Origin of the sequence: Pseudomonas sp. NFACC41-3 (genome assembly GCF_900109505.1) — a bacterium.
Lineage (GTDB): Bacteria > Pseudomonadota > Gammaproteobacteria > Pseudomonadales > Pseudomonadaceae > Aquipseudomonas > Aquipseudomonas chlororaphis.
Genome location: NZ_FOAE01000005.1, coordinates 401,132 through 457,048, shown reverse-complemented (window position 1 = coordinate 457,048; position 55,917 = coordinate 401,132). Strand labels below are relative to the sequence as shown.

Annotated in this window: 49 protein-coding genes and 3 tRNA genes (1 of these 52 running past the window's edge); 29 read left to right on the top strand and 23 right to left on the bottom strand. The window is 63.1% G+C overall.

Annotation, left to right across the window (positions count from 1 at the left end):
* The first annotated feature begins 22 nt into the window (after positions 1-22).
* A complete protein-coding gene (locus tag BMY68_RS23625) occupies positions 23-697 on the top strand; it encodes a PA2778 family cysteine peptidase (RefSeq protein ID WP_037004852.1) in 675 nt (224 codons plus the stop codon).
* A 90-nt stretch (positions 698-787) separates the two neighbouring features.
* Here BMY68_RS23625 and pbpG read toward each other — a convergent pair whose 3' ends face one another.
* Together pbpG and folD are read right to left on the bottom strand one after the other, a co-directional pair.
* Positions 788-1,726 (bottom strand): D-alanyl-D-alanine endopeptidase, encoded by a 939-nt coding sequence (gene pbpG, locus BMY68_RS23620; RefSeq protein ID WP_009044654.1) that lies wholly within the window; start codon positions 1,724-1,726, stop codon positions 788-790.
* A gap of 283 nt (positions 1,727-2,009) precedes the next feature.
* On the bottom strand, positions 2,010-2,864 hold the full coding sequence (gene folD, locus BMY68_RS23615; RefSeq protein ID WP_007927213.1) for a bifunctional methylenetetrahydrofolate dehydrogenase/methenyltetrahydrofolate cyclohydrolase FolD: 855 nt from the start codon (positions 2,862-2,864) through the stop codon (positions 2,010-2,012).
* A gap of 280 nt (positions 2,865-3,144) precedes the next feature.
* Here folD and BMY68_RS23610 point away from each other — a divergent pair.
* From BMY68_RS23610 to BMY68_RS23565, 9 genes are all read left to right on the top strand, one after another.
* Positions 3,145-3,221 (top strand) — tRNA-Arg (locus tag BMY68_RS23610).
* A 40-nt stretch (positions 3,222-3,261) separates the two neighbouring features.
* Positions 3,262-3,337, top strand: a tRNA-His gene (locus BMY68_RS23605).
* A gap of 56 nt (positions 3,338-3,393) precedes the next feature.
* Positions 3,394-3,478, top strand: a tRNA-Leu gene (locus BMY68_RS23600).
* Positions 3,479-3,901: 423 nt separating this feature from the next.
* Positions 3,902-5,212, top strand: coding sequence for a trigger factor (gene tig, locus BMY68_RS23595; RefSeq protein ID WP_009044653.1), 1,311 nt, complete (start codon positions 3,902-3,904; stop codon positions 5,210-5,212).
* 93 nt (positions 5,213-5,305) lie between these two features.
* Positions 5,306-5,947, top strand: coding sequence for an ATP-dependent Clp endopeptidase proteolytic subunit ClpP (gene clpP, locus BMY68_RS23590; protein WP_007927205.1), 642 nt, complete (start codon positions 5,306-5,308; stop codon positions 5,945-5,947).
* A 106-nt stretch (positions 5,948-6,053) separates the two neighbouring features.
* Complete coding sequence (clpX, locus tag BMY68_RS23585) at positions 6,054-7,337, top strand: ATP-dependent Clp protease ATP-binding subunit ClpX (protein ID WP_007927204.1); 1,284 nt, start codon at positions 6,054-6,056, stop codon at positions 7,335-7,337.
* Between the two features lie 163 nt (positions 7,338-7,500).
* Positions 7,501-9,897: an endopeptidase La gene (lon, locus tag BMY68_RS23580; protein ID WP_009044652.1), complete on the top strand. Its 2,397-nt coding sequence runs from the start codon at positions 7,501-7,503 to the stop codon at positions 9,895-9,897.
* A 93-nt stretch (positions 9,898-9,990) separates the two neighbouring features.
* Complete coding sequence (locus BMY68_RS23575; protein WP_020296819.1) at positions 9,991-10,320, top strand: HU family DNA-binding protein; 330 nt, start codon at positions 9,991-9,993, stop codon at positions 10,318-10,320.
* Positions 10,321-10,553: 233 nt separating this feature from the next.
* On the top strand, positions 10,554-12,425 hold the full coding sequence (locus BMY68_RS23565; RefSeq protein WP_085534054.1) for a SurA N-terminal domain-containing protein: 1,872 nt from the start codon (positions 10,554-10,556) through the stop codon (positions 12,423-12,425).
* 55 nt (positions 12,426-12,480) lie between these two features.
* Here the strand turns inward: BMY68_RS23565 and BMY68_RS23560 are convergent, their stop codons facing one another.
* The gene (locus BMY68_RS23560) at positions 12,481-13,686 is read right to left on the bottom strand and encodes an MFS transporter (RefSeq protein ID WP_085534056.1); all 1,206 of its coding nucleotides are present in this window, start codon (positions 13,684-13,686) and stop codon (positions 12,481-12,483) included.
* 125 nt (positions 13,687-13,811) lie between these two features.
* Between BMY68_RS23560 and BMY68_RS23555 the strand changes: the two genes are divergently transcribed.
* Entirely contained in the window at positions 13,812-14,711 is a 900-nt protein-coding gene (locus BMY68_RS23555; protein WP_053261889.1) for a LysR family transcriptional regulator, read from the top strand.
* Positions 14,712-14,803: 92 nt separating this feature from the next.
* Positions 14,804-15,661: a DUF2242 domain-containing protein gene (locus BMY68_RS23550; RefSeq protein ID WP_085534058.1), complete on the top strand. Its 858-nt coding sequence runs from the start codon at positions 14,804-14,806 to the stop codon at positions 15,659-15,661.
* Positions 15,662-16,003: 342 nt separating this feature from the next.
* Here BMY68_RS23550 and BMY68_RS23545 read toward each other — a convergent pair whose 3' ends face one another.
* The gene (locus BMY68_RS23545; RefSeq protein ID WP_085534060.1) at positions 16,004-17,041 is read right to left on the bottom strand and encodes an AraC family transcriptional regulator; all 1,038 of its coding nucleotides are present in this window, start codon (positions 17,039-17,041) and stop codon (positions 16,004-16,006) included.
* Positions 17,042-17,045: 4 nt separating this feature from the next.
* The gene (locus BMY68_RS23540; protein ID WP_085534062.1) at positions 17,046-18,176 is read right to left on the bottom strand and encodes a carbon-nitrogen hydrolase family protein; all 1,131 of its coding nucleotides are present in this window, start codon (positions 18,174-18,176) and stop codon (positions 17,046-17,048) included.
* 211 nt (positions 18,177-18,387) lie between these two features.
* Between BMY68_RS23540 and BMY68_RS23535 the strand changes: the two genes are divergently transcribed.
* Both BMY68_RS23535 and BMY68_RS23530 read left to right on the top strand, forming a co-directional pair.
* Positions 18,388-20,427 (top strand): NADPH-dependent 2,4-dienoyl-CoA reductase, encoded by a 2,040-nt coding sequence (locus BMY68_RS23535; RefSeq protein WP_085534064.1) that lies wholly within the window; start codon positions 18,388-18,390, stop codon positions 20,425-20,427.
* 207 nt (positions 20,428-20,634) lie between these two features.
* On the top strand, positions 20,635-21,570 hold the full coding sequence (locus BMY68_RS23530) for a 1-aminocyclopropane-1-carboxylate deaminase/D-cysteine desulfhydrase (RefSeq protein WP_085534066.1): 936 nt from the start codon (positions 20,635-20,637) through the stop codon (positions 21,568-21,570).
* Here BMY68_RS23530 and BMY68_RS23525 read toward each other — a convergent pair.
* The 3 genes from BMY68_RS23525 to BMY68_RS23515 all read right to left on the bottom strand — a co-directional run bounded on the left by BMY68_RS23525 (position 21,567) and on the right by BMY68_RS23515 (position 24,336).
* Complete coding sequence (locus tag BMY68_RS23525; protein ID WP_085534068.1) at positions 21,567-22,115, bottom strand: cytochrome b; 549 nt, start codon at positions 22,113-22,115, stop codon at positions 21,567-21,569. The genes BMY68_RS23530 and BMY68_RS23525 overlap by 4 nt on opposite strands.
* Before the next feature lie 172 nt (positions 22,116-22,287).
* Positions 22,288-23,115 (bottom strand): phosphonoacetaldehyde hydrolase, encoded by an 828-nt coding sequence (phnX, locus tag BMY68_RS23520; protein ID WP_085534070.1) that lies wholly within the window; start codon positions 23,113-23,115, stop codon positions 22,288-22,290.
* 111 nt (positions 23,116-23,226) lie between these two features.
* A complete protein-coding gene (locus tag BMY68_RS23515; protein WP_085534072.1) occupies positions 23,227-24,336 on the bottom strand; it encodes a 2-aminoethylphosphonate--pyruvate transaminase in 1,110 nt (369 codons plus the stop codon).
* 128 nt (positions 24,337-24,464) lie between these two features.
* Between BMY68_RS23515 and BMY68_RS23510 the strand changes: the two genes are divergently transcribed.
* Both BMY68_RS23510 and BMY68_RS23505 read left to right on the top strand, forming a co-directional pair.
* Positions 24,465-25,328 carry a LysR substrate-binding domain-containing protein gene (locus BMY68_RS23510; protein WP_085534074.1) on the top strand — a complete coding sequence of 288 codons (864 nt, stop codon included), beginning with the start codon at positions 24,465-24,467 and terminating at the stop codon, positions 25,326-25,328.
* A 206-nt stretch (positions 25,329-25,534) separates the two neighbouring features.
* Complete coding sequence (locus BMY68_RS23505) at positions 25,535-26,239, top strand: YebC/PmpR family DNA-binding transcriptional regulator (RefSeq protein WP_007927175.1); 705 nt, start codon at positions 25,535-25,537, stop codon at positions 26,237-26,239.
* Between the two features lie 85 nt (positions 26,240-26,324).
* On the opposite strand, the gene BMY68_RS23500 is transcribed toward BMY68_RS23505, so the two are convergent.
* Together BMY68_RS23500 and zapE are read right to left on the bottom strand one after the other, a co-directional pair.
* A complete protein-coding gene (locus BMY68_RS23500; RefSeq protein WP_085534076.1) occupies positions 26,325-27,638 on the bottom strand; it encodes a leucine-rich repeat-containing protein kinase family protein in 1,314 nt (437 codons plus the stop codon).
* Positions 27,639-27,731: 93 nt separating this feature from the next.
* On the bottom strand, positions 27,732-28,877 hold the full coding sequence (zapE, locus tag BMY68_RS23495) for a cell division protein ZapE (protein ID WP_085534078.1): 1,146 nt from the start codon (positions 28,875-28,877) through the stop codon (positions 27,732-27,734).
* 285 nt (positions 28,878-29,162) lie between these two features.
* Between zapE and BMY68_RS23490 the strand changes: the two genes are divergently transcribed.
* The 7 genes from BMY68_RS23490 to BMY68_RS23460 all read left to right on the top strand — a co-directional run bounded on the left by BMY68_RS23490 (position 29,163) and on the right by BMY68_RS23460 (position 35,712).
* Positions 29,163-29,687: a Csu type fimbrial protein gene (locus BMY68_RS23490; protein ID WP_009044637.1), complete on the top strand. Its 525-nt coding sequence runs from the start codon at positions 29,163-29,165 to the stop codon at positions 29,685-29,687.
* Positions 29,688-29,787: 100 nt separating this feature from the next.
* Positions 29,788-30,327, top strand: coding sequence for a Csu type fimbrial protein (locus BMY68_RS23485; protein ID WP_085534080.1), 540 nt, complete (start codon positions 29,788-29,790; stop codon positions 30,325-30,327).
* A 20-nt stretch (positions 30,328-30,347) separates the two neighbouring features.
* Positions 30,348-30,881, top strand: coding sequence for a Csu type fimbrial protein (locus BMY68_RS23480; RefSeq protein ID WP_009044635.1), 534 nt, complete (start codon positions 30,348-30,350; stop codon positions 30,879-30,881).
* 4 nt (positions 30,882-30,885) lie between these two features.
* Positions 30,886-31,386, top strand: a complete 501-nt coding sequence (locus tag BMY68_RS23475) for a Csu type fimbrial protein (RefSeq protein WP_009044634.1) — start codon at positions 30,886-30,888, stop codon at positions 31,384-31,386.
* A gap of 27 nt (positions 31,387-31,413) precedes the next feature.
* On the top strand, positions 31,414-32,205 hold the full coding sequence (locus BMY68_RS23470; RefSeq protein WP_085534082.1) for a fimbrial biogenesis chaperone: 792 nt from the start codon (positions 31,414-31,416) through the stop codon (positions 32,203-32,205).
* A 127-nt stretch (positions 32,206-32,332) separates the two neighbouring features.
* Positions 32,333-34,690: a fimbria/pilus outer membrane usher protein gene (locus BMY68_RS23465; protein WP_085534084.1), complete on the top strand. Its 2,358-nt coding sequence runs from the start codon at positions 32,333-32,335 to the stop codon at positions 34,688-34,690.
* Between the two features lie 32 nt (positions 34,691-34,722).
* Positions 34,723-35,712 (top strand): Csu type fimbrial protein, encoded by a 990-nt coding sequence (locus BMY68_RS23460; RefSeq protein WP_085534086.1) that lies wholly within the window; start codon positions 34,723-34,725, stop codon positions 35,710-35,712.
* A gap of 260 nt (positions 35,713-35,972) precedes the next feature.
* On the opposite strand, the gene BMY68_RS23455 is transcribed toward BMY68_RS23460, so the two are convergent.
* Positions 35,973-36,725, bottom strand: a complete 753-nt coding sequence (locus BMY68_RS23455; RefSeq protein ID WP_085534087.1) for an anti-sigma factor family protein — start codon at positions 36,723-36,725, stop codon at positions 35,973-35,975.
* The gene (locus BMY68_RS23450) at positions 36,722-37,228 is read right to left on the bottom strand and encodes an RNA polymerase sigma factor (RefSeq protein ID WP_009044629.1); all 507 of its coding nucleotides are present in this window, start codon (positions 37,226-37,228) and stop codon (positions 36,722-36,724) included. Before BMY68_RS23450 ends, BMY68_RS23455 begins: the two co-directional genes overlap by 4 nt.
* A 180-nt stretch (positions 37,229-37,408) precedes the next feature.
* Between BMY68_RS23450 and BMY68_RS23445 the strand changes: the two genes are divergently transcribed.
* Together BMY68_RS23445 and BMY68_RS23440 are read left to right on the top strand one after the other, a co-directional pair.
* On the top strand, positions 37,409-38,494 hold the full coding sequence (locus tag BMY68_RS23445; RefSeq protein WP_085534089.1) for a catalase family peroxidase: 1,086 nt from the start codon (positions 37,409-37,411) through the stop codon (positions 38,492-38,494).
* On the top strand, positions 38,491-39,030 hold the full coding sequence (locus tag BMY68_RS23440; RefSeq protein ID WP_009044627.1) for a cytochrome b: 540 nt from the start codon (positions 38,491-38,493) through the stop codon (positions 39,028-39,030). Before BMY68_RS23445 ends, BMY68_RS23440 begins: the two co-directional genes overlap by 4 nt.
* Positions 39,031-39,129: 99 nt before the next feature.
* Here BMY68_RS23440 and BMY68_RS23435 read toward each other — a convergent pair whose 3' ends face one another.
* Positions 39,130-40,341 carry an MFS transporter gene (locus BMY68_RS23435; protein WP_085534091.1) on the bottom strand — a complete coding sequence of 404 codons (1,212 nt, stop codon included), beginning with the start codon at positions 40,339-40,341 and terminating at the stop codon, positions 39,130-39,132.
* A gap of 97 nt (positions 40,342-40,438) precedes the next feature.
* Here BMY68_RS23435 and BMY68_RS23430 point away from each other — a divergent pair, with 97 nt between their 5' ends.
* Positions 40,439-40,885 carry a winged helix-turn-helix transcriptional regulator gene (locus tag BMY68_RS23430; protein WP_085534093.1) on the top strand — a complete coding sequence of 149 codons (447 nt, stop codon included), beginning with the start codon at positions 40,439-40,441 and terminating at the stop codon, positions 40,883-40,885.
* Between the two features lie 39 nt (positions 40,886-40,924).
* Here BMY68_RS23430 and BMY68_RS23425 read toward each other — a convergent pair whose 3' ends face one another.
* Together BMY68_RS23425 and BMY68_RS23420 are read right to left on the bottom strand one after the other, a co-directional pair.
* A complete protein-coding gene (locus BMY68_RS23425) occupies positions 40,925-42,076 on the bottom strand; it encodes a M14 family metallopeptidase (protein ID WP_085534095.1) in 1,152 nt (383 codons plus the stop codon).
* A gap of 495 nt (positions 42,077-42,571) precedes the next feature.
* On the bottom strand, positions 42,572-42,913 hold the full coding sequence (locus tag BMY68_RS23420) for a DUF6124 family protein (RefSeq protein ID WP_085534097.1): 342 nt from the start codon (positions 42,911-42,913) through the stop codon (positions 42,572-42,574).
* Positions 42,914-43,044: 131 nt separating this feature from the next.
* Here BMY68_RS23420 and BMY68_RS23415 point away from each other — a divergent pair, with 131 nt between their 5' ends.
* Positions 43,045-43,710: a LexA family protein gene (locus BMY68_RS23415; RefSeq protein WP_085534099.1), complete on the top strand. Its 666-nt coding sequence runs from the start codon at positions 43,045-43,047 to the stop codon at positions 43,708-43,710.
* A gap of 56 nt (positions 43,711-43,766) precedes the next feature.
* On the opposite strand, the gene BMY68_RS23410 is transcribed toward BMY68_RS23415, so the two are convergent.
* From BMY68_RS23410 to BMY68_RS23390, 5 genes are read right to left on the bottom strand one after another with little or no spacing between them, the layout of a single operon-like run.
* Positions 43,767-45,710 (bottom strand): acetyl/propionyl/methylcrotonyl-CoA carboxylase subunit alpha, encoded by a 1,944-nt coding sequence (locus BMY68_RS23410; RefSeq protein WP_085534101.1) that lies wholly within the window; start codon positions 45,708-45,710, stop codon positions 43,767-43,769.
* A complete protein-coding gene (locus BMY68_RS23405; RefSeq protein ID WP_009044620.1) occupies positions 45,710-46,525 on the bottom strand; it encodes a gamma-carboxygeranoyl-CoA hydratase in 816 nt (271 codons plus the stop codon). Before BMY68_RS23405 ends, BMY68_RS23410 begins: the two co-directional genes overlap by 1 nt.
* A gap of 17 nt (positions 46,526-46,542) precedes the next feature.
* Complete coding sequence (locus BMY68_RS23400; protein ID WP_085534103.1) at positions 46,543-48,150, bottom strand: carboxyl transferase domain-containing protein; 1,608 nt, start codon at positions 48,148-48,150, stop codon at positions 46,543-46,545.
* Entirely contained in the window at positions 48,151-48,414 is a 264-nt protein-coding gene (locus BMY68_RS23395) for a hypothetical protein (RefSeq protein WP_085534105.1), read from the bottom strand. It lies immediately after the preceding gene.
* A gap of 9 nt (positions 48,415-48,423) precedes the next feature.
* Positions 48,424-49,587, bottom strand: a complete 1,164-nt coding sequence (locus BMY68_RS23390) for an isovaleryl-CoA dehydrogenase (RefSeq protein WP_085534106.1) — start codon at positions 49,585-49,587, stop codon at positions 48,424-48,426.
* 225 nt (positions 49,588-49,812) lie between these two features.
* Between BMY68_RS23390 and BMY68_RS23385 the strand changes: the two genes are divergently transcribed.
* Positions 49,813-51,507 (top strand): AMP-binding protein, encoded by a 1,695-nt coding sequence (locus BMY68_RS23385; protein ID WP_009044617.1) that lies wholly within the window; start codon positions 49,813-49,815, stop codon positions 51,505-51,507.
* 657 nt (positions 51,508-52,164) lie between these two features.
* Here the strand turns inward: BMY68_RS23385 and BMY68_RS23380 are convergent.
* From BMY68_RS23380 to BMY68_RS23370, 3 genes are all read right to left on the bottom strand, one after another.
* Positions 52,165-53,064, bottom strand: a complete 900-nt coding sequence (locus tag BMY68_RS23380) for a hydroxymethylglutaryl-CoA lyase (protein WP_009044616.1) — start codon at positions 53,062-53,064, stop codon at positions 52,165-52,167.
* A gap of 153 nt (positions 53,065-53,217) precedes the next feature.
* On the bottom strand, positions 53,218-53,622 hold the full coding sequence (locus BMY68_RS23375) for a MerR family transcriptional regulator (protein ID WP_007929654.1): 405 nt from the start codon (positions 53,620-53,622) through the stop codon (positions 53,218-53,220).
* Between the two features lie 168 nt (positions 53,623-53,790).
* Complete coding sequence (locus tag BMY68_RS23370; protein WP_009044615.1) at positions 53,791-54,717, bottom strand: LysR family transcriptional regulator; 927 nt, start codon at positions 54,715-54,717, stop codon at positions 53,791-53,793.
* A 177-nt stretch (positions 54,718-54,894) separates the two neighbouring features.
* Between BMY68_RS23370 and BMY68_RS23365 the strand changes: the two genes are divergently transcribed.
* A protein-coding gene (locus BMY68_RS23365) for an acyl-CoA dehydrogenase (RefSeq protein WP_009044614.1) crosses the window boundary here: on the top strand, positions 54,895-55,917 show its 5' portion. Its footprint extends 207 nt past the window's final position; the window shows 1,023 of its 1,230 coding nt (coding positions 1-1,023); it begins with the start codon at positions 54,895-54,897; its stop codon lies off the right edge, out of view.

Here is a 55,917-nt window from a genome sequence, read left to right as displayed (position 1 = left end):
GCGTCTGCACAAGAGAGTCATGATGGAACGGATGTTTCTGCGATTTCGAACACTGTTGTTGGCGGGCGCTTGCGCCCTGACGCTGGCCGGTTGCGCCAGTAGCGTGCAGCCGGAGATTCAGCGCCTGCCCGAGCGGGTGGAACTCAACGGCGTGCCGTTTTTCCGCGGCGAAACCTATCAGAGCGGCCCGGGCACCCTGGCCAGCATGCTGTCCCAGCAAGGCATCGCGATCACTCCGGGTCTGCTGGACAAGCCGCTGCACCTGCCTGGCGCGGAGGCGAAGTTGCAGCAGAACATGCTGACCCTGGCGCGTGAGTACGGGATGGTGGTCTATCCGCTGGACGACAATTTATCGGCGCTGCTGACCCAGGTTGCCGCGGGATACCCGGTGATGGTGCGTTACACCGAAGGTTCGGCGTTCTGGGCCGAGCCTCGTTATGCCGTGCTGGCGGGCTATAACCGACACAAGCAGACAGTATTGCTGCGCGCGGGAATGAATCGTCGTCTGTTGATGGACTTTGCCAAGTTCGAGTCGGCCTGGAGCAATGCGGGACACTGGGCGGTGTTGATTCAGGGGCCGACCCAGGTGCCAGCCCAGGTCGATCGCCAGCGTTGGTTGAAGGCAGCCGATGAGTTGGCCCAGGCCGGGCAGGAGAACGCGGCGGCACGGGCGACCAAGGCGTTGAGCGCCAACTGAGGTTGCAGAAACGCTGACGGCGCCCAGGGGCGCCGTCTTTGAAAGGGCCGCGATCGACAGATCCGCGGCCTTTTTTGTGTCTGCCAGCTTCTATTCGGCAGTCTGGGCGACGCCGCTCTGACGGCTTTTCAGGTTTTTGCCGGCCTTGTAGCTCAAGGCGGCATTCGGTACCGAGCCGCTTTTACCGGTTTCCAGCCACTGGCGGATACGGCTGGCATCGGCGAAGTGCGTGTACTTGCCAAAGGCGTCGAGAATCACCAGGGCGACCGGGCGGTTGCTCATGCTGGTCACCAGTACCAGGCAGTGGCCTGCTTCATCGGTAAAGCCGGTCTTGGTCAACTTGATGTCCCAGTTGGCCCTGTTGACCAGGTGATCGGTGTTGCGAAAGCCCAGGGTGTAGTTGGGTTTGCGGAACGCCACGGTCTTTTCCTTGGTGGTGCTCAGCTCGCTCAGCAGCGGGTATTTGCGCGCCGCCAGCAACAGTTTGCTCAGGTCGCGGGCGGTGGACACGTTATGGACCGACAGGCCGGTCGGCTCGACATAGTGCGTGCTGGTCATGCCCAGTGCCTTGGCCTTGGCGTTCATGGCGGCAATAAAGGCTGCGTACCCGCCCGGGTAGTGGTGGGCGAGGCTGGCGGCGGCACGGTTTTCCGACGACATCAGGGCGATCAGCAGCATCTCTTTGCGCGGGAGTTCGCTCTTGAGCTTGACCCGGGAAAACACGCCTTTCATTTCCGGGGTGTTGCTGATGTCCACGGAAATGTACTCATCCAGTGGTTGTTTGGCGTCGAGTACGATCAGACCGGTCATCAGCTTGGTTACCGACGCGATGGGCACGACCACGTCGGGATTGCTGGAGTAGATGACCTTGTTGGTCTGCAGATCCAGCAGCATGGCGCTGCCGGAGGCAATGTGCAGTTGGGAAGGGTCGCGCGGCGCTTCGGTGGTTTCGCGAGCGACGGCGCTCTGCGTGATAAAGGTGCCTGTAAATGCAAAAAATAGGCTCAGGATAGAAAGACGGATTTTCACGCGGGCGGACTCATGAAGTGGATATGCCGTTCTGCAACGGGCTGCTTTCAGAAAAACGTTACATTTTATGAGTATGTGCCAGGAAAGAGCTACACGCCCGTAGGTAAAGGGCTTCAGGTAAATTAAATTTCATCCTGTATCAGTTTTGTATCAGTTTGGTTCCCTCTTTTCTGGTGAGTTGATCGTCACTGCAAGCGGGGGCTACTCGTTTCAGGTTTTCGGCGAGCAGAAACAAAGAACCCCGCCAGTGGCGGGGTTCTTTTATCCGGGCTATTTCCCTGCGTCAGTCGTGCAGCGTTTCTGCCGCATACAACGTGTTTTCCAGCAGGCAGGCGCGAGTCATCGGGCCAACACCGCCCGGTACCGGAGTGATCCAGCCGGCGCGGGGCAGGGCGGTCTCGTAGACCACGTCGCCCACCAGCTTGCCGTCTTCCTGGCGGTTGATGCCGACGTCGATGACGATGGCGCCTTCCTTGATCCACTCACCCTTGACCAGGCCCGGCTTGCCGGCGGCCACGACCACCAGGTCGGCACGTCCGACGTGGCCGGCCAGGTCCTTGGTGAAGCGGTGGGTAACGGTAACGGTGCAGCCGGCCAGCAGCAGCTCCATCGCCATCGGGCGCCCGACGATGTTGGAAGCACCGACCACTACCGCATCCATGCCGTACAGATCGGCACCGGTGCTTTCCAGTAGGGTCATGATGCCTTTCGGCGTGCATGGGCGTAGCAGAGGGATGCGTTGGGCTAGGCGACCGACGTTATAAGGATGGAAACCATCCACGTCTTTATCCGGGCGGATACGCTCCAGCAGCTTGGAGGCATCGAGGTGTTCGGGCAGTGGCAGTTGCAGCAGGACGCCATCGATGTTCGGGTCATCGTTGAGGCGGTCGATCAGGCCAGCCAGTGCTTCTTGAGTGGTGTCAGAAGGTAAGTCATAGGCTTGTGAAAGAAAGCCGACCTCTTCGCAGTCTTTACGCTTGTGCGAGACATAAACCTGAGAGGCCGGGTCGCTGCCGACCAGGATCACCGCGAGACCTGGAGTACGCAGGCCTTGCTGGCGACGCTCGGCGACACGTTTGGCGATCTGCTGGCGCAGGCTAGCGGCGATCGCTTTGCCGTCGATTAGTTGTGCAGTCATGACGCGTGATTAACCATCGAGAGGGAGAGAAAAAGAGAACGCATTCTCGCATGCCAGGACGTGAGGGCAAAGGCGCTTGGTCTGCAAATTCCCCTAACTCCTTTAATTAAATGAATTTTTTTCAAAAAAGAGTTGACGACCTAACGGCTCGTCTATAACATTCGTCGCACTTGTCGGGCACAGCCTAGCACTGGTTAAGAAGGTCGGGCAGAGTTGATGTTTAGCTCGTAACGACTGAAAGCACTTAGTTTGTAATCATTAAAGAATACAGATTAATAAGGCGCCCGTAGCTCAGCTGGATAGAGCATCCGCCTTCTAAGCGGATGGTCGCAGGTTCGAGTCCTGCCGGGTGCGCCATTAGGCAGCTTTGGCACAAGTAACGCAACAACGCAATATGGTGGGCGTAGCTCAGTTGGTAGAGCACAGGATTGTGACTCCTGTTGTCGTGGGTTCGATCCCCATCGTCCACCCCATATTCCGAAAGGCGCCAGATTAATAGTCTGGCGCCTTTGCTTTAAAAGCTTGATACGCGGACGTGGTGGAATTGGTAGACACACTGGATTTAGGTTCCAGCGCCGCAAGGTGTAAGAGTTCGAGTCTCTTCGTCCGCACCAATTAAGTAGCTATTTATATAGCAGAAAACGGCGCAGCACCTGAAAAGGGCTGCGCCGTTTTCGTTTCAGAAGTCTGTATTTCCAGCGGGTTGCAGGTAGTGGGCCGGGGAGGCGACGAAATACTCGTCCTTTTGTCGCTGGAATGCTGAAGGTTTACCGGTCGGGCTGTGGTTTGCTCCGATCATCAGGGGTGTGACGTGCCATTCCTTCTATATATAGAAGCATGGGTGCAGAGGCCCTGGTTTGATTCGCTGTATTTGCTCTCAGGGCGCGGCTCAACCGTTGGTCCCCGCCTTTAAATCGCCGGCTGTTTTTTTACCCGTTTTCAGTAGGGTGACTTCTTGAGTTTGACCCACTAGAATGCATGCCCTTGATTCTGGGGTCGGAAACGGCCGGCTAACGTCTGTGCAACGAGGAATATCCATGCAAGTTTCTGTTGAAAATACTTCTGCTCTTGAGCGCCGCATGAGCATCACCGTGCCGGCTGAGCGCATCGAGACACAGGTCAACAAGCGTCTGCAGCAGACTGCCCAAAAGGCCAAGATTCCAGGCTTCCGTCCTGGCAAAGTCCCAATGAGCGTGATCCGTCAGCGTTATGAAGCTGATGCGCGTCAAGAAGCTGTGGGCGATGTGATCCAGGCTTCCTTCTACGAAGCTGTTGTCGAGCAGAAGCTGAACCCGGCTGGCGCTCCTTCGGTTGAGCCAAAGGTTCTGGAGAAGGGCAAGGATCTGGAATACGTTGCAACGTTCGAAGTGTTCCCTGAGTTCACCGTTGCCGGTTTCGAGTCCATCGCCGTTGAGCGCCTGAGCGCTGACGTGGCTGATGCCGATCTGGACAACATGCTGGAAATCCTGCGCAAGCAGAACATTCGCTTCGAAGTGGCCGACCGCGCCGCTCAGAACGAAGACCAACTGAACATCGATTTCGTCGGCAAGGTCGACGGTGAAGTGTTCGCTGGCGGTTCCGCCAAGGGCACTCAGCTGGTGCTGGGTTCCGGCCGCATGATCCCAGGCTTCGAAGAAGGCCTGGTTGGCGCCAAAGCGGGTGAAGAGCGTGTTCTGAACCTGACTTTCCCAGAGAACTACCAGAACCTGGACCTGGCTAACAAAGCCGCCGAGTTCACTGTCACTGTCAACACCGTTTCCGAGCCTAAGCTGCCAGAGCTGACCGAAGAGTTCTTCGCTCAATTTGGTATCAAAGAAGCCGGTCTGGAAGGTTTCCGCGCCGAAGTTCGCAAGAACATGGAGCGCGAACTGCGTCAGGCCATCAAGTCCAAGGTCAAGAACCAGGTAATGGACGGCCTGCTGGCTGCCAACCCGATCGAAGTGCCTAAGGCTCTGCTGGACAACGAAGTGAACCGTCTGCGCGTTCAGGCCGTTCAACAGTTCGGTGGCAACATCAAGCCTGATCAACTGCCGGCCGAGCTGTTCGAAGAACAGGCCAAGCGTCGCGTTGTACTGGGTCTGATCGTGGCCGAAGTGGTCAAGCAGTTCGACCTCAAGCCTGACGAAGCCCGCGTGCGCGAGCTGATTCAGGAAATGGCTTCTGCTTACCAAGAGCCAGAGCAGGTCGTGTCCTGGTACTACAAGAACGAGCAGCAACTGAACGAAGTCCGTTCGGTTGTGCTGGAAGAACAAGTTGTGGATACTGTTCTGCAGAAAGCTAGCGTGACCGACAAATCGGTCTCTTACGAAGAAGCGGTCAAGCCGGTAGAAGCACCACAAGCCGACTGATTTTTTACTCGTTCGAAAATACACACCATAAGCCAGCCTTCGCGCTGGCTTATGCGTATTCAAGACATGACTATTTGGGAGTGACTGCAGGACATGTCCCGCAATTCTTATTATCAGCAGAGCTCTGACATCCAGGCCGCAGGCGGCCTGGTCCCGATGGTTATCGAGCAGTCCGCCCGTGGCGAACGCGCCTATGACATCTACTCGCGCCTCCTCAAGGAGCGGGTGATCTTCCTGATTGGCCCGGTAGAAGACTACATGGCCAACCTGGTCGCGGCACAATTGCTCTTCCTTGAAGCGGAAAACCCGGACAAGGACATCCATCTCTACATCAACTCGCCAGGCGGTTCGGTGACTGCAGGCATGTCGATCTACGACACCATGCAATTCATCAAGCCGGACGTTTCCACCATCTGCATCGGCCAGGCCTGCAGCATGGGGGCCTTCCTGCTCGCCGGTGGCGCAGCGGGCAAGCGTCATTGCCTGCCTAACTCGCGGATGATGATTCACCAGCCATTGGGCGGTTTCCAGGGTCAGGCGTCGGATATCGACATCCATGCCAAGGAAATCCTGCACATCCGTTCGCGTCTGAACTCGCTGCTGGCTCATCACACCGGTCAGAGCCTCGAGACCATCGAGCGCGACACCGAGCGCGACAACTTCATGAGCGCAGAGCGTGCGGCTGAATACGGCCTGATTGACTCTGTGATCACCAAGCGTCAAATGCCTGCCTAAGCAACTCAAATGTAGGTGGCTGGTTTAACCGGCCACCTGTGGGCTTGAAAAAGCCCGCAATTGCCTTCATCTTGTGTTGCAAGCCTATCGGATTTGGATCGATCGAATGACTGACACCCGCAACGGCGAGGACAACGGCAAACTGCTTTATTGCTCCTTCTGTGGCAAAAGCCAGCATGAAGTACGCAAATTGATTGCCGGCCCCTCGGTCTTTATCTGCGACGAGTGCGTCGACCTGTGCAATGACATCATCCGTGAGGAGGTGCAGGAAGCACAGGCCGAAAGTAGCGCGCATAAATTGCCTTCGCCTAAAGAAATCAGCGGCATCCTTGATCAGTATGTGATTGGTCAGGAACGTGCGAAAAAGGTTCTGGCAGTAGCGGTATACAACCACTACAAGCGCCTCAATCAGCGTGACAAAAAGAATGACGAGGTCGAGTTGGGCAAGAGCAACATCTTGCTGATCGGCCCTACAGGTTCGGGCAAGACTCTGCTGGCAGAGACCCTGGCGCGCCTGTTGAATGTACCGTTCACCATTGCCGACGCCACCACCCTGACCGAAGCCGGTTATGTGGGTGAGGACGTCGAGAACATCATTCAGAAACTGCTGCAGAAGTGCGATTACGATGTAGAGAAAGCTCAAATGGGCATCGTCTATATCGATGAAATCGACAAGATTTCCCGCAAGTCTGACAACCCTTCGATTACCCGTGACGTTTCGGGTGAAGGCGTGCAGCAGGCCCTGTTGAAACTGATCGAAGGTACTGTGGCTTCCGTTCCGCCTCAAGGTGGTCGCAAGCATCCGCAGCAAGAGTTCCTGCAGGTCGATACGCGCAACATCCTGTTCATCTGTGGTGGTGCGTTCTCGGGGTTGGAAAAGGTTATTCAGAACCGTTCGACTCGCGGCGGCATCGGCTTCAATGCCGAAGTACGCAGCAAGGAAGAGGGCAAGAAGGTCGGCGAATCCCTGCGTGAAGTCGAACCGGACGATCTGGTCAAGTTCGGCCTGATTCCGGAGTTCGTGGGGCGTCTGCCGGTTCTGGCAACCCTGGACGAGTTGGATGAAGCAGCGCTGATCCAGATCCTCACCGAGCCGAAGAACGCCTTGACCAAGCAGTATGCCAAGCTGTTCGAGATGGAAGGCGTCGATCTGGAGTTCCGTACCGATGCCCTCAAGTCGGTCGCCAAGCGTGCGCTTGAGCGCAAGACCGGTGCTCGCGGATTGCGTTCGATTCTCGAAGGCGTGTTGCTCGACACTATGTATGAGATCCCCTCGCAGTCCGAGGTGAGTAAAGTAGTGATCGACGAAAGCGTTATAGAAGGTAAGTCCAAGCCACTGTATATCTATGAAAACAGTGAGCCGACTGCCAAGGCAGCCCCGGACGCCTAAGCGCCGGACTGCTGGTTTGACAGAAGGGGCCTTCGGGCCCCTTTGCTTTTACTGCCTTTAAAGTACTGTCTTTGAGCTTGTTTTTTTTCGAGGCAGCCCCCATCTTGGTTTCAAGCTTACTTCCATCTGTTTACGGCCTTATGGCCGCCGTAGAGGCGAAATCATGAAGACAACCATCGAATTGCCTCTCCTGCCATTGCGTGATGTCGTGGTTTATCCGCACATGGTTATCCCGCTGTTCGTGGGGCGCGAGAAGTCTATCGAAGCCCTCGAGGCTGCGATGACGGGCGACAAGCAGATTCTTCTGTTGGCTCAGAAAAATCCTGCTGATGATGATCCCGGTGAAGATGCACTCTATCGCGTAGGTACCATTGCCACTGTTCTGCAATTGCTCAAGTTGCCCGACGGCACCGTCAAAGTACTGGTCGAGGGCGAGCAGCGGGGCGCTGTGGAGCGTTTCAGCGAAGTGGATGGCCACTGCCGTGCCGAAGTCTCCCTGATCGATGAGGTGGACGCTCCTGAGCGTGAGTCGGAAGTCTTTGTCCGTAGCCTGCTGTCCCAGTTCGAGCAGTACGTGCAGTTGGGCAAGAAGGTCCCCGCCGAAGTGCTGTCGTCCCTCAACAGCATCGATGAGCCGAGCCGCCTGGTAGACACCATGGCCGCCCATATGGCGCTGAAGATCGAGCAGAAGCAGGAAATTCTCGAAATCATCGACCTGTCGGCGCGTGTCGAACACGTGCTGGCGTTGCTGGATGCGGAAATCGATCTGTTGCAGGTCGAGAAGCGCATTCGCGGTCGCGTGAAGAAGCAAATGGAGCGCAGCCAGCGCGAGTACTACCTGAATGAGCAGATGAAGGCCATTCAGAAAGAGCTGGGCGACGGTGACGAAGGTCACAACGAAGTCGAAGAGCTGAAAAAGCGCATCGACGCCGCCGGCTTGCCAAAGGATGCCCTGGCCAAGGCCCAGGCTGAGCTGAACAAGCTCAAGCAGATGTCGCCGATGTCAGCTGAAGCCACAGTGGTGCGTTCGTACATCGACTGGCTGGTTCAGGTGCCGTGGAAGGCCCAAAGCAAGGTTCGTCTGGACCTGGCGCGTGCCGAAGATATCCTCGATGCCGATCACTATGGCCTGGAAGAAGTCAAAGAGCGGATTCTCGAATACCTCGCCGTGCAAAAGCGTGTGAAGAAGATTCGTGGTCCGGTACTGTGCCTGGTCGGGCCTCCAGGGGTCGGTAAAACCTCCCTGGCAGAGTCGATTGCTCACGCCACTAACCGTAAATTCGTACGCATGGCTCTTGGCGGCGTGCGCGATGAAGCGGAAATTCGTGGCCATCGTCGTACCTATATTGGTTCGATGCCGGGAAGATTGATTCAAAAGATGACAAAGGTGGGCGTTCGCAACCCGCTGTTCCTGCTCGATGAAATCGACAAGATGGGCAGCGACATGCGCGGCGATCCGGCTTCGGCATTGCTCGAAGTGCTCGATCCCGAGCAGAACCACAACTTCAACGACCACTATCTGGAAGTCGATTACGACCTCTCCGATGTGATGTTCCTTTGCACCTCCAACTCGATGAATATTCCGCCAGCGTTGCTGGACCGGATGGAGGTGATTCGTCTGCCGGGTTACACCGAGGACGAGAAGATCAACATCGCGGTCAAATACCTGTCGCCGAAGCAGATCCAGGCCAACGGCCTGAAGAAAGGCGAGCTGGAATTCGACGAAGAAGCCATTCGCGACATCATCCGCTATTACACCCGCGAAGCCGGTGTACGTGGGCTGGAACGCCAGATCGCCAAGGTTTGCCGCAAGGCGGTGAAGGAGCATGCGCTGGAAAAACGCTTCTCGGTGAAGGTCACTTCCGACCTGCTGGAGCACTTCCTCGGCGTGCGCAAATTCCGCTACGGCCTGGCCGAGCAACAGGATCAGATCGGTCAGGTAACGGGCCTGGCCTGGACCCAGGTCGGTGGTGAGCTACTGACCATCGAAGCCGCCGTGGTACCTGGCAAAGGTCAGTTGATCAAGACCGGTTCGCTGGGCGACGTGATGGTCGAATCGATCACTGCGGCACTGACGGTGGTGCGCAGCCGTGCGAAGAGCCTGGGAATCCCCCTGGACTTCCACGAGAAGCGCGACACCCATATCCATATGCCGGAAGGGGCGACTCCGAAAGATGGCCCTAGCGCTGGCGTAGGCATGTGCACGGCCCTGGTTTCTGCACTGACCGGTATTCCGGTGCGGGCTGATGTGGCCATGACCGGGGAAATCACCCTGCGTGGTCAGGTGTTGGCTATCGGTGGTTTGAAAGAGAAACTTCTTGCAGCACATCGTGGTGGAATCAAGACCGTCATCATTCCAGAAGAGAATGTGCGCGATTTGAAGGAAATTCCTGACAATATCAAGCAGGATCTGCAAATTAAGCCAGTTAAATGGATTGACGAAGTCCTCCAAATTGCGCTGCAATACGCGCCGGAGCCCTTGCCGGATGTGGCTCCCGAGATAGTTGCAAAGGATGAAAAACGCGAGTCTGACTCTAAGGAAAGAATTAGCACGCATTAGTACGCATTAGCCTGGGGGGCTTCCTTGACAGCTTTTTAGAGCCCTTGTTATAAAGCGGCTCTTAAGTGTCTGTAGGCCATTCAGCACTGGTTTTTGCTTTCACCAAAAAACTTAGAATCATACTCAAATAGATATATAAGGGGACTTAGAGTGAACAAGTCGGAACTGATTGATGCTATCGCTGCATCTGCTGATATCCCGAAAGCTGCTGCTGGCCGTGCGCTGGATGCAGTAATCGAATCCGTCACTGGCGCTCTTAAGGCTGGCGACTCCGTTGTACTGGTTGGTTTCGGTACTTTCTCTGTTACCGATCGTCCTGCTCGCATTGGTCGTAACCCACAGACCGGTAAGACGCTGGAAATCGCTGCAGCCAAAAAACCAGGTTTCAAAGCCGGTAAAGCACTGAAAGAAGCTGTTAACTAAGCCTCCTTCAAGCCTTTGCCTACCCGGGTCGGGGTCTTTCCCGACCTGGCAGCGGAGCGGTAGGGCAGCCGGTTAGAAATCCGGTTTGTCACATCGGGGATCGAAGGTTCGAACCCCTGTCCGCTCCGCCAGTTACGAGAAAGGCGCATCCTCGGATGCGCCTTTCTTCTATCCGGACTCTACCCACGCTCCACGGTTGCTTAATTTGAAGTACAACCGTTTCTGGGGGACGCATGCTGCAGAATATCAGGGACAATTCACAAGGCTGGATTGCCAAGACCATTATCGGGGTCATCGTCGCACTGATGGCGCTGACCGGTTTCGATGCCATTTTTCAAGCCACTTCCACCAGTCAGGACGCGGCCAAGGTCAATGGCGAAGAAATCACCCAGAATGAGTTGAGCCAGGCGGTTGATATGCAACGCCGTCAGCTCATGCAACAACTGGGCAAGGATTTCGACGCTTCCTTGCTCGACGAGAAGCTGCTGCGTGAAGCCGCTCTCAAAGGTCTGATCGACCGCAAGCTGCTGCTGCAAGGTGCGGAAAACTCCAAGTTCGCGTTCTCTGACGCCGCTCTGGATCAGGTGATCCTGCAAACGCCGGAATTCCTGGTGGACGGCAAGTTCAGCCCTGAGCGTTTCGACCAGGTGATCCGTCAGCTGGGTTATAGCCGGATGCAGTTCCGTCAGATGCTGGCTCAGGAAATGCTGATCGGCCAGGTACGCGCTGGTCTGGCTGGCAGCGGTTTCGTGACCGATGCACAGGTGCTGGCATTCGCTCGTCTGGAAAAGCAGACCCGCGATTACGCTTCCCTGACCATCAAGGCCGACCCCGCGGCAGTCAAGCTGACCGACGATGAGGTCAAGGCTTACTACGACGAACACGCCAAGGAATTCATGTCGCCGGACCAGGTGGTTATCGACTATCTGGAGTTGAAGAAGGCATCCTTCTTCGATCAGGTCAGCGTCAAGGACGAAGACCTGCAGGCGCTGTATCAGAAAGAAACCGCCAACCTGTCCGAGCAGCGTCGTGCCGCGCACATCCTGATCGAAGTGAACGACAAGGTGAACGAAGCGCAGGCCAAGGCCAAGATCGAAGAGATCCAGGCGCGTCTGGCCAAGGGCGAAAGCTTCGAGGCGCTGGCCAAGGAGTTCTCCCAGGATCCGGGTTCGGCGAACAACGGTGGTGACCTCGGTTATGCCGGCCCTGGCGTCTATGACCCGGCCTTCGAGGAAGCGCTGTACGCCTTGAACAAGGACCAGGTATCGGCACCGGTACGCACCGGTTTCGGTTTCCACCTGATCAAGCTGCTGGGCGTCGAGGCACCTGAAGTGCCAAGTTTCGCCAGCCTGAAAGACAAGCTGACCCGCGAGCTGAAAACCCAGCAGGTCGAGCAACGTTTTGTCGAGGCGACCAAGCAGCTGGAAGACTCCTCGTTCGAGGCCTCGGACCTGGCCCAGCCGGCTCAAGAGCTGAAACTGACCGTGCACACTTCCGCACCGTTCGGGCGTGAAGGGGGCGAGGGCATCGCCGCCAACCGCGCCGTGATTCAGGCTGCTTTCAGCCCTGAAGTGCTGGATGAGGGTGCCAACAGCACCGCTATCGAGCTGGACCCGGAAACGGTAGTGGTCCTGCGCGCCAAAGAGCACCGCAAGCCAGAGCAGCTGCCGTTGGAAAGCGTCGCCAGCAGCATCCGCACGCAATTGGCCAAGGAGCACGCCAGTGCTGCCGCCAAGGCCAAGGCCGATGCCTTGATCACCAGCTTGCGTGAAGGCAAGACCGCGCTGAAGGCGCCTGTCGACGGTCAGAGCTGGAAGGTTTCCGAAGCGGTGACCCGTGGCCAGGAAGGCGTCGAGCCGATCGTGCTGCAGACCCTGTTCCGCATGGCCAAGCCAGCGGCCAAGGACAAGCCGACCTTCAGCAGCGTGACGCTGCCGAACGGCAGCCTAGTGGTCTTGCAACTGAGTGGTGTGAACGAAGCCGCTGCACCAACCGATGAAGAGAAGGCCCAGTACCGCCGCTTCCTCGCGTCGCGTGTGGGTCAGCAAGACTTCGCCGCGTACCGCAAGCAGTTGGAAAACCAAGCTGACATCAAGCGCTTCTGATGCCCGACTGAAGTAACAAACAGGGACCCCGGCCAATGCGCCGGGGTTTTTGTTTTCAGCGTATGGCGGGAAACCCATGGCGTCGGGCGTTCACGGCCACCAGCAGGCAAGCCAGCAACAGGCCGATGATCACCCAGGGAAACGATAATACGCCCGGGCCTTCCAGCAGCACGCCACCCACCAGCCCGCCCCCGGCGATCGCCAGGTTCCAGGCGGTCACCAGCATCGACTGCGCGGCATCGGCAGCGTTCCCGGCAGCTTTGGCCAGCGCGGTTTGCAGCAACGTGGCCAGGCCTCCGAACGACAATCCCCAGAGGGCTATCGAGGCATAGACCGCCATCGGCGTATCGGCCTGGAACGCCAGCAGCAGCGCCGAAAGAGCGAACAGGACGCAACTGACGAGTACCAGTTGACGTAACCAGCGATCGATCAGCAGGCCGACGATCCAGATGCTCAGCAGTGCGGTCAGGCCGAACGTCAGCAGTACCCGGTCAATTTGCCCGCCAATGCCGGCCGGCTCCAGAAACGGTGCGATATAGGTGTACAGGATGTTGTGGCCCAGGACATAAGCGAAGGTCACGAACAGCACCGGCTTGACTCCGGGCAAGGCGAACACGCCCGAGAGCGGCAAGCGTTTGTCGGCGCGCAGGCCGGGAAAGTCCGGCACCTGCCAGCGCACCCAGCCGAGCAACAACAGCGTCAGCAGAGTCATCAGCGCAAAGCTCACCCGCCAGCCCACCAGCGTGCCGAGCAGTGTGCCCGCGGGGATCCCCAGGGACAGTGCCAGTGGTGCGCCAAGCATGGCCACGGCGATGGCCCGCCCCTGCAGGTGCGGGGCGACCATGCGGCTTGCGTAGCCGGCCAGCAGGGCCCAGAGCAGCCCGGCAAATACCCCGGCGAACAAGCGGGCGACCAGGGTCAGGCTGTAGTTGGTGGAGATCGCGGTGACACTGTTGACCAGGGCAAAGCCGCCGATCGCGATCATCAGCAAGGGCCTGCGGCGCCAGCCTTGGGTGAGGATCACCAACGGGATCGCCGCCAGCAGTGAGCCAATGGCGTACAGGGTGACCAGTTGGCCGACCAGCGCCGGGGACACCGCCAGGTCCTGGCTCATCTGCGGCAGCAGGCCCGCGGGCATGGCCTCGGTAAGAATGGTGATGAAGCCGGCGGTCGCCAGCGCCAGCAGGCCACCCAGTGGAAGTCGGTCGCGACGCCTGGACTCGATGTCCAGCAGGTCGGCGGTGGCAAGAGGTTTGGTCATGGTGTCAGGCTCGCTACAGGTTTCAGGAAGTAGGGAGGCTGAGGGTAGGGCGCTGTGGTAAAGAGAAAAATAGGCTAAGGTTCCGAACTTATCGGACATCTGTGTCCGTAATGGTGAGGTCGGCGATGGACTGGTTGAGCAATATCTCGGTCTTCCTGCATGTGGCGAAAACCCGCAGTTTCACCGAGGCGGGGCGGTTGTTGGGGGTATCCTCGTCGGCTGTCGGCAAGAGCATCGCGCGGCTCGAGGAGCGCCTGGAGACCCGGCTGTTCCATCGCAGTACCCGCAGCATCACCCTGACCGCCGAAGGCGCGAGTTTTCTCGAGCGCTGCCGCAGAATTGTCGCCGAGGCCGAGGCGGCCGAATTCGATCTGTGCAAGTCTTCCAATGCCCCGCGGGGCAAGTTGCGAGTCAGCCTGCCGCAGGTTCACGGCCTGGTGATGCCGGTATTGGTGGAGTTCATGCAGCGTTATCCGCAGATCGAACTGGATATCGAGCTGACGGACCGCATAGTGGATGTCGTGGAGGAGGGCTTCGATGCCGTGATACGGACCGGCAGCCCCGGCGACTCGCGGCTGGTGGCCCGGTCGCTGGGCCAGTTCCGCCTGGTGCTGGTGGGCACGCCTGGGTACTTTCGCGAGCGGGGCGTTCCGCAGGCCCCCGCGGACCTGGCTAACCACGGGTGCTTGCGGCATACCTTCCATAACACCGGCAAATTCGAGCATTGGCCGCTGCGACGAGCGGTCGATGCCCCGGAGCCGCTGTTGCCGACGCGTTTTGTCAGTACCTCTATCGAAGCGGTGGACCACGCCGTGCGCAGTGGGCTGGGGATCGCCTGCCTGCCCGATTTCATGGTGCGTGAGGCGGTTGCACGGGGCGAGTTGCAGCAGGTGCTCGATGAGCATCTGGAACACAGCGGCACCTTCTGGCTGCTCTGGCCTGCGAGCCGGCACACCGCCGCCAAGCTGCGGGTGTTCATCGATCATCTGTGTGCGCGACTTTTTCCGGCAAACCGTGGTCAGTAACCGTGTATTAATTTTTAAGACACTAATCCGCGCGCCCTGTGGCCTCGAACTGTTGCACAATACGCCCCGGACCGTTTTCCTCAGGATTTTCGATGCATAGATCATTTCACCTGCGTGCTGCCGGGTTGACGCTGCTGCTGGCGGCCATCGCCGGTTGTTCGTCGCAGAAGACCGCCATTTACGAGCATGAAAACTTCGATGACTCCGGCACTTTTTCGCGCAATTACCCGGTGAATGAGACGGCGTCCTGCGAGGCCGCCCGTCGCGCCTTGCTCAGCCAGGGCTACATCATCACCAGCAGCGATCCGAAGCTGGTCAGTGGTCACAAGAGCTTCCAGCAGACCGGCGAAACCCACATGGAGATCAGCTTCAGCGTGGTGTGCGCCCAGGATGGCAACAGCGGCCACCGTTCCACGGTGTTCGCCAACGCCCTGCAAGACCGTTATGCCCTGAAGAAGGTCAACAACTCGGCAAGCCTGGGGGTGGGTGTGCTGGGCTCGGTATCGATGCCGATCGGCTCGACCGACGACTCGATGGTCAAGGTCGCCAGCGAGACGGTTTCCTCGGCGAAGTTCTACGAGCGTTATTTCGCCCTGGTGGAGCTGTTCCTGCCGCAGGAAGCGAAAAAGGCCGCGCACATCATCGAGAAACCCAAGACCGATCTGGGCGTGCCCGAACCCAAGCCCGCCGAGCCTGCCGCGGCGCCTGCCCCGGCGCCAGTGACGCCACAACCGGCGCCTGTTGCACCGGCCGCCGAGCCGGCCCCGGCCACTCCGTCCGTTGCGCCAGCCGAATCGAACCTCTCGCAACCGCTGGCACCACCGGCGGAAGCGGCGCCCATTGCGCCGGGCGCACCTGCCGAGCCGACGCCGCCCACCGAGATCGTTACCCCGCCTCCCGCCAGCACCTTGCCGGCCCCGACAGAGCCGATTCCGGCGCTGCCACAGTAAGCATCTGCGGATAGCTGCGAGATCGACCCAGGTGTCGATCCCGCGGTTGCCGAGCCTCTCTGAACATTTCTTTGCCCGCTCGCGGGTAAATCCGTTGCCAGCTGCTACGTTCCATTTGAGGGACGCAGATTGCGCACGGTATTTTTTCTGTCATACCGGCACTTTATGCTGACGGCTAAGTCAGTAAGAAGACTACTCAGCGAGCAGATTACCTACACCCCACACACAAGGAGTCCGCCATGGACGATTACCAAGAAGAACTGCTGGAATTCCAGGCTTTCGAACTGGACCCGCTGGAACCCGCAGAAGACGCCACCGAGCTGTAACGCCGGTGGCGTTTTTTTAGGCGGACTGCCGGTGGCTGCGACGAAACTCACCCGGTGTCTGGCCGCTCCAGCGCTTGAAGGCGCGTTGAAAGGCCTCGGCTGAGGCAAACCCCAACAGATAGGCAATTTCCCCGAAGGCCAGTTCGGTATCGCGAATGTAGGTCATGGCCAGGTCGCGGCGGGTGTCGTTGAGAATGGCGCGAAACTGCGTGCCTTCCTCGGCCAGTTTGCGGCGCAAGGTCCAGGTTGGCAGCTTCAGGCGTGCCGCCACTTCTTCCAGGTCGGGTTCCCGGCCACCATTGAGCAAAGGCCCCAGCAACTGAGTGATGCGTTCACGCAGGCTGCGGGTGCGGGTCAGTTGCTCCAGTTCCCGTTCACAGAGTTGCAGCAGATGGCGCCAGGTGCTGGGGCAGTGTTCGACATTGCGCTGGGCCAGGGTGGCCTGGCTCAGGCGCAGCTGATTGTGCTCGGCGCCGAACTGGATCGGACAATCCCCCAGGCTGGTGTAGCGGTCGCGGTAATCGGTCTGGGCAAACTCGATCTCGATGCGTTCGGCCTTGACCGGTAAGCCGAGGCTGCCCAGTTGCTGGAGCCAGCCGGCCAGGATCGAATCCACCACAAAGCGGTTATAGGCGTTATAGGGGCTGATGGAATAGAAACGCAGCCAGGCACCGTCGGCGTCTTCGTGGAAGCTCGACTGGCCGCGATAGTTCGAACCGTACAGGGCTTCGAAGCGGGTCAGGCAGCGCGCAGCTTCACGCACGGTCGGCGCCTGGGCGGCGGTGACGCCCGCCAGCCCGGCCTGGCTCAGGCGGCTGAGCTGGCCCATGCGTAGCCCCAGCGCCGGATCGCCGGTCAGTTGAATCGCCGCGTGGCCCAGGCGCATGTAACGGGGAATCGACAGCCGCGCCCCGGCCTCGGCCAGGCGCGCGGCATCCAGTCCGTATTGTTCCAGCAGCGGCTGCGGGTCGAGGCCATGGCTGCGCACCGCGTCGGCCAGGCTATGGACGAAGCCCACCGACAGGTCTCCGAGGCGCATCGGCTGGGGCTTCATGGATTTACAGCCAGATATTCAGCAAACGCGCGCCACGGGCATCGCCATCGGCGAAGTGCTCGCCGTTGCTGTTGATGAAGCTTTGTCCGGCGCTGCCCTGATCCCAGAACTGGCCGCGCAGAAACACGCTGACGCCGGCGCTGGCCAGGCTGCTGGGCACGCGACTGGTCAGGGTCAGGCGACGCCAGGCCTCGCCTTCGCTGACTTCTTCCGGCTTGAGGCTGACCTCGCTCGGGGTCGAGAGGTTCTTGTAGCCGCGCCACGGCCGGTCCCAGGCGCCGCGGCCCATGACGAAGGCCGGGACCGCCACCAGTTGCGCGCCCTGGGCGTTGAGCTTGCGGTAGTTGTCCGGGTACCAGCTGTCGCTGCCGATCAGCACGCCCAGGCGGCCGGCCGGGGTGTCGACCACCTGGACAGCCTGGTCGGCGCTGGCCTGGATAAAACCGCGTTCGTCGAAGGTCGGGTACAGCTGGCGTTGCGGCTGGCCGATCGGCAGGCCGTCGCTGCCGAAGACCAGGGTGGTGTTGTACAGCGCGCCGCTGCCGATGCGCAGGTTGCTGCCTTCGATCACCGGCTCGGGCAGGACAATGGAGCCGGCCACCAGGGTGATGCCAAATTCCTTGGCCAGGCCGCCGAACAGCCGCTGGTATTGATCGGCCATGCTCCTGGCCTTCATCCGCAGGTGCGCGTCGTCCAGGCGATTGTCACCCTTGGCGGTGATCAGGGCGCGCAGGAAGGGCAGCGGGTTGCTCACCGCCAGCCAGTTCATCGCCTCTTTCAGGCTGGCGGCCTGGTACAGCTCGTTTTTCTCGCCGCTGACCATCAGCCAGGTGCCGATGTGCTCCGGCAGCACCACCACGGTCTTTTCATTCAGCAGCCCCTGGTCCCGGGCCTGCTGCAGGTAGGCCGCGAGCTTGCGGTGCAGGCGCTCGGGACTCTGGTAGTCGGTGGGGAACAGCTCGGGCTGGATGCCCAGCAGGTTGCCGTGGTCGGCGGGGGTGCCCTGGTCCACCGCGAGCTGGATCCGCAGGTCGGACAGGTAATGACCGATCGGCCGCTCGCGGGTCCACAGGGCGTAGCTGGTGATGGCGGCAATCAGGGCCAGGGTGAAGGTGAAGTACAGAAGTTTGCGCATGGGAAGACAGTCGGCAGCCGTGTGCGGGATTCGCTGACTAGGGTAGGGCCCATGTCCGCGATTGCCAAGGGCGGGCTGCGCATTTGGATCAATAAGTTGTCAGTTACGGTCATTGAGCACCTTGGGGGCTGCTCTTAGTCTGTCGAACATGACCGACGGAGGCCGCAGAGCTTCCGCATTTTTTCCGTGATCGTTCGATGTGGAGTTACCGATGGCCGCCGCTCACTACCCGCATTTGCTGGCCCCGCTGGACCTGGGTTTTACCACCCTGCGCAACCGTACCCTGATGGGCTCGATGCACACCGGCCTGGAAGAAAAGCCCGGTGGTTTCGAGCGCATGGCCGCCTACTTCGCCGAGCGTGCTCGCGGCGGCGTCGGCCTGATGGTCACCGGCGGCATCGGCCCCAATGACGAAGGCGGCGTGTACTCCGGCGCGGCCAAGCTGACCACCGAAGAAGAAGCGCTCAAGCACCGCATCGTCACCCGCGCGGTCCACGAGGCAGGCGGCAAGATCTGCATGCAGATCCTCCACGCCGGGCGTTATGCCTACAGCCCGAAGCAGGTGGCGCCGAGCGCGATCCAGGCGCCGATCAACCCGTTCAAGCCCAAGGAGCTGGACGAAGAGGGCATCGAGAAACAGATCCGCGACTTCGTCACCTGCTCGACCCTGGCGCAGCAGGCCGAGTACGACGGCGTCGAGATCATGGGCTCCGAGGGCTACTTCATTAACCAGTTCCTCGCCGCGCACACCAACCACCGGACCGACCGCTGGGGCGGCAGCTACGAAAACCGCATGCGCCTACCGGTGGAAATCGTCCGCCGCGTGCGCGAAGCAGTAGGCCCGAACTTCATCATCATCTTCCGCCTGTCGATGCTCGACCTGGTGGAAGGCGGCAGTACCTGGGAAGAAATCGTGCAACTGGCCCAGGCCATCGAGCAGGCCGGCGCGACCCTCATCAACACCGGGATCGGCTGGCACGAAGCGCGGATCCCGACCATCGCCACCAAGGTGCCGCGTGCCGCCTTCAGCAAGGTCACGGCCAAGCTGCGCGGTTCGGTATCGATCCCGCTGATCACCACCAACCGCATCAACACTCCTGAAGTGGCCGAGCAGATCCTCGCCGAAGGCGACGCCGATATGGTTTCCATGGCGCGGCCGTTCCTCGCCGACCCGGAGTTCGTCAACAAGGCGGCCGCGGGGCGTGGCGACGAAATCAATACCTGCATCGGCTGCAACCAGGCCTGCCTGGACCACACCTTCGGTGGCAAGCTCACCAGCTGCCTGGTCAACCCGCGGGCCTGCCACGAGACCGAGCTCAACTATTTGCCGGTGCAGCAGATCAAGAAGATCGCCGTGGTCGGCGCCGGCCCTGCCGGGCTGTCCGCCGCGACCGTGGCGGCCGAGCGTGGCCACCAGGTGACGCTGTTCGATTCGGCCAGCGAAATCGGCGGCCAGTTCAATGTCGCCAAACGCGTGCCGGGCAAGGAAGAGTTCTTCGAAACCCTGCGCTACTTCAAGCGCAAACTGCAGACCACCCACGTCGAGCTGTGCCTGAACCGCCGGGTCGATGTCGAGCAACTGGTGGCCGGCGGCTATGACGAAATCATCCTGGCCACCGGTATCGCCCCGCGTACGCCGGCGATCCCGGGTGTCGACAACGCCAAGGTCCTGAGCTACCTGGACGTGCTCTTGCAGCGCAAGCCGGTGGGCCAGAAAGTGGCGGTGATCGGGGCCGGCGGCATCGGTTTCGACGTCTCCGAATTCCTCGTGCATCAAGGCGTGGCCACCAGCCAGGACCGTGAAGCGTTCTGGAAGGAGTGGGGCATCGACACGCACCTGGAGGCCCGTGGCGGCGTCGCCGGCATCAAGCCCGAGCGTCATGCCCCGGCGCGCCAGGTGTTCCTGTTGCAGCGCAAGACCTCCAAGGTCGGCGACGGCCTGGGCAAGACCACCGGCTGGATCCACCGCACCGGCCTGAAGAACAAGCAGGTGCAGATGCTCAACAGCGTCGAATACCTGAAGATCGACGACGCCGGCTTGCACATCCGCATCGGCGAGAGTGGCGAACCGCAGGTCTTGCCGGTGGACAACATTGTGATCTGCGCCGGCCAGGACCCGCTGCGCGAACTGCACGAAGGCCTGGTGGCCGCCGGGCAGAACGTGCACCTGATCGGTGGCGCCGATGTGGCCGCCGAGCTGGACGCCAAGCGCGCGATCAACCAGGGCTCGCGCCTGGCCGCCGAACTCTGATCCAGCGGTAATCAAGGCCACTGCGATTCCGGATCGCGGTGGCCTTGTTGCGTCCGCTGCGCGGCCGATCGCAGCCTGCGGCAGCGGCTACGAAGTAGGGGTGTAGCCGCTGGCGAAGCCTGCGATCGGGGTCGCAGGACCCGCTATCAGGGACTCCGCGGTTTTGCTGATAGACTCCCGCCTCACTCCTTCCAAATCTCTCCATCCATGGCGTTTCCTGCTTCCTTCGACTGGCTGCCCAGCGCACCCTTGCAACCCCTGGACCTCGACTGGCTGACCGAGACCGGGGTCGAGGTGGCGGTCTTGCGCCTGGACCAGATCGACCCGCTGATCTCCGGTAACAAGTGGTTCAAGCTCGCCCCGCATCTGGCGGCGGCGAGCCAAGCCGGCGCTGAGGGCATCATCAGCCTGGGCGGCGCGCACTCCAATCACCTGCACGCGCTGGCGGCCGCCGGCAAGCGTTTTGGTTTCGCCACCGTGGGGTTGCTGCGCGGCCATCCGCAGGACACGCCCACCGTGCTCGACCTGCAAGGCTTCGGCATGCAGCTGCACTGGCTCGGTTACGCCGGCTACCGGGCGCGGCATGAGCCTGATTTCTGGCAACCCTGGCAGGCGCAGTACCCCGGGCTGTTCCCGGTGGCGGAGGGCGGCGGTGGCTTGCTTGGGGCAACCGGCTGCATGCCGCTGGTGAAGCAGCTGCGCAGCCAGCTGGATGCCCTGGGTTGGGACGACTATCACGGCTGGTGGCTGGCCGCCGGCACCGGCACCACCCTGGCCGGGCTGGTGCTGGGGGAGGCTGGCGCCCACCCGGTGTATGGCGCCCTGGCGGTGCCGGACGATCATGGCGTCGCGCAACAGGTGGCGGCGATTGTGCGGGAGGCGGGGCTGCAGGCTGCGCGCTATGAACTGCTCGACAGCAGTCGTGGCGGTTTCGCCAAGGTCGACCCGCTGCTGCTGGCGTTTATCGAGGAGAACGAACGGCACAGCGGCATCCCCCTGGAGCCGCTGTACACCGGCAAGGCCTTGCTGGCCCTCAAGCAACAGGTCGAGGCCGGGCGGTTTGCCGCCGGCAGCCGGCTGGTCTTCGTCCATACCGGCGGCCTGCAGGGCCGCCGGGGTTTCGCCGCGCCGGTGCAGCCTTAGCCGCGCTTGGGCAGCATGCGTTGCAGGGTGTTGTCGCGCATAAAGTAGTGGTGATAAAGCCCGGCCACCGCATGCAGGCCGATCAGCCAGTAGCCGACGGTGCCCAGCAGTACGTGCCAGCCTTCGACCTGCTTGGCGAACTGTTTGTCTTCAGCCACCAGCAGCGGCAGGTCGATGCCGTAGAACATCACCTGATGGCCTTCGGCGCTGGTGATCAGCCAGCCGAGGATCGGCATGGCGATCATGAACAGGTACAGGGCCCAGTGCATCAGCCTGGCCAGGACCGTCTGCCAGCTCGGCGGGGTTGGTAGGATCTTCGGCGCCACCCCCAGGCTGCGGGCCAGCAGGCGCAGCCAGACCAGCACGAACACGGTCAGGCCGAGCATGAAATGCGCTTCCTTGATCAGCGTCCGGCCACCGCTGCCCTTGGGGAAAATACCGCGCAGTTCGATGCAGGCGTACACCGCGATCAACAACACCAGCATCAGCCAATGCAATGCAATCGACACCGTACTGTAACGGCTGTCGGAGTTCTTCCAGGGCATAGATCCTTCCTCGTTCATCAGGTCAGTTGTCTCCGTTCTTAACGACGGAATGCGGTAACTGTAATCCTGTTTCCGAGGCTCTGCCCGGGGCAAATGCGCGGTTTGAGCGGGTAGCGGAAAAAAAATGGCAGCCGCGGATCGGGGCTGCCGTTGGGGGGAGGCAAGTGGCCGATCAGCTGCTTTGCGGCATCTCGCCGTTGGCCAGGCGCTGGTTGATGTCGGCGATCACCTGCGGCAGGTCGCTGATGGTGTCGATCATGTAGTGCGGGCGCGAACCTTCGAACAACGCGTGGATGCGCTGGCGCTCGCCGGCCAGGGTGTTGCTGCCCAGGGCACGATAACCTTCGTAGGTCAGCCCCAGGGCGTTGCCGGAGCAGATCAGGGCCACGGTCCACATGCCAGCGCGCCGTCCTTCGAGAATGCCCGGCACGGTGTCGTCGATCTTCACGCAGGCGGCGACATCGTCGATCCCCAGGGCGATCACGTTGGCCAGGGCCTGGGCCGGCCATGGGCGGCCGTTCGGCACTTCATCGGTGGCCACCACATGGTCGGCGACGTAGCCATGGGTCGCGGCCAGTTCCACCACCTTGTCCATGACCTGCTTCGGGTAGCCGGAGCAGGAGCCGATCTTTATGCCTTGCCGGCGCAGGATGGCGATGGTCTCCAGGGCGCCGGGAATCAGCGCCGAATGTTCGGCGATCTTTTCGATCTGCAGCGGCATGAAGCGCTGGTAGATGGCGGTGACATCCTCATCGGTCGGGGTGCGGCCGAACACCTGGCGATAACGCTCGGCAACCTGCGGCAGGTCGCACAGGGTGCGGATATGGTCCCACTTGCCCATGCCCATCGGGCCGCGGGCTTCTTCGATGGAGACCTGCACATCGAACTCGGCGAAGGCTTCGACGAAGATCTGGGTCGGCGCGAAGGAGCCAAAATCGACCACGGTGCCGGCCCAGTCGAGGATGGCGGCTTGCAGCTGGTTGGGGGTGTTGTAGTGCATGTCTGGAAAACCCGTATAGGAGCGAGCTTGCTCGCGAAAAAAAGTTGGGGGGCCGCGCCGTCTGTATCGCGAGCAAGCTCGCTCCTACAGGCCGTGTGGTGGTTGTAGCAATCAGATATCCAGCACTTGCATTTCCCGCAGCACGTCGGCGATGGCCTGGACCGCGGCGCGCATCCCGGCCGGGTCGACGTGGCCGATGCAGCCGACGCGAAAGGTTTCGACCTGGGTCAGCTTGCCGGGATAGAGGATGAAACCCTTGGCCTTGACCCGTTCGTAGAACTCCTTGAACTGGTAGCGCGGACCTTTCGGCGCGTGGAAGGTGACGATGATCGGCGCCTGGATCGCCGCCGGCAGGAAGCTGCGCAGGCCCAGTCGCGCCATGCCGTCGAGCAGCGCCTGGCAGTTGGCGGCATAACGCTGGTGGCGCGCCGGCAGGCCGCCTTCTTCGTGGTATTGCAGCAGCGCTTCGTGCAGCGCCGCGACCACATGGGTCGGCGGCGTGAAGCGCCATTGCCCGGTCTTGACCATGTAGCCGTGCTGGTCGTGCAGGTCCATGGCCAGCGAGTGCGAGTTGCCGGCGGCCGCGGCCAGGGCTTCCTTGCGGGCGAAGACGAAGCCCATGCCGGGGACGCCTTCCAGGCATTTGCCGGACGCGGCGATCAGCGCGTCGAACGGCACATGCCGGGCATCGATCGGCAGGGCGCCGAAGGAACTCATGGCGTCGATGATCAGGCGCTTGCCGTGACCGGCCACGACCTGGGCGATCTCCGGCAGCGGGTTGAGGATGCCGGTGCTGGTTTCGCAGTGGATCAGTGCCACATGGGTGATGGCGACGTCGGCTCGCAGCAGGCGATCGACGTCGGCGGCGCTGGTCGGCTGGTCCTCGGCGGTTTCGAAGGTGCTGAAGTCGCGGCCCAGCACTTCGCAGATCTTCGCCAGGCGCTTGCCGTAGGCACCGTTGATCAGCACCAGCACCTTGCCGCCCCGTGGCACCAGAGTGCCGATGGCGGCTTCCACGGCGAAGGTGCCGCTGCCTTGCAGCGGTACGCAGTGGTGGCTGGCGGCGCCGTTGACGATGGCCAGCAACTGTTGGCAGAGGCTGGCGGTCAGCTGGTTGAAACGGTCATCCCAGGAACCCCAGTCCACCAGCATCGCCTGGCGGGTACGGGCCGAGGTGGTCAGGGGGCCGGGGGTGAGCAGGATGGGCGCGGCAGTACTCAATTCGGGTGTCCTCGCAGAAGCGCTGTGGGATGCGCTTGGGATAAAAACTACGGGGCCTAAATTGCAGTTTGGCTCTTTATCAATCAAATTGTTTGTTGTTATGCCAGCCATAAGTGAGGCCGATAGATATGAACCTGTTCCAACTGCGCGCATTCGATGCCGTGGCCTGTGAAGGCAGCTTCACCCGGGCCGCGGCGCGGCTGTTCATCAGCCAGCCGGCGGTCACCGGGCATATCAAGGCGCTGGAGGAGCACTACCAGATCACCCTGCTGCGCCGCACCGCGCGCCGGGTCGAACTGACGGAAGAGGGCACCCGGCTGGCGGCGATCACCCGCGCCATGTTCGGCCTGGCCGAAGAGGCCCAGGCCATGCTCGAAGCCAACCGGCAATTGCTCACCGGGCGCCTGGAAGTGGCGGCGGACGGCCCGCACCTGGTGATGCCGATGCTCGCCAGCCTGCGCGAGCGCTATCCGGGGATTACCGTCAACCTGCGCCTGGGCAATGCCCAGGAAACCCTCTCTGCGCTGCTTTCGGAGCACGCCGATGTGGCGGTGCTGACCGAGGCCGAGCCACGTAAGGGCCTGCATCTACAGAGTCTCGGCGAGTCGCGGATCTGCGCGCTGGTGCCGCAGGGCCATCCATGGCTGGCCGAACCCGAGGGCGTGCGGCTGGAGCGACTGGACCAGGTGATCATGGTCCTGCGCGAGCCCAGCTCGATTACCCGCCGCACCTTCGATCAGGCCTGCGCCCAGGCCGGGGTCAGCCCCAAGGTGCTGCTGGAACTGGACAGCCGCGAGGCGGTGACCGAGGCGGTGGCGGCGCAGCTGGGGGTGGGCGTGGTGTCGTCGCTGGAGCTCAGCCCCGACCCACGGGTGCGGGCGGTGCCGATCATCGGTGCGGGGCTGCTGAACCGGCACATGCTCGGCTGCATGGAGCGACGTCGGGAGTTGCGCTTGATCCAGGCCTTCCTGGGACTGGCCCCCACAGGCTGACACTGAACCTGTAGCCGCTGCCGCAGGCTGCGATCGGCCCGGAACGGGACGCGCTCTTGAGGCCCCGGGAAGTTTGTCGCAGCCTGCGACCGCGGCTACAGGTCGCGGATCTGACTTTTTGGTCGATTGGTGCCTTCAGGCCGTATAAACTTGCCCATCGCGTCGGCCACATCCAACTCGACGCCACAGATCAAAGAGAGTGAGTAATGGGCGCACAGTGGAAGGTTAAACACAAAGAAGCAGCAGCCAACGCCAAGGGCAAGATCTTCGGCAAGCTGGTCAAAGAGATCACCATTGCCGCCCGCAACGGCGCTGACGTCGCCACCAACGCACACCTGCGTCTGGTGGTGGAGCAGGCGAAAAAGGCCTCGATGCCCCGCGAGACCCTGGAGCGTGCAATCAAGAAAGGTTCGGGCCAGCTCGGCGAGACCGTGCAGTACCACCGCGTGACCTACGAAGGTTTCGCGCCGCATCAGGTGCCGCTGATCGTCGAATGCGTGACGGACAACATCAACCGCACCGTGGCGGAAATCCGCGTGGCCTTCCGCAAGGGCCAGCTGGGCGCTTCCGGTTCGGTGTCCTGGGACTTCAACCATGTCGGCATGATCGAAGCCGCGCCGGACAGCCCGGACGCCGATCCGGAACTGGCGGCCATCGAAGCCGGGGCCCAGGATTTCGAGCCTGGGGACGAGGGCGCGACCCTGTTCCTGACCGAGCCTGCCGACCTCGACGCGGTGCAGAAAGCCCTGCCCGAGCAAGGCTTCACCGTGCTCTCGGCCAAGCTCGGCTACCAGCCGAAGAACCCGGTCAGCGGCCTGTCCGACGAGCAGATGGCGGAAGTTGAAGCCTTCCTCGAAGGCCTGGACAACCATGACGACGTGCAGGACATGTTCGTCGGCCTGGCGGGTTGAGCCCAGCCCGGTGAATCGCGCTACCTGAGCGATTCTTGCGCCAGCCGGCAAGCTCCAGCAGGAGCGAGTTGGCTGGCGATGCTCTTCAAATCCCCCGCAACACGTCCCCGACTTCGGCAAATCCCGGCCGCGCCAGCACCTGCGGCTGACAGCAGTCGTTGACCAGCGCCGCCAGGCGTTCATGCTGCCGCGGGCTCAGGCCCGACTCGACCCTTGCCAGCAACTCCTCCAGCAGAATGCCGAAGGCCCGTACTTCGATGCGTTGCAGGGCCCGGGTTTCCTCGGTGTCGGCCAGCGCATGGAAGGACGCCGCGCCAAAATCCCCCAGCAGGCACTCGCCCTGTGGGTTCCACAGAATGTTATGGCCGTACAGGTCGCCGTGGGTGATGCCCTGGCGGTGCAGGTGCGCGCCAACCGAAGCGATGCCGCGGGCCATGCGCAAGGCCGCGTCGGCGCTGAAGCGGGTGCGCTCGTCGTAGATGTCCCGGGTGCAGGAGGCCAGGCTCGGCAAGGCCGCCAGGTTGCGGTAGCTCGGCTCGATCAACTGCATCACCAGGCCGTTCTGCCCTTCGGGATGATCGCTGATCCGGCCTTCGACCCGGATCAGGTTCGGGTGCCGGCCGGCGCTGATGCAGGCGTTCATTTCATGCAGCGGCGAGCCGTCGCTGGTCATGCTGCCCTTGTACAGCTTGACCGCCACTTCGCTTGGCGCTTGCCCGGGGGGCTGCCAGCGGGCCTGGTGAATCACCCCGGAGGCGCCTTCGCCCAGGCGCTGCTGCACTTCCAGCTCGGCCCAGGGAATGCGTGCCACCGATTCCAGCGCCGCGGCGTCGGCCTCGGATTCCAGCGGGTTACCGGCATAGGCCAGCCAGGTCAGACGCGGCAGGCCAAGCAGGAAGGCCGGCAGTGCGCTGAGCTGGTTGGCAGCGATGCGGATCAGCTCCAACTGCTGGCATTGGCCGAGGCTCTGGGGCAACCGGGTCAGGCGGTTGCCGGAGAGCATCAGCTTTTGCAGGTGCGGGCGCTGGCCCAGTTCGTCCGGCAGTTCCTCGATGCGGTTGTCGGTGAGGATCAGCCAGCGCAACAGCGGCGGCAGGGAGGCGGCGGGCACCCGTTCGATGCGGTTGGCCTTGAAGCCGACCATGCTCAGTTGCGCGCACTGGCCGACACAGGCAGGCATCTCGGTGAAGAGGTTATCGGAGCAGAACAGCACCCGCAGGCGGGTCAGGCGGTGCAAGTCGTCCGGCAGGCTGCTCAGGGCATTGCCGCTGAGGTTGAGGACTTCCAGCGAGTCCGCCAGGTCGAAGATTTCCCGGGGGAATTCGCTCAGCCCGCAAGACAGGTCCAGACGCTTGAGCCCGGTCAATTGGCCGGCTCGCAGTTGGGCAAGGGTATCCATGAACAGGTTCGACACTCAGGCAGGAGGAGGGCGCGTGGCCCTGGAAATGGCCGCCATGATAGCGGCGTGGAGTGGTGGGTGGCGACCGCCGGTTCAGCCCGGCGGCGTATCCGCGCTGATTTCCTGCAGCTGGCCCAGGCGGCTGCGGGTGCGCGCCAGGTCGATGGCGTTACCGCCCAGGCTTTCGCGCAGGGAGCGTTCGCCGATCAGGGTCAGGTGTTTGTCCTGGTCGTACAGCACGTCGATCAGGTTGATAAAGCGTTGCTGCACGGCAATCGGGCATTCGCCCAGCTCGGGCAGCTCGTCGATGATCCAGTGGTCGAAACGCCGGCTCAGTTCCAGGTAGTCCATGACCGCAGTCGGCTGTTCGCACAGGTCACTGAAGGCAAAACCCACGCTGTGCCGTTCGCACAGCCGTACCTGGAGTTGGCGCGCGCCGACCATCAGCGCCGAGGTCGGGCCGTTGCGCCGCGGCAGGCCCAGGCTCCGGCGTTGCTGCTCGCTGCCGGGCCACAGGTAACGGCCCTGGGTGAATACCTGCTGCGAATGGCTGCGGGGCTGGCTGCGGTAGTCGTGGGGGCCGCCGACCTCCATCACCTGCATGCGGCTGCCGATCAGGTCGATCACCGGCTTGAAGCGTGCGTGGTAGAGCGGGTTGGGCAGCAAGCCCTGGGGCGCGTAGTTGGAGGTCACCAGCAGCAGGATGCCGCGCTGGAACAGGGCCTTGAACAGCCGCGTGATCAGCATCGCGTCGCCGATGTCGTGGACGTGGAACTCGTCGAAGCACAATACGCGGCAGTGGCTGAGCAGTTCGTCGAGGGTGGCCTCCAGGGCATCGGGCTGTTCGCGGTGACGGAACATGCCCTGGTGCAGTTGGGCGAAGAAATCGTGGAAGTGCAGGCGCTGTTTTTCCGCCAGTGGGATGGCGTGGAAGAAACCGTCCAGCAGCCAGCTCTTGCCCCGTCCCACCGCGCCATAAAGGTACAGGCTGCGGCTGGCGTTTGGCTTGGCGTCTGGCTGGAGCAGGGCGTTGGCCTGCTGGGCCATGTAGTCGATCACCCGCTGCTGGCTGTGGCTGAGGGTGTAGCCCTGGTCGTGGGCCTTGTGCCGGAAATACTCGTGAATCACTCGGCCGTGGCTGGTGCTGGCGGCGGGCCGGGCGAAGGCCTTGCCGAAGAACGCGCGCAGCCTGGGCCAGCGCGATGGGCGTAGCGAGCGGTTTGGCGGTAAAGCGGCCAATGGTGTCACCCCGATGGTTCCAGGCCAGCTCCCCCCCTGGAACCGGCGCGGTAATTTAACCAATCCCCGGCCCGGCATCCAGCGCTGTCTGAAGGCGCTGATTGGTTCTACGAAAAGTTCTGGTCGGTACAGTTTTTTGCCCGTGTCACTGTGTTCGCCCCTGGTGCATCGGGCGCCCAGGGGGCTGTTTTATTGGCGGGCGGCTTGCCCCCGGCGCTGGCGATTTCCCCGGCGCTGACTAACCTGAGCTGTACCTACCGTTCCTCAAAAGGATTGAGGCGTTGAATGGCAAGCCGGTTTTTTGCAGTCATGAGCATGCTGCTCGCCGCGACAGCATCGGCCGTGGAACTCCAGGTGGAGGTCCGGGTCGACGTGCAGCGTGGCTGCCAGCTGGTGGGGCAGCAGCGCGACGCCGGCGTCGAGCAACTGGGCGTGCTGGATTTCGGCAGCAGCCCGCGTCTCGACAATCCCGCCGGCCCCCTCAGCGCGGCGTTGCTCGACACTCGCCTGCCCAGGCTCGAGTGCAACCCGGACACCCCTTATCAAGTGCGCGTCGATGGCGGGCAACACGGGGGCGTCGGCGAAGTGCGCTACCTGGCCGGCAGTGCCGAACACAGCAAGCCCATTCCCTATCGCCTGTACCAGGACGCGGCCCGGCGCATTCCGCTGCCAGTGGATGTGCCGGTGAGCGGCCGGGTGCCGGATTCGGGTTCGGTGGACCTGCCGTTGTACGGGCGGATCGAACCGCTGGCCGAGATCCCGCGGGTCAGCCGTTATTCCGATCTGCTGAAAGTGACGGTCACCTGGTAGTGGCCGTGAAGGAGCCGTCCGGTGGATCCGGGCAGTACAGGGAGGTCGCTCGCCATGAGCGGTCAAGGGAGAGTCCTGATGGATCTGGGATGGATGCGGTATGACAAGTAGACGCTGGGCGCTGTCGGCCCTGGGTTCCCTGCTACTGCTGGCCGACCATGCGCAAGCGGCGATCAGCGGGCAGATACACGCGCGGCTGACCATTATCGCCGGCTGTGAAGTGACCAATGGCGCGACCCGCACGCCCGAGAATCCGGTTGACGACTTAGGCCTGCTGGATTTCGGCCAGCATGGCCCGACCTGGAGTGCGCCCCTGAGAGCCAATGTCAGCGGTAGCGGCAGTGGGCGCCTGGAGGTGGCCTGCAACCCTTCGGTGACCGGCTTCACCGTGACCATCGACGGCGGCCGCAATGGCGACGGCAACACCCGGCGCCTGAGCAATGGTCGCCAGACCATTGCCTATCGGCTGTTCCTCGATGCCTCCGGCAGCGACAGCTACAGCATCGGTCAGCAACGCAATTTCGCCGTTACCAGTGGGGCCCAGGTACCGATCCCGGTGTTTGGCTCGGTGGTCGCGAATAGCCGGGCGCTGCCGGCAGGGGTCTACACCGACACCCTGACGGTGACGCTGGATTGGTAAACCCAAAGAGGACGAATGTCATGCACATGCTTGTATCCCGGATCGCCTTGTCGCTGCTTGGACTGGTCATGTTTTCCGTGGCCCAGGCCGCGACGGTCACCGGCCAGATCACGTCCAGCCTGATTCTCACCAGCAGTTGCCAGGTCAATGGCGCGGGCGGCAGCAGCGGCCTGAACTTCGGCGCCCTGAACTTCGGCACCAGCGACAGCCTGTTCACCCAGGCTACGGCCCAGGTACTCGGTGGCGGCGGCGGGGCCTTGTCGATCCTCTGCTCCAGTGGCACCAGCCCGGTGGTGACGGTCCGCGCGGGCACCCATGACGGCCAGTCCGCCGGCGGCACCCGGGCCCTGGCCGATGGCAGCGGCAACTTCGTGCCTTACGACTTGTACACCGACTCCGGGCACACGCAGCTCCTGGCCATCGACGATGCCATCAACCTGGCCACCAGCACCGGCGTGGCGCAGACCGTCAACATCTACGGCAAGGCGCTCGGCAAGGCTGGCCTGCCGGCGGGCACCTACACCGATACCGTCGCCGTCGAACTGACCTTCTGACGCCATGACCCGTCACGCGTGCGCAGCGCTGGTACTGCTCGGTGCCAGCAGCCTGCCGCTGCCCCTGGCGGCGGTGACCAGCCAGAGCTTCCAGGTCAGCGCCACGGTGGTTGCCGGGTGCCTGGTGGTGGGTGGCGTGAGCAATTACGGCAACCTGAACTTCGGCAGCCAGTCGGCGTTGTCCACCAGCACGCTGCAGGTCGCCCTGGCGAACAGCGTGCAACTGCAATGCACGCCGGGGGTGACCCTGAACATGAGTGTCGACGGCGGCCAGTACAACAGCAGCGGACGGCACATGCAGCTCGATGGCGGCAGTGCGCGGGTGGCTTATCAGCTGTTTCGCGACGCCGCGTTCAGCCAGAGCCTGGGCATCGGCCAGAGCGTGGCGGTGGCCTATAGCGACGCGAACAACATCAGCCTGCCGATCTACGGCCAGGTGCAATTACCGGGTAATCAGCCTGGGGGGACGTACAGCGATGTGCTGCAGGTGCAGCTGTCGTGGTGATGGAGCAAGACCATAAGGAGTAGCGGTATGTATTCGACTTCCCGGCGGTTGCAGGTCGTTGGTTGTGCCGTGCTGGCCATGGCGTTGCTGGGGGCGGTTCAGGCAAGGGCCGCCAGCTCGGTGCTGATCTGGCCGATCGACCCGGTGCTGGAGGCCGACCAGCAGGCCAGCGCGCTGTGGCTGGAAAACCGCGGCACGGAAACCGCGAACCTGCAGATCCGGGTCTTTGCCTGGAGCCAGAGCGGCTTCGAGGACCAGTACCAGAACCAGCGGGAGGTGATCGGCAGCCCGCCGGTGGCGAAGATCGCGCCCGGGCAGAGGCAACTGGTACGCCTGACCCGGACCCGCGAAGTCCCGCCCGGCCAGGAGCTGGCCTACCGGATCATCATCGATGAAATCCCCTTGGCGCAGCCGCCGATTGCCGAAGGCGAGGGCAAGACGGCGGCGGCCATCCGTTTCCAGATGCGTTATTCGGTGCCGCTGTTCGCCTACGGTGCCGGGCTCTGGAGCAAGGAAGACAGCACTCGCCAACGTGATCCGAAAAGCGCCGGCGTGCCCGAGCTGAGCTGGCGCAAGGTGGCGGTGGATGGCCGCAACTACGTGGAGGTCCGCAACCAGGGCGCGGTGCATGCGCGCCTGACCGACGTGGCGCTCAAGCAGGCGGGGCAGACCCGGCCGCTGGTGGAAGGGCTGCTGGGCTACGTGCTGCCGGGGGCGATCATGCGTTGGCCGGTGCCCGCCGCGCCAACCGCGGACGCGGCGTTGCAGGTGCGGGTCAATGGCGCGCCGCAGGTGCAGAACGTTGCGCCGGCCCGCTGAGGCCATCTACCGCTGCGGGCAGACAAGGGTGCGGGGCTGTCCGGCGATCGGCGATTCAGGCTGACCGGTAGCGGCAGTCACTGCAAGCCATGGAAGAAAGGTGTCCATCGATGGGCGTAACGCTTCAATGAACCTCGGCGCGGCTCGTCGTTTCTGGCGCCCGGGGTGGGCGGTGAGCGGGCTGTGTTGCTGGGTGTTCGCCTCCGGCAGCCCGGGTGGCGAACTGCCGCCGCCGCCCAGCGGCATGGAAGCGATCAGCGATGCCCAGTTGTTTCTGGAACTGGTGGTCAATCAGATGAATACCGGGCGAGTGATCGCCGTCGAGCAACGTGCCGGACGCCTGTTCGTGCCGGCCCAGGCCCTGCGGGAAAGCGGGATGAAATTGCCCGACGGGCTCGACGCCCAGGTCGCCCTCGACAGCCTGCAAGGGCTGCACAGCGACTACGACAGCCAGGGCCAGCGGCTGTTGCTGGAGGTGCCGCCGGACTGGCTGCCGGAGCAATTGATCGGCAGCCGCCAGGCCTATCCACGAACCCCGGCGCTGAGCAGTTTCGGCGCCTTGCTCAATTACGATCTGTACCTCAACGACACCGACGATGCCGGCACCTACCTGGCGGCCTGGAACGAGGTGCGGCTGTTCGACGGCTGGGGCACCCTGTCCAACACCGGCCAGTACCGGCGGACCTTTTCCGGCCTGGGCGAGGGCACGCTGAACAACGGCTACCGGCGCTATGACACCACCTGGCGTTACTCCGACGACGAGCGTTTGCTGACCTACGAGGCCGGCGACCTGGTCAGCGGCGCCTTGCCCTGGAGCAACTCGGTGCGCTTGGGCGGTGTGCAACTGTCGCGCGATTTTGCCGTGCGCCCGGACCTGGTGACCTACCCCTTGCCACAGTTCGCGGGGGAGGCGGCGGTGCCGTCCTCGGTGGACCTGTTTATCAACGGCTACAAGTCCAGCAGCGCCGACCTGCAGCCGGGGCCCTACACCCTGACCAATATCCCGTTCATCAACGGTGCCGGCGAAGCCGTGGTGGTGACCACCGATGCCCTGGGGCGACAGGTGTCCACCACCGTGCCGTTCTATGTCACCAGCAGCCTGCTGCAAAAGGGCCTGAGCGATTTCTCGGTGGCCGCCGGGACCCTGCGCCGTGACTACACGCTGCGGGATTTCAGCTACGGCCCCGGCGTCACTTCCGGCAGCCTGCGCTACGGCCTGAGCGACAACCTGACCCTGGAAGGCCACGCCGAGGCGGCGCAGTCCCTGACCCTCGGCGGTTTCGGTGGCAACCTGCGCCTGGGCAACTTCGGCGTGCTCAACAGCGCCATCAGCCAGAGCCGTTTCGACGGCCAGGGCGGGCAGCAGGTCAGCCTCGGTTATCAGTACAGCAGCCAGCGCTACAGCCTGTCCTACCAGCGCATGCAGCGCCGCGACGGCTACGCCGACCTGACGGTGGTGGACAGCCCCTACGCCAGCCTCAGCCAGCGCAGCGAACAGCTGACCCTGAGCCTCAACCTCGAGCGCTACGGCAGCCTCGGCGCCGGCTATTTCGATGTGCGCGCCGCGGACGACTCGCGCACCCGCCTGCTCAACCTGACCTGGAGCAAGCCGCTGTGGCGCAGCAGCAGTTTCTACCTGTCGGCCAACCGCGAGATCGGCGACAGCAACTGGGCGGTCCAGGCCCAACTGGTGATTCCGTTCGACCTCCACGGCAGCCTGAGCCTGAGCAGCGAGCGCAGCAAGGACGGGCAGGACCGGCAGCGGGTCAACTACAGCCGGGCGGTGCCCAGCGAAGGGGGTGTCGGCTTCAATCTCGGTTATGCCCAGGGCGATGCGCCGGCCTACCGCCAGGCCGACCTGACCTGGCGTTTGCAGTCGGTGCAATTGCAGGCCGGGGTCTATGGTTCCAGCGAGGCCGAAACCCGCTGGGCCGATGCCAGCGGTTCGCTGGTGTGGATGGACCGCCAGGTGTTCGCCGCCAACCGCATCGACGACGCCTTCGTGGTGGTCAGCACCGACGGCTACCGGGATATTCCGGTGCGCTATGAAAACCAGCTGGTGGGACGCACCGATAAGAACGGCCATCTGCTGGTGCCCTGGAGCAGCGCCTATTACCGCGGCAAATACGAGATCGACCCGTTGAACCTGCCGGCCAACGTGCAGAGCCCGCTGGTCGAACAGCGGGTCGCGGTGCGTCGCGGCAGTGGCTATCTGGTGGCGTTCCCCTTGACCCGCATCGTCGCCGCCAGCGTGGTCCTGGTGGACGCGCGGCACCAGGAGCTGCCCCTGGGCAGTCTGGTGACTCACGAGCAGAGCGGCGCCCAGGCAGTGGTGGGCTGGGATGGCCTGGTGTACCTGGAAAACCTGGCGCCGAATAACAGCCTGCGGGTCAGCCTGGCCGACGGCAGCAGTTGCCAGGTGAGCTTTACCCTGGAGCCGGAGCAGGAACAGGTGCCGTTGATCGGGCCTTTGGTGTGTCAGTGAGGATTCATGAACGGAATCGGGAGGCGGTGAACATGGACAGGTTGCGTGGCTATTGGGGCCAGGGGCTGTTGCTGATGGCGCTGCTGTCGCCGGGGGCGGCCCAGGCCCTGTGCTCGGTGGTCAGTACCTCGCCGGCGAGTTTCGGCACCCTCAGCTCGATCCTGGTGCGCACCACCTCGCAGTCCGCTTCCAGCACCAACGCCGGCCTGGCCTGTACCGGCTCGTTGGCGACCCTGATGGCCAGCAACGACCATTTCTACGCCACCATCACCTCCTCGCAGAGCGGGCTATTGGGCCCCACCGGCGATGTCATCGGCTATACGATCTACGGCGACAACAGCACCAACTACCCCATCAACCGCGGCGTGCAGTTCGACTTCGCGCGCAACTCCATCGTCGATGCTCTGGGGCTGCTGGGCAGCCCGACCGTGGCCAAGGCCATTCCGGTCTACCTGGGTAGCATCACCGGCAGCAACGTCGCCGCCGGCATCTACACCGAGACTTTGAGCATCGCCTGGAGTTGGAACTATTGCGCGGGGATCGGTGCCCTGGGCGTCTGCCTGGGGCGCGATATCGGCAGCGGCGTCGCCAGCCTGACGGTCAACCTGACGGTGGCCAACGATTGCGTGATCACCGCGCCCAATATCAGTTTCGGCAGTGCGCCGGTGATCAGCGCCTTCGCCACCGTCAGCGGGCAGACCATCAACCTCGCCTGCACCAAGGGCAGTGCCTACACCGTGGGCCTGGACGATGGCCAGCATGCCGTCAGCGTCGGCGGGCGGCGGCGGATGATCTCGGGGAGCAACTACCTGGCCTACGACATCTTCAAGAGTGCCGGCACCACCCGCTGGGGCAGCGTGGGCGCGGCGCGGCGGGCCAGTTCCGATGCCGAGGTGAATCCGGGCAACGGCCTGGGCACCGGCAGCCAGGTGTTCAACTACAACGCCCGGATCTACACCGACCAGGCCACGCCGCCGGCGGGGACCTATATCGACAATGTGGTGCTGGATGTGGGGTTCTAGGCGGGGAGAGCGGTTGCTGGCGCTGGGTGCCGGTACGAGCGATGGGGGCGGAGGATTACCGTCCATATCGTGTCGGTCTCAGGCCGGTGGTGACCTGGATATCCTGCGGCCGCTGCGCTGCCGATCGCAGGCTGCGCCAGCGGCTACAGCAGGAGAGTAGCGGCTCTCGGGAGAGGTGTAGCCGCTGCCGCAGGCTGCGATAGGTCCGAAGGACCTTTGGCGGTTTCAAGGCCGGTCCACGGGGGTGCGGCTGCCGTGGTTCAGAACTTCTGGGTGTCCTGCAGCCGCTGCGCCACCGCCGAACCACTGGGGCTGACCATGGCGTAGTTGTAGCCACTGTCGGACCAGTAGTCGGCCTGCAGTTCGCCATCGTTGCGGCTGCCCCGGGGCAGCAGGTAGTTCTTTGGTCCCGGTGGGCGGATATAGAAGCTGATCCTGTGCCCGCCCTGGTCCTCGTACAACACCATCGCCGCCGGCCCTTGATCGGTGCTCAGCAGGCGCCCGCTGACCGCCTGGAAGCCGGATTCGCGCAGGTCCGGCAGGCGCTCGGCCTGGGTGAAGTAGCGGTCGAGCCAGGCCTGCATGGCGCCGTTGCCCTGGACCTTGAGGTCGGCCGGGAGGACGCCTTGCTGGGCAAACAGGCGGTAGGCCTGCAGGGCGTCGGTCATCGGCAGCGGGGCGCTGGCCAGGGTCATTTCCCGCGCCTGCCAGCCACTCAGGCCGCCGACGCCGAGGGCGATCAACAGCAGCGTGGCGCTGGCCAGGTGGCGGCGCGACTGGCGCTTGAGGCGCTGGCGAATCAGCGCCGGGTCGAGGTCGGGGTTGGCCGGTTGTTGCAGGGCGCCGCCGAGGGCCGCGCGCAGCTGCTGGGCGTCCTGCTGCCAGGCCTGGACCTGGGCGGCGAGCTGCGGGTGGCTGCTCAGGTAGGTTTCCAGCAGGCGTCGGTCGCTCTCGTTGAGCCGATGATCGACATAGGCATGCAGGTCGCGTTCGCTGGGGGGCAGGCTGATCATTTGAGTATCCGCAAAGAAGGGCTGCTGATTTCGCCGTCGCTGAGCTGGCGCAGGGCCTGGCGCGCCCGGGACAGGCGAGACATCACGGTGCCGGTGGGTACGTCGAGGATGGTGGCGACTTCCTTGTAGCTCAGGCCTTCCACCGAGACCCAGAGCAGCAGCGCGCGCTGTTCGGCGGGCAGGCGGTCGAAGGCTTCCAGGGTCGATTGCGCAACCACGCTGCGCTCCACCGAAGGCTGGGCGTCGTCACGCCCGGTGAAGAATTCCAGCATGCGTGCATAACGCCGTGAGCGGCGGTGCGCGTCGAGAAACTGCCGGTAGAGAATGGCGAACAGCCAGGCCCGCAGATCGCCCTCGGGGCGTTTTTCGCCCCAGCTCGACAGCGCCCGTTCCAGGCTCGCCTGCACCAGGTCGTCGGCGCTGCTGGGCTGGCGGCTCAGGGACAGGGCGAAGCGCCGTAGCCGGGGGATGATTTCACGCAGCTGTTCGTCGATATCGTTCATGGGTTCCTGCAGGTTGTTGGCCAGTCGCTACGCTTGCAACAGCGTGCTTGCAACAGCCAGACGCCTGGTCGTGCAGGTTATTCCCGTGCCGGAAAAATAAATAGCGGGCCAGGGAATAACCGCTGCCGGGGCTCGTCTGACCTGTCCTTTCCACCTGTGGCCGCGGCCCTGGAGATATTCATGGTAGATCGTCCATCACCCCCTGATCGTCCGCCCTTGAGCGCGGCCAGCCTGAGCCTGCGTCTGGGCGGGATCGCCCTGGTGGTCGCGGCCCTGGCCGGCGCCATGGCTTATGTAAACGGCACTTTCGATCCGCAGCGCCTGACCCCCAAGGCCCTGGTGGATGTGCTGGAGAAAAACAACGGCGTGCATCCGGGCTTTCGCCGCAACCATGCCAAGGGCGTGTGCGTGGCCGGTTATTTCGAGAGCAGCGGCGAGGCCCGCAGTTATTCCAGCGCCCAGGTGTTCAACGAAGCGCGGACCCCGGTGGTCGGGCGTTTCGCCTTGCCTCCCGGCAATCCCTATGCGCCTGACAGCAGCGTGCCGATCCGCAGCCTGGCCCTGCGTTTTACCCAGGCCAACGGCCAGCAGTGGCGCACCGGGATGAACAGCATGCCGGTGTTCCCGGTGGGCACCCCCGAGGCGTTTTACCAGTTGCAGCAAGCCAGTGCGCCAGACCCGGCGACCGGCAAGCCGAACCCGGCCAGCGTGCCGGCGTTTTTCGCCGCCCACCCCGAAGCCATGCCGTTCCTGCAATGGATCAAGGGCGCCAAGCCCTCGGCCAGCTATGCCACCGAGACCTACAACGGCATCAACGCGTTTTACCTGGTGAGCGCCAGCGGGCAACGCCAGGCCGTGCGCTGGGGCGTGGTGCCGCTGACCCAGGACGCGCCCGGCGCGGTGGCGCCGCAAGGCAACGACTTTCTAGAAAAAGACCTGGTGCAGCGCCTGGCCGCAGGGTCGTTGCGCTGGCGCTTGAACATCACCCTGGCCAACCCGGGCGACCCGACCGACGACGCCAGCAAGGCCTGGCCCAGCGAGCGCAAGGTGCTGAATGCCGGGACCCTGGTACTGGAGCGCAGCCAACCGCAGAACGAGGGCGAATGCCGCGACATCAACTACGACCCGCTGGTACTGCCGAGCGGCATCGCCGCCTCCGACGACCCGCTGCTGGCGGCCCGTTCGGCGGCCTATGCCAGTTCTTATCTGCGCCGTACCAGTGAAGTCGACCAATTGCCCCGCGCTGCCCAGGAGTCCCGCCCATGAGTGCCCAACCGAACCACTTCGCGCCATTGGCGCGCCTGCTGCACTGGCTGATGGCGCTGATGATCATTGCCATGCTGTTTATCGGCGCCGGCATGGTGGCCTCGGTGTCCGAGCGTCACCAATGGCTGATCCACCTGCACAAGCCGCTGGGCATTGCCATTCTGCTGCTGGTGATCGTGCGTCTGGTCGTGCGCTTTTCCACCCGGCAACCGCCGTTGCCGGCGGACCTGCCGGGCTGGCAGGCGTTGGCGGCCAAGGCCTCCCATGTGCTGCTGTACGCGCTGATGCTGGTCCTGCCGCTGCTGGGCTGGGCGATGATTTCGGCGGCGGGCGACCCGGTGATGCTCGGCAGTTCGCTGCAGTTGCCGGCGATCCTGCCGGCCAATGCCCAGCTGTTCGCTTTTTTGCGCAAGGCTCACGGCTTTCTCGCCTACCTGCTGTTTTTGACGGTGCTGCTGCATCTGGCGGCGGCGCTGTTCCATGGCTGGGTGCGCCGCGACGGGGTGCTGGAGAGCATGCTGCGCGGCAAGGAATGAGGTAACGGAGTCATCGAGGTTTATCGCGAGCGAGCTCGCTCCTACAGGGATTTACATAACCCTTGCAGGGGCAAGCTCGCGAAGCCCCGTCCCCGCAATTCAACCGGCACACACCAGGGCTTTGCGCGGGTTCAGGCTCCATAGCCAGTACAGCAGCGCCACGCCATTGATCGCGGCGCCCAGCAGGCACACCCCGGTCCAGCCCGCCCAGGCATACATGGCCGTGGCGCCGATCGAGCCGCTGGCGCTGCCGATCGAATAGAACAGCATGTAGCCCGCGGCCAGGCGGCTCTGGGCCTCGGGGCGGGTGCTGTAGATCAGGCTCTGGCTGGTGACATGCACCGCCTGTAAACCCAGGTCGAAAACGATCACTCCCAGCAACAGGGCCCAGAGCGACGACTGGGTGTAGGCGATGGGCAACCAGGAGGCCAGCATCAGGCTCAGTGCCAGGCCGCTGGTCCACTGGCCCAGGCCACGGTCGGCCAGGCGTCCGGCGCGCGCCGCGCCCAGGGCCCCGGCCGCCCCGGCGAGGCCGAACAGGCCGATCTCGGTATGGGACAACGACAGTGGCGGGGCGCTCAGGGGCAGCACCAGCGGGGTCCACAACACGGTGCCGGCGCCGAAGATCAGCAGCGCCAGCACCGCCCGGTCGCGCAGGATCTTTTCTTCGCGAAACAGGCCGAACAGCGAGCGGATCAGCTGGCCGTAGCTGTGCAGCGCCGCCGGTTGCTCGACCTTGGGCAGCACCCGCCACAACAACCGCGCCATGACCAGGGTCAGCCCGGCCGACAGCAGGTACACCGAACGCCAGCCGGCCAGGTCGGCCATGGTGCCCGACACCGTGCGCGCCAGCAGGATCCCGAGCACGATGCCGCTGGTCACGCTGCCCACCACCCGGCCACGTTCGCCCGGCGCGGCCAGGTTGGCGGCATAGGCCACCAGCACCTGGGTCACCACCGCGAGCAGCCCGGTCAGGGCCATGCCCAGCAACAGCCAGGTGCTGTCCGCGGCGAGCGCCACCATCAACAGGGCCGCGACCGACAAGCTCGTCTGGCCGACGATCAGCCGCCGCCGGTTCAGCAGGTCGCCCAGCGGCACCAGGAACAGCAGGCCGAGGCCGTAGCCAACCTGGGTCAGGGTGATGACCAGGCCGATGGTCGCTCGCGGCATGTCCAGGCTGTGGGCCATGGCATCGAGCAGGGGTTGGGCGTAATAGACATTGCCCACCGCCAGCCCGCAGGCAATGGCAAAGAGCAGCACCACCGACGCCGGAATGGTGGCGGATGGCAGAGGGGCGATGGCGGCGGTCATGCTCGGCTCCGTGAGTTCTAGTTGCGTTATGAAACCAGTTGTACGGTAGAGAGTCTGGTTTTATATTGCAACCACTTTCCTGTCGCGAGTCTGCATCATGGTCAAACGCACAAGCCTGGAGGGCGCCGAATGCCCGGTGGCCCGTTCGCTGGACGCTATCGGCGACTGGTGGTCGCTGCTGATCATTCGCGATGCCTTCGACGGCATCCGCCGCTTCAGCGAGTTCCAGCGCAACCTGGGGATGGCCAAGAACATCCTCGCCGCCCGCCTGCGCACCCTGGTGGCCCATGGCATCTTCGAGGTGCTACCGGCGTCGGATGGCAGTGCCTATCAGGAGTACGTGCTGACGCAGAAGGGCAACGGCCTGTTCAACCTGATCATCGGTTTGCGGCAGTGGGGCGAGGCGTATTTCTATGAGCCGGGGGAGGCGCATTCGCTGATGGTCGACCGCGAGCAGGGGCAGCCGCTGCGACCGCTGGAATTGCGCTCGGCGGACGGGCGCCTGCTCGGGCCCGAGGATTGCCGGCGGGTGCCGGTGCAATAGACGCTGGCCGCGGTTCGAGCCGCGGCCAGCGCAGCAGGATCAGCGCAGGATGCCGACCATGTCGGCCACGGTGCTGAGGACGTCCTTGCCCAGTTGCATCGAGCGTTTGCCCGACCAGCCGGTGAGCGGGTTGGGGTTGTCGTCGTGGTCCTTGAACGGCATTTCCAGGGTCAGCGACAGGCAGTCGAACTTCTCGCCGACGCTGTTGCAGGCCAGGGTCATGTTGGCTTCGCCGGGTTTGTCCCTGGTGTAGCCGTGGGTGGTCTGGAAGTCCCGGGTCTTGTGTTTCAGGTGGCTGCGGAAATGCTCCTCGAGCTTGGCCAGGCGCGGCGTGTAGCCCGGGTTGCCCTCGCAGCCGGCGGTGAACACATGGGGGATTTCTTCGTCGCCGTGCACGTCGAGGAACAGGTCGACACCGTACTGCTCCATCTGCTGCTGGACGAACAGCACTTCCGGGCTGAGCTCCCGACTGGCGCTCTGCCAGGCGCGGTTCAGGTCCTGGCCCATGGCGTTGGTGCGCAAATGGCCGTGGAAAGCGCCGTCGGGGTTCATGTTCGGCACCAGGTACAGGTCGGCGCTGGCCAGCAGCCTGTTCAGCTCGGCATCGTCACGGTGCTGCAGGCGCTCGATCACGCCCTCCATGAACCATTCGGCCATGTGCTCGCCAGGGTGCTGCTGGGCGATGATCCAGACCTTGCGCCGGCCTTCGCCGCCGTTGCCTTTGCGCAGCAGCTGGATGTCACGGCCCTCGACGCTTTTGCCGGTGGCCAGCAGTTCGGCGCCGGCCTTGGTCAGTGCCTGATCGATCAGCCAGTCGTGCCGACCGCGGCTGTAGGGTTCGAAGTAGGCGAACCAGGCGTGGGTCTGGGTGGCTTCCAGGCAGAAGCGCAGGGTGTCGCCTTCAAAAATCGTCGGCACGCGGAACCAGTTGACGTGATCGTAGGACGCCACCGCCTGGTAGCCGCTCCAGGCCTTGTTGTACGAGGATTTGCTGGCATTGCTCAGGCGGAACCAGTGTTCCTGGCCGACATGCAGGCCGCTGGCCTTGAAGTGGAACCACTGGAAATGCGCGCTGCGGGTGTCGGGCTTGATGGCCAGCAGGACTTGCGAGGGGTTGCTGGCATCCAGTACTTCGATATTGCCGCTGTCGAAATTGGCAGAGATTTGAAACGAGCTTTGGGCCACGGTCATGATTCCTGAGCAGGATTTTTATGGCCGTTACTTTAGCAAGGCGGGGAGTTGCAGGGGGGCAATTTCGGCGGGAGAGGGGGGCGTCGTCCTTGACGCGAAAGCAGCTTAGAAGCTATGCAATTGATTCTCAAGCGCTGTTTTTGCATTTGCGAGCCGTTGCGGCGGGCGTCGGCTTGCAATGAGGCATTCTTTTGCTATCATCGCCGCCAATTTAGCGGTACCCAGTCTTCATTAGCCTGAAGCCAAGCCAGAAAAACTGGCAGAAAAAAAAGACCCGGCAAAAAGCCGGGTCAAAAACCGTGATTAGCCTGATGAGGAGATAATCCAGGAGTCCGACCTAAGGTCTCTTGGGTTATCGACTGATCTCGCGACCAGTTGCTTGCAATAATAATCATTATCATTTGCAAGTCAAATGTTTTTCCCCGCCTTTTAGAAAATAATTTCCTGCCCCTGTTCATCGGCCGGATCGGCTGTGGGCGAATTCTGCCGTGGCGCTCATTCCGGGCGATGGCTGTCCAGCGAGCGATCCACCAGCGCCTTGGCCATGTCGATCATGTGCACCACGGAAAACGCCAGGTCCCGCCGGGTACCCCGCAGGTGGTCGGCAGCCTCGTAGGCACTGGCCGCGGCGCAGCGCAGCAGGTCGGAAGCGTGGATCATCGCTTCCTCGCTGCTGATGCTGTGTTTGACCTCGAAGAACTTCTCGTCGATCGACGCATCTGCAATAGCCGGTTTCAAGTAGTAGTCCATGGCCCGGCGGGCGGCCTCGCTGTCCTTGAGGGCGTTGAAGCCGACATCGGTTTCCAGTTCCGGTGCATCTTTGCTGGTTGTGCTCATGAGCGGTTCCATCCTTTGACGTGGAATAAGAGGGTCTGAGGAATGGTAATACTTAATGTATTTGTGACTAGGTTTCAAATACTACAACTTGTGTGTTGAGGGCCGAAATACACAACGTATTGTTCCGCTCCATGGACAAATGGATCGAGTTGGTTAAATCCAACATGAAGGACCGCAAGGTCACGCAAGAAAAGCTCGCGGAGCGCCTGGGCATGTCCCAGGGCGGCATCGGTCATTGGCTGAGCAAACGGCGCCAGCCGAAGATCGAAGACATGAACCGGGTGCTGGAAGAAATCGGCCTGGGTTTTCTTGAAGTCGCGCTGGTGATCCGCGAAAAACCACAGGTGGATGACGAGGGCCAACTGCTGCTGGAAGGGCCGTCGTTGGTGCAGAAGTACAACCCGTACTTCCGCTATCCGGTCAGCGACTGGCGGGGCGTTGGCGAGGTGCGCGAGGCCGGTGGCGCGGGCTACGCCAGCGAGCGTTACGAGCTCTCCGACTACCAGGCCGAAGGCTCGGCTTTCTGGCTGGTCGTGGTGGGCGACGCGATGATTGCCCCGAGCGGCCTGAGCATCGCCCAGGACATGTTGATCCTGGTGGACCCGGCGGTGGAGGCGGGTCCCGGCAAGCTGGTGATCGTGCAATGCCCGGGCAGCACCGAAGCGATTTTCCGCAAGCTGGTGGAGGAGGGTGGGCAGCGTTATCTGGTGCCGCTGAATCCGACTTACCCGAAGGCGCTTTACAGCGATGATTGTCGGATTATTGGTGTCGTGGTGCAGGCTACCGCTAAATTCTGACGTAAAAATACGATCGTTCCCGCAAGGCTGCGGGAACGATCTTCTGCCTCAGGAGCTTATTCCAGCTCCACCAGGGCACTTCCCTCACTGACCATTTCGCCTTCCTGGCAATACAGCGCCTTGACCACCCCGGCTTGCGGTGCGCGGATGCTGTGTTCCATCTTCATCGCTTCCAGGACCACCAGTTGCGCGCCGGCTTCGACGCTCTGCCCGGCTTGCACCAGAACCCGCACGATGCTGCCGTTCATGGGCGCGGTCAGGCCGCCCTGGTGGCTGTGGCTGGCCTCCACCGCGGCAATTGGGTCATAGGCCGTGACCCGGTGCATCTCGCCCTGCCACTGCAGATACAGGCTGTCGCCCTGGCGAATCGCCCGGTGCTGCTGGCGCAGCCCCTTGTGTTCGATCGACAGCTGTTCGTCATGCAAGGCCATGGCCGCGCTGGTGTCCAGCTTGATCGCCCGGTCCTGGCCCTCGCAGTCGAGGTGCAGCACGGTTTCCCGCGGCAGGCCGATACGCAGGCCGCTGGCCTTGGCCCAGGGGGAATGGCGGTCGTCGGCGCGCGTCTGGTCCGGCTGGCTCTGGGCGAACGCCTGGGCGGCGGCCTGCCAGAACTCGTCGCTCAAGGCGCTGGCCGGTGGCAGCAACTGATCCTGATAGCGCGGGATAAAGCCGGTATCCAGCTCGGCGGCGGCGAAGGCCGGATGGGCGATGATGCGCCGCAGGAACGCCAGGTTGGTCTTCAGCCCACCGATGGCGAACTCGTCGAGCATGGCCAGCAGGCGCAAACGCGCCTGCTCGCGGTTTTCGCCCCAGGCAATCAGCTTGCCGAGCATCGGGTCGTAGAACGGCGACACGCTGTCGCCTTGCTCGACGCCGCTGTCCACCCGACGTCCAGGACCCGCCGCCGATTCGCGGTACAGCGCCAGGTGCCCGGTGGCCGGGAGGAAGTCGTTGCCCGGGTCCTCGGCGTACAGCCGCACTTCGATCGCGTGCCCGATCAGCGGCACCTGATCCTGGGTGATCGGCAGCGCTTCGCCCTGGGCCACGCGGATTTGCCAGGCCACCAGGTCCAGCCCGGTGATGGCTTCGGTGACCGGGTGCTCCACTTGCAGGCGGGTGTTCATTTCCATGAAGAAGAATTCGCCGCGCGAATCCAGCAGGAACTCCACGGTGCCGGCGCCGACGTAACCGATGGCCTGTGCCGCGCGCACCGCGGCTTCGCCCATGGCCTTGCGCTGCTCGACGCTCAGGCCGGGGGCCGGGGCTTCTTCGACGACTTTCTGGTGGCGCCGCTGGATCGAGCAGTCGCGCTCGTTGAGGTACAGGCAGTTGCCGTGCTGGTCGGCGAACACCTGGATCTCCACATGGCGCGGCTTGAGCACGTATTTTTCCACCAGCATCCGCGAATCGCCGAAGGACGACTGCGCCTCACGCTGGGCCGAGGCCAGGGCTTCGGCCAGTTGGCTGACGTCCTCCACCACTTTCATGCCCTTGCCGCCACCGCCGGCGGTGGCCTTGAGCAGCACCGGGTAGCCGATGCGCTCGGCGGCGACGCGGAAGGTTTCCAGGTCCTGGGCTTCGCCGTGGTAACCGGGGACCAGGGGCACGCCGGCGGTTTCCATCAGTGCCTTGGCCGCCGATTTGCTGCCCATGGCGTCGATGGCCGACGCCGGCGGGCCGAGGAAGATCAGGCCGGCGGCTTCGATGGCGCGGGCGAAGCCGGCGTTCTCCGAGAGAAAACCGTAGCCGGGGTGAATCGCCTGGGCGCCGCTGGCCTTGGCGGCGGCGATCAGTTTGTCGATCTGCAGGTAGCTGTCGGCGGCCTTGCTGCCGCCCAGGTCGATGCGCAGGTCGGCTTCTCGGCTGTGGCGGGCGTCACGGTCGGTGGCGCTGTGCACGGCCACGGTGGTCAGGCCCAGGGCCTTGGCGGTGCGCATCACGCGGCAGGCGATCTCGCCGCGGTTGGCCACCAGCAGGGTGGTCAGGACAGGGGCGCTCATTAACGCGACTCCTTGGTGATCTTGTCGGGCTGCCAGCTGGGCGAGCGCTTTTGCAGAAAGGCGCGCAGGCCTTCCTGGCCTTCGGGGCTGACGCGGATGCGGGCAATGGCGTTTTCGCAGTAGCGGCGCAGGGCCGGGGTCAGGGCGCCGTTGCCGACTTCGCGCAGCAGGTCCTTGCTGGCGCGCATGGCGCACGGGCTGTTGAGCAGCAGGTTGTCGATCCACGACGCTACTTGTTGTTCCAGCTCGGTCGCCGGGTAGCTTTCCGCCAGCAGGCCGATTTCCCGGGCCCGCTGGCCGCTGAAACGCTCGGCGGTCAGGGCGTAGCGGCGCGCCGCGCGTTCGCCGATGGCTTGCACCACGAACGGGCTGATCACCGCCGGGGCCAGGCCGATGCGTACTTCCGAGAGGCAGAACTGCGCATCGTCGGCACCGATGGCCATGTCGCAGCAACTGATCAGGCCCAGGGCGCCGCCAAAGGCCGCGCCTTGCACCACGGCCAGGGTCGGGATCTTCAGCTTGGCCAGGTTGTACATCAGCTCGGCCAGCTCGCGGGCGTCGTCGAGGTTGGTGTGATAGTCGAGTTCGGCCGACTGCTGCATCCAGGCCAGGTCGGCGCCGGCGCTGAAATGCTTGCCGCGGCCGCGCACCAGCAAGAAACGCAGGGCCGGATCGCTTTGCACCTGATCCAGGGCGAGGATCAGCTCGCGGATCATTTCGGCATTGAAAGCGTTGTTCTTTTCCTCGCGGCTGAGCCACAGGGTGGCGAAACCACGCGGGTCCTTCAGCAGTTCCAGGGTGTTGAAGTCGTTCATGTCGGTTTCGCTCCGGGTCACATGCGGAACACGCCGAAGCGGCTCTGTTCGATAGGGGCGTTGAGGGACGCGGACAAGGCCAGCGCCAGGACGTCGCGGGTCTGCGCCGGGTCGATGACGCCGTCGTCCCACAGCCGGGCGCTGGAGTAATACGGATGGCCCTGGTGTTCGTACTGATCGAGGATCGGCTGCTTGATCTCGGCTTCCTGGGCGGCGCTGAATGGCTGCCCGCCGCGTTCGGCCTGCTCGCGCTTGACCTGCACCAGCACCCCGGCGGCCTGCTCTGCGCCCATCACGCCGATCCGCGCGTTGGGCCACATCCACAGGAAACGTGGGTCGTAGGCGCGGCCGCACATGCCGTAGTTGCCGGCGCCGAAGCTGCCGCCGATGATCACCGTGAACTTCGGCACCTTGGCGCAGGCCACCGCGGTCACCAGCTTGGCGCCGTGCTTGGCGATGCCGCCGGCTTCGTATTTCTGCCCGACCATAAAGCCGGTGATGTTCTGCAGGAACAGCAGCGGGATGCCGCGCTGGCAGGCCAGTTCGATGAAGTGCGCGCCTTTCTGCGCGGCCTCGGCGAAGAGGATGCCGTTGTTGGCGAGGATGGCGATCGGGTAGCCGTGCAGGTGGGCGAAGCCGCACACCAGGGTGGTGCCGAACAGCGCCTTGAACTCATCGAAGAGCGAAGCGTCCACCAGCCGCGCGATGACTTCGCGCACATCGAAAGGTTGTTTGGCGTCCGCCGGAATCACCCCGTACAGCTCGTCGCTGGTATACAGCGGGGCGATCGGCGTGCGTTGCTGCAACTCGCCCTGCTTGCGCCAGTTGAGGTTGGCAATGCTGCGCCGGGCCAGGGCCAGGGCGTGTTCGTCGCTGTCGGCGTAGTGGTCGGCGACACCGGAGATCTTGCAGTGCACATCGGCGCCGCCAAGGTCTTCGGCGCTGACCACTTCACCGGTGGCGGCTTTCACCAGCGGCGGGCCGGCGAGGAAGATGGTGGCCTGTTCGCGGACCATGATCGCTTCGTCGGCCATGGCCGGCACGTAGGCGCCACCGGCGGTGCAGGAGCCCATGACCACGGCGATCTGCGGGATGCCCTGGGCGCTCATGTTGGCCTGGTTGAAGAAGATCCGCCCGAAGTGTTCGCGGTCGGGGAACACCTCGTCCTGGCGCGGCAGGTTGGCGCCGCCGGAATCCACCAGGTAGATGCAGGGCAGGCGGTTCTGCTGGGCGATGGTCTGGGCGCGCAGGTGTTTTTTCACGGTCAGCGGGTAATAGGAGCCGCCTTTCACCGTGGCGTCGTTGGCCACGATCATGCATTCGACGCCTTCGACCCGGCCGATGCCGGCAATCACCCCGGCGGCCGGCACGTCTTCGCCATACACCTGATACGCCGCCAGCTGGCTGACTTCGAGGAAGGGCGAGCCCGGGTCGAGCAGGCGGTTGATGCGCTCGCGCGGCAGCAGTTTGCCACGCGAGGTGTGCCGTTCCTGGGCCTTGGCGCCGCCGCCTTGCTGGACCTGGGCGAGCAGGGTGTGCAGGGCGTCGACCTGTTTGAGCATCGCTTCGCTGTTGGCGACAAACTCCGGCGAACGGGGATTGAGCTGGGTATGCAGGATAGCCATTCAGAACTCCGGGTCGAGAGTGATTGCGATGCTCTCGGCTTTCGCCGAGTCGAACCGCTCAGGGTCATAAACGAAGTGAATCCAGTTCGGCGTTTTGGCTTCTCTATTGATCGGCTCATAACCAAGAGTCCGCAATTGCTGTGCAATCTGTCCGCCGACGCGGCGTTGCTCGCTGGTCAGGGAGATCAATGCGACGAAGCCATCCGCAATGAAGTCCTGAACCATCTGTGAGATGGGGAAGGGGGAAGTGCTGTAGACCTTCATGGCGCTTCCTTACTTGGTTTCGTTGAACAGTTCGCGACCGATCAGCATGCGGCGGATTTCGCTGGTGCCGGCGCCGATTTCATACAGCTTGGCGTCGCGCAGCAGGCGGCCGGCGGGGAACTCGTTGATATAGCCGTTGCCGCCAAGGATCTGGATCGCGTCCAGAGCCATCTGGGTGGCGCGTTCGGCGCTGTAGAGGATCACCCCGGCGGCGTCCTTGCGCGTGGTCTCGCCGCGCTCGCAGGCCTGGGCCACGGCATACAGGTAGGCGCGGCTGGCGTTGAGCTGGGTGTACATGTCGGCGACCTTGCCCTGGATCAGCTGGAACTCGCCGATGCTCTGGCCGAACTGCTTGCGGTCGTGGATGTAGGGCACCACCAGGTCCATGCAGGCCTGCATGATCCCGGTCGGACCGCCGGAGAGCACCACGCGCTCGTAGTCCAGGCCGCTCATCAGTACCTTAACGCCGCCATTGAGCACGCCGAGGATGTTCTCTTCCGGCACTTCCACATCGTCGAAGAACAGCTCGCAGGTGTTGGAGCCGCGCATGCCCAGCTTGTCGAACTTGTTGCTGCGGCTGAAGCCTTTCCAGTCGCGCTCGACGATGAACGCGGTGATGCCGTGCGGGCCCTTTTCCAGGTCGGTCTTGGCGTAGATCACATAGGTGTTGGCGTCGGGGCCGTTGGTGATCCAGGTCTTGCTGCCGTTGAGCACATAGCGATCGCCACGCTTGTCGGCGCGCAGCTTCATCGAGACCACGTCGGAGCCGGCGTTGGGTTCGCTCATGGCCAGGGCGCCGATGTGTTCGCCGCTGATCAGCTTGGGTAGGTAGTGGCTTTTCTGTTGGTGGTTACCGTTGCGGTTGATCTGGTTGACGCAGAGGTTGGAGTGGGCGCCGTAGGAGAGGGCGACCGAGGCCGAGCCGCGGCTGATTTCTTCCATGGCCACCACGTGGGCCAGGTAGCCCAGGCCGGCACCGCCGTATTCTTCCGGCACGGTGATGCCCAGCAGGCCCATGTCGCCGAACTTGCGCCACATGTCGGCGGGGAACAGGTTGTCGATGTCGATCTGTGCCGCCCGTGGCGCCAGCTCGGCCTTGACGAAGGCCTGCACCTGGTCGCGGAGCATGTCGATGGTTTCGCCGAGGGCAAAGTTCAGGGTCGGATAGCTCATGGGGGCACCTTCAAACTTGTTTTTATGTCAGGGAGTCGGGCTGTGGAGAGCGGCTGATTCGGCTCTCACCTTTACGTTAACGTAAGCCTGCGACGGGTGGCTGTCAATCACCCTTTACGTAAACGTCAACTTGCGCCAGAGTAGGGGCGTTTTCGCTGGGGGCCAGGCTCCTTCGCTACATGCCTGGCTCATGCTTACCCACTAATAAAGACAATAGGGGTCATCATGGATCAACCCGCATCCGCGCCAGGGCGCAGCTACACTCGCGGCACGCAGGACAAGGCCTTGCTGGCGCTGACCATCGGTCAGGCGTTCGATCGCACGGTGGCGTCATATCCGCAAGGCGAAGCCCTGGTGGTGCGTCATCAGCAGTTGCGCTACAGCTGGCAGCAACTGGCCGAAACCGTCGATCTGCATGCCCGGGCGCTGCTGGCCCTGGGGCTCAAGACCGGCGACCGGCTGGGCATCTGGGCTCCCAACTGTGCCCAGTGGTGCATCAGCCAGTTCGCCAGCGCCAAGATCGGCGCGATCCTGGTGAACATCAATCCGGCCTATCGCAGCTCCGAACTGGAATACGTGCTCAAGCAGTCCGGCTGCCAGTGGCTGGTGTGCGCCGGCGCGTTCAAGACCTCCGATTACCACGCCATGCTCCAGGGCCTGGCGCCCGAGCTGGCGCAGCAGTCCATCGGCCAGCTGCAAAGCGAGCGCCTGCCGGATTTGCGCGGCGTGATCAGCCTCGATGCCCAGCCGCCGTCGGGCTTTCTGCCCTGGTCGCAGTTGGCCGACCTGGGGGCCGGTGTCAGCGTCGAAGCGCTGCGCGAACGCCAGGACAGCCTGGACCCCGACCAGGCGGTGAATATCCAGTACACCTCCGGCACCACCGGTTTCCCCAAGGGCGCGACCCTCAGCCACTACAATATCCTCAACAACGGTTACATGGTCGGCGAGAGCCTGGGCCTGGGCCACGAGGACCGCCTGGTGATCCCGGTGCCGCTGTACCACTGCTTCGGCATGGTCATGGGCAACCTGGGCTGCGTGACCCACGGCACGACCATGATCTACCCCAACGATGCCTTCGATCCGCTGCTGACCCTGGGCGCCGTGGCCGAGGAAAAGGCCACCGGGCTGTACGGCGTGCCGACCATGTTCATCGCCATGCTCGACCAGCCACGGCGTGCCGAGTTCGACCTGTCGAGCCTGCGCACCGGGATCATGGCCGGGGCCACCTGTCCGATCGAGGTGATGCGCCGGGTGATCAGCGAGATGCACATGAGCGAAGTGCAGATCGCCTACGGCATGACCGAAACCAGCCCGGTGTCGTTGCAGACCGGCCCGGCGGACGAGCTTGAGCTGCGCGTGACCACGGTCGGTCGCACCCAGCCGCAGCTGGAAAGCAAGATCATCGACGAGGCGGGCAATATCGTGCCGCGCGGCACCATCGGCGAGCTCTGCACCCGCGGTTACAGCGTGATGCTGGGCTACTGGAACAACCCCCAGGGCACGGCCGAAGCCATCGACCAGGCCGGCTGGATGCACACCGGCGACCTGGCGACCATGAACGAGCAGGGTTACGTGTGCATCGCCGGGCGTAACAAGGACATGATCATCCGCGGCGGCGAGAACATTTATCCGCGCGAGCTGGAGGAGTTTTTCTTCACCCACCCGGCGGTGGCCGACGTGCAGGTGATCGGTATCCCGTGCTCGAAATATGGCGAGGAGATCGTCGCCTGGATCAAGTTCCACCCTGGCCACAGCGCCAGCGAGGAGGAGCTGCAGGCCTGGTGCAAGGCGCGTATCGCCCACTTCAAGACGCCGCGTTACTTCAAGTTCGTCGAGGAATTCCCGATGACCGTGACCGGCAAGATCCAGAAGTTCAGGATGCGCGAGATCAGCATCGAGGAGTTGCGCGGGCATTCCTGAGCCATTCGAGCAGGCTCCCGCGAATATGTGCGGGAGCGGCTCGCGAGCCGTTTTGGGGCGCGCAGCCGAGGCAGGAGAGGGGAGGGAAACAGGAAGGCCGGAAAGCACAAAGGGGAGCCGAAGCTCCCCTTTAATTTTTGTCGTTGCGTGCTCTTTTTTTATTATTGAGGGGCGGTCTGTTGTTGTTTTTGGCAACCGTTACCCTTTACCGCTGTTTTTGGCGATCCCCATCCGGGATCAAGAGCAAACGTATTTTTTTGAGCGCTGATCTATTTTCTCGCTTGAGCGACCAACCAGTTCGGGAGCTACCTTGGGGTAGTTTTATTGTTCTCTGCCCGGTTGCGGGTGGCTCTTATTGTTAAAGACACCCTGGAAAACACATCCTCTCCAAAAAAATCTGTTAGCTGCGTCTCTGCCGTGTTGTTTTTGTTATGTCAGAGTCGTTTCGTCTTATTTTTATTAGCTTTGCTGCTTTTTATTCTTGTTATGCCAGAGATATAGCAGAAGCCATGCCAACTTTTTAAAATCCTTTAAAATCAATGGCTTGATAAAAACGGTCTTTCATCTGTACCGCTAGAAAATCGACAAACTGTTTCCGTGTTACCCGTTTCGAGCGTGCGCCAGAGCGGCCGGTAACACCCTGAAACAGGCGTCCCCTCAACCTGGGTAACGGGCTTTGGCGACGCGCGAGCCGGTGGGCCGCCCCAGCACGGAGCAGATCTGCTGGCCGGCGAGGATCAGGCGCTCCATGTCGATACCGGTTTCGATGCCCAGCCCGTTGAGCAGGTACAGCACGTCCTCGCTGGCGACGTTACCGCTGGCGCCCTTGGCATAGGGGCAGCCGCCGAGCCCGGCGATCGAGCTGTCGAACACCGCGATGCCCTCCAGCAGGCTGGCGTAGATATTGGCCAGGGCCTGGCCATAAGTGTCGTGGAAGTGCCCGGCGAGCTTGTCCCGCGGAACGTGGGCGGCCACCACCTCGAACATGCGGCGGGTAGCGCCGGCGGTGCCGGTGCCGATGGTGTCGCCCAGGGACACTTCGTAGCAGCCCATGCTGTACAGCTCGCGGGCGACCACGGCGACCTGTTCCGGCGCTACCTCGCCTTCGTAAGGGCAGCCCAGCACGCAGGACACGTAACCGCGCACGGTAACGCCTTGCTGTTTCGCTGCCTCCATGATCGGCACGAAGCGTTCCAGGCTCTCGCTGATGGAGCAGTTGATGTTGCGCTGGGAAAACGCCTCGGAGGCGGCGGCGAACACCGCGACTTCCTTGACCCCGGCGGCCAGGGCGTCTTCGAAACCGCGCAGGTTCGGGGCGAGGGCGCCGTAGGTCACCCCCGGCTTACGCTGGATCTGCGCGAACACCTCGGCGGACCCGGCCATCTGCGGCACCCATTTGGGCGAGACGAAACTGCCGACTTCTATATAGCCGAGCCCGGCCGCGCTCAGGGCATCCACCAGTTGCACCTTGTCGGCGACGCTGATGGGCTGGGCTTCGTTCTGCAAACCGTCGCGAGGACCGACTTCGACCAGGCGGACATGGGTGGGGAGGGACATGAGAGCTTTACCTATATTAAGTGGGCACTAATGTAGCCGCTGCCGCAGGCTGCGCTCGGCGACGAAGTCGACGCAAAACCAGGCGCTACGGTCTGTCTGGCAGATTGTCTGTGTTGCTGGCGCGGCCGCTTTGCGAGCGATCGCCTGGGGCGGTTACTGCACGGCGCTTTTCTGATTCTGGATGGTCTGCTCCAGCGCCTGGGTGCAGCGCTCTTCCGCGGTGTCAAGCTCCAGCTTCATCTGTTCGATGTCCAGCAACTGTTGCTCCAGCTGCTCACGGCGCTCGGCGATTTTCGCCAGCATGCTGTGCAGCTGTTTCAGATTGCCGCTGCTGGGGTCGTAGAGTTCGATCAGTTCGCGGCATTCGGCCAGGGAGAAGCCGATCCGCTTGCCGCGCAGGATCAGCTTCAGGCTGACCTTGTCCCGTGGCGAGTAGATGCGTTCCTGGCCACGGCGTTCGGGGGCGAGCAGGCCTTGTTCTTCATAGAAACGGATGGCCCGGGTGGTGATGTCGAGCTCGCGGGCAAGGTCGGAAATGCTGTAGGTCTGGCTGCTCATGGGGGCACTCGAAAAAGGTCTTGGCGTTAAGCTAATTCGAGGTTGACGTATACGTCAAGCAGGATGCCGCCCTATCTGTAGAAGCGAGGCTTGCCCGCGATGGGTACGCTGAGGTTTCCCTGAACCACCACGTTCTCCCTTATCGCGGGCAAGCGTTGCGCCTGCACATCACTTTTCGAGTTTTTTCTCGTGGGCCGTCACCTGCTGGCACAGCTCGATCATCTGCTCGCGCATCCAGCGGTTGGCCGGGTCCTGGTCGGTGCTTTCGTGCCAGTAGAGGTGGGTTTCCAGCGGCGGTACGTCGTTGACCGGCAGGTTGAACGCCTGCAGGTCATGGCGCCGGGCGAAGCGCTCGGGCACGGTCATGACCATGTCGGTCTGCTGCAGCACTTGCGAGGCCATCAGGTAATGCTGGGAACGCAGGGCGATCTTGCGCTGGATGCCCATCTTGCCCAGGGCCAGGTCGACGTAACCCAGGCCGCTGCGACGGCTGGAAATATGGATGTGGGTCAGCGACAGGTAGTCGTCGAGGCTGAGTTTTTCCTTGTTCGCCAGCGGGTGGCTCTTGCGCATGGCGCACACATAGCGGTCTTCCATCAGCTTGACGTGGCGGACCTGCGGGTCGGTGTTGAGCGGGGCATCGACGGCGAAATCCAGGCGGCCGGCGGCCAGTTCCTTGGTGGTTTCCCGGCGTTTGGACAGGAAGCTCTCGATGATCACCGTGGGCGCCAGGCGCCGCAGGCGCTGGAACAGCGGCGGCAGGATCACCGCCTCGGTCAGGTCGGTCATGCTGATGCGGTAGGTCTTGACCGCCTGCAAGGGGTTGAAGATGCGGCTTTCCTGCACCGACACCCGCAGCAGCGAAAGGGCGTTGCGCACCGGGCCGATGATGTTCTGCGCCATGGGCGTGGGCACCATGCCCTGGGCGGTCCGCACGAACAGCGGGTCGTTGAAGGTCTCGCGCAGGCGGGCCAGGGCGTTGGAGACAGCGGGCTGAGTGATGCCGACGATCTGCCCGGCGCGGGTCAGGTTGGCTTCGGTGTAGATCGCGTCGAAGACGATGAAAAGGTTGAGGTCGACCTTGCTCAGATTCATTGCGCTGCACTCTTATTGTTAGGGTCGGGAGGGATGGGTTGATGACCTGCCTGATCAGTCAATCATATATCGGTGATGAATGTTAATACACGCCGAGAATAGGCTAGGTAAATTTTCGTAAGCTGTTCTAGCATCGGTTCCATGCCCTCAACCACCTCGCCAAGAAGGTAGCTGCCCATGGATTTCGCCTATTCACCCAAGGTTCAGGAACTGCGTGAGCGCGTGACCGCGTTTATGGACACTTATGTCTATCCGGCTGAAGCGGTGTTCGAGCGCCAGGTCGCCGAAGGCGATCGCTGGCAGCCGACGGCGATCATGGAAGAGCTCAAACTCAAGGCCAAGGCCGAGGGCCTGTGGAACCTGTTCCTGCCCGAGTCGGAACTCGGCGCCGGCCTGACCAACCTCGAATACGCGCCGCTGGCGGAAATCATGGGCCGCTCCCTGCTGGGGCCGGAACCGTTCAACTGTTCGGCACCGGACACCGGCAACATGGAAGTGCTGGTGCGTTACGCCAATGAAGAGCAGAAGCAACGCTGGCTGGAGCCGCTGCTGCGCGGCGAGATCCGCTCCGCCTTCGCCATGACCGAGCCGGACGTGGCGTCGTCCGATGCCACCAACATGGCGGCCCGCGCCGTGCGCGATGGCGACGAATGGGTGATCAACGGCAAGAAGTGGTGGACTTCGGGGGCCTGCGACCCGCGCTGCAAGATCCTGATCTTCATGGGCCTGAGCAACCCGGACGCGCCGCGCCACCAGCAGCATTCGATGATCCTGGTGCCGGTCGATACCCCCGGGGTGAAGATTGTCCGGCCGCTGCCGGTGTTCGGTTACGACGACGCCCCCCACGGCCATGCCGAAGTGCTGTTCGACAATGTGCGGGTGCCGTACGAGAACGTGCTGCTGGGCGAAGGCCGTGGTTTCGAGATCGCCCAGGGCCGCCTTGGCCCGGGTCGGATTCACCACTGCATGCGTTCGATCGGCATGGCCGAGCGCGCGCTGGAACTGATGTGCAAGCGTGCGGTGAGCCGTACCGCTTTCGGCAAGCCGCTGGCGCGCCTGGGCGGCAATATCGACAAGATCGCCGACTCGCGGATGGAGATCGACATGGCGCGCCTGCTGACCCTGAAGGCGGCGTACATGATGGACACCGTCGGTAACAAGGTGGCGAAAAGCGAAATTGCCCAGATCAAGGTGGTGGCG

Excerpts from the sequence above, each read along its gene's own strand:
- folD (WP_007927213.1), bottom strand. The coding sequence starts at position 2,864 with ATGACTGCACAACTAATCGACGGCAAAGCGATCGCCGCTAGCCTGCGC.
- BMY68_RS23410 (WP_085534101.1), bottom strand. The coding sequence starts at position 45,710 with ATGAGCGCCCCTGTCCTGACCACCCTGCTGGTGGCCAACCGCGGCGAG.
- BMY68_RS23470 (WP_085534082.1), top strand. The coding sequence starts at position 31,414 with ATGTATTCGACTTCCCGGCGGTTGCAGGTCGTTGGTTGTGCCGTGCTG.
- BMY68_RS23440 (WP_009044627.1), top strand. The coding sequence starts at position 38,491 with ATGAGTGCCCAACCGAACCACTTCGCGCCATTGGCGCGCCTGCTGCAC.
- phnX (WP_085534070.1), bottom strand. The coding sequence starts at position 23,115 with ATGCACTACAACACCCCCAACCAGCTGCAAGCCGCCATCCTCGACTGG.
- BMY68_RS23445 (WP_085534089.1), top strand. The coding sequence starts at position 37,409 with ATGGTAGATCGTCCATCACCCCCTGATCGTCCGCCCTTGAGCGCGGCC.
- BMY68_RS23480 (WP_009044635.1), top strand. The coding sequence starts at position 30,348 with ATGCACATGCTTGTATCCCGGATCGCCTTGTCGCTGCTTGGACTGGTC.
- BMY68_RS23510 (WP_085534074.1), top strand. The coding sequence starts at position 24,465 with ATGAACCTGTTCCAACTGCGCGCATTCGATGCCGTGGCCTGTGAAGGC.
- BMY68_RS23430 (WP_085534093.1), top strand. The coding sequence starts at position 40,439 with ATGGTCAAACGCACAAGCCTGGAGGGCGCCGAATGCCCGGTGGCCCGT.
- BMY68_RS23485 (WP_085534080.1), top strand. The coding sequence starts at position 29,788 with ATGACAAGTAGACGCTGGGCGCTGTCGGCCCTGGGTTCCCTGCTACTG.
- BMY68_RS23525 (WP_085534068.1), bottom strand. The coding sequence starts at position 22,115 with ATGCCCTGGAAGAACTCCGACAGCCGTTACAGTACGGTGTCGATTGCA.
- BMY68_RS23625 (WP_037004852.1), top strand. The coding sequence starts at position 23 with ATGGAACGGATGTTTCTGCGATTTCGAACACTGTTGTTGGCGGGCGCT.
- BMY68_RS23395 (WP_085534105.1), bottom strand. The coding sequence starts at position 48,414 with ATGAAGGTCTACAGCACTTCCCCCTTCCCCATCTCACAGATGGTTCAG.
- BMY68_RS23505 (WP_007927175.1), top strand. The coding sequence starts at position 25,535 with ATGGGCGCACAGTGGAAGGTTAAACACAAAGAAGCAGCAGCCAACGCC.
- BMY68_RS23530 (WP_085534066.1), top strand. The coding sequence starts at position 20,635 with ATGGCGTTTCCTGCTTCCTTCGACTGGCTGCCCAGCGCACCCTTGCAA.
- clpX (WP_007927204.1), top strand. The coding sequence starts at position 6,054 with ATGACTGACACCCGCAACGGCGAGGACAACGGCAAACTGCTTTATTGC.
- BMY68_RS23545 (WP_085534060.1), bottom strand. The coding sequence starts at position 17,041 with ATGAAGCCCCAGCCGATGCGCCTCGGAGACCTGTCGGTGGGCTTCGTC.
- BMY68_RS23385 (WP_009044617.1), top strand. The coding sequence starts at position 49,813 with ATGGATCAACCCGCATCCGCGCCAGGGCGCAGCTACACTCGCGGCACG.
- BMY68_RS23425 (WP_085534095.1), bottom strand. The coding sequence starts at position 42,076 with ATGACCGTGGCCCAAAGCTCGTTTCAAATCTCTGCCAATTTCGACAGC.
- BMY68_RS23390 (WP_085534106.1), bottom strand. The coding sequence starts at position 49,587 with ATGAGCTATCCGACCCTGAACTTTGCCCTCGGCGAAACCATCGACATG.
- BMY68_RS23380 (WP_009044616.1), bottom strand. The coding sequence starts at position 53,064 with ATGTCCCTCCCCACCCATGTCCGCCTGGTCGAAGTCGGTCCTCGCGAC.
- BMY68_RS23475 (WP_009044634.1), top strand. The coding sequence starts at position 30,886 with ATGACCCGTCACGCGTGCGCAGCGCTGGTACTGCTCGGTGCCAGCAGC.
- BMY68_RS23415 (WP_085534099.1), top strand. The coding sequence starts at position 43,045 with ATGGACAAATGGATCGAGTTGGTTAAATCCAACATGAAGGACCGCAAG.
- BMY68_RS23500 (WP_085534076.1), bottom strand. The coding sequence starts at position 27,638 with ATGGATACCCTTGCCCAACTGCGAGCCGGCCAATTGACCGGGCTCAAG.
- BMY68_RS23405 (WP_009044620.1), bottom strand. The coding sequence starts at position 46,525 with ATGAACGACTTCAACACCCTGGAACTGCTGAAGGACCCGCGTGGTTTC.
- BMY68_RS23565 (WP_085534054.1), top strand. The coding sequence starts at position 10,554 with ATGCTGCAGAATATCAGGGACAATTCACAAGGCTGGATTGCCAAGACC.
- BMY68_RS23455 (WP_085534087.1), bottom strand. The coding sequence starts at position 36,725 with ATGATCAGCCTGCCCCCCAGCGAACGCGACCTGCATGCCTATGTCGAT.
- BMY68_RS23460 (WP_085534086.1), top strand. The coding sequence starts at position 34,723 with ATGGACAGGTTGCGTGGCTATTGGGGCCAGGGGCTGTTGCTGATGGCG.
- BMY68_RS23370 (WP_009044615.1), bottom strand. The coding sequence starts at position 54,717 with ATGAATCTGAGCAAGGTCGACCTCAACCTTTTCATCGTCTTCGACGCG.
- BMY68_RS23400 (WP_085534103.1), bottom strand. The coding sequence starts at position 48,150 with ATGGCTATCCTGCATACCCAGCTCAATCCCCGTTCGCCGGAGTTTGTC.
- BMY68_RS23490 (WP_009044637.1), top strand. The coding sequence starts at position 29,163 with ATGGCAAGCCGGTTTTTTGCAGTCATGAGCATGCTGCTCGCCGCGACA.
- clpP (WP_007927205.1), top strand. The coding sequence starts at position 5,306 with ATGTCCCGCAATTCTTATTATCAGCAGAGCTCTGACATCCAGGCCGCA.
- BMY68_RS23560 (WP_085534056.1), bottom strand. The coding sequence starts at position 13,686 with ATGACCAAACCTCTTGCCACCGCCGACCTGCTGGACATCGAGTCCAGG.
- BMY68_RS23540 (WP_085534062.1), bottom strand. The coding sequence starts at position 18,176 with ATGCGCAAACTTCTGTACTTCACCTTCACCCTGGCCCTGATTGCCGCC.
- BMY68_RS23450 (WP_009044629.1), bottom strand. The coding sequence starts at position 37,228 with ATGAACGATATCGACGAACAGCTGCGTGAAATCATCCCCCGGCTACGG.
- lon (WP_009044652.1), top strand. The coding sequence starts at position 7,501 with ATGAAGACAACCATCGAATTGCCTCTCCTGCCATTGCGTGATGTCGTG.
- BMY68_RS23465 (WP_085534084.1), top strand. The coding sequence starts at position 32,333 with ATGAACCTCGGCGCGGCTCGTCGTTTCTGGCGCCCGGGGTGGGCGGTG.
- BMY68_RS23550 (WP_085534058.1), top strand. The coding sequence starts at position 14,804 with ATGCATAGATCATTTCACCTGCGTGCTGCCGGGTTGACGCTGCTGCTG.
- BMY68_RS23375 (WP_007929654.1), bottom strand. The coding sequence starts at position 53,622 with ATGAGCAGCCAGACCTACAGCATTTCCGACCTTGCCCGCGAGCTCGAC.
- BMY68_RS23535 (WP_085534064.1), top strand. The coding sequence starts at position 18,388 with ATGGCCGCCGCTCACTACCCGCATTTGCTGGCCCCGCTGGACCTGGGT.
- BMY68_RS23555 (WP_053261889.1), top strand. The coding sequence starts at position 13,812 with ATGGACTGGTTGAGCAATATCTCGGTCTTCCTGCATGTGGCGAAAACC.
- BMY68_RS23420 (WP_085534097.1), bottom strand. The coding sequence starts at position 42,913 with ATGAGCACAACCAGCAAAGATGCACCGGAACTGGAAACCGATGTCGGC.
- BMY68_RS23435 (WP_085534091.1), bottom strand. The coding sequence starts at position 40,341 with ATGACCGCCGCCATCGCCCCTCTGCCATCCGCCACCATTCCGGCGTCG.
- tig (WP_009044653.1), top strand. The coding sequence starts at position 3,902 with ATGCAAGTTTCTGTTGAAAATACTTCTGCTCTTGAGCGCCGCATGAGC.